This is a genomic window from Okeania sp. SIO2C9 (assembly GCF_010672455.1).
In the GTDB taxonomy this organism is placed as follows: Bacteria; Cyanobacteriota; Cyanobacteriia; order Cyanobacteriales; family Microcoleaceae; genus Okeania.
In genome coordinates this window covers 201733-255794 of sequence record NZ_JAAHGO010000007.1, presented here as the reverse complement: position 1 = coordinate 255794, position 54062 = coordinate 201733, and the positions used below count along the sequence as shown (strand labels likewise).

Here is a 54062-nt window from a genome sequence, read left to right as displayed (position 1 = left end):
TTTTTCTGAGAAATATGGGTATAGGGGATGGCAAGTCAAATTCTGATAGATGAGATGATGATTTGGATTTTTGTCTATTTATTGGGAAAGTATTTTTCGCAGAATATCTAATTTTTTCCATAGGTGGTCTTTGATATTAGTCAGATTTTGATTGTGTCAAGAATTTCTGGGAATTAGGAAAAGTCTACTCTGGGAAAAAAGGTAATAATTTCAGATTTTCTATTTTTGTTCGGGGTATTTTTCTGAGAAATATGGGTATAGGGGATGGCAAGTCAAATTCTGATAGATGAGATGATGATTTGGATTTTTGTCTATTTATTGGGAAAGTATTTTTCGCAGAATATCTAATTTTTTCCATAGGTGGTCTTTGATAGTAGTCAGATTTTGATTGTGTCAAGAATTTCTGGGAATTAGGAAAAGTCTACTCTGGGAAAAAAGGTAATAATTTCAGATTTTCTATTTTTGTTCGGGGTATTTTTTCTGAGAAATATGGGTATAGGGGATGGCAAGTCAAATTCTGATAGATGAGATGATGATTTGGATTTTTGTCTATTTAGGTGGTGGTGCATAGTAATGGTAGAGAGTGTGTGGGGAGATTGGGAGTGCGGGAGATGGGGAGATGGGGGGATGGGGAGTGCGGGAGAAATTAAAAAAGATATATCTTCACCATTACCATGCAGGACTACCCTAATTTTTTCCATAGGTGGTCTTTGATATTAGTCAGATTTTGATTGTGTCAAGAATTTCTGGGAATTAGGAAAAGTCTGCTCTGGGAAAAAAGGTAATAATTTCAGACTGGACTAGATAACTAAAGTATTCCTTCTTCTTCTATATTAGACATCTCAAAAGCTTAAAACTCAGACAAGGCAAAATTTTTATTTCTTCCTTCTGGACTAGATAACTAAAGTATTCCTCCTTCTTCTATATTTTTCCGAGAATATTGAATTTTCCTATGGGTTGTTTTTGATAGTAGTCAGATTTTGATTGTTTCAAGAATTTCTGGGAATTAGGAAAAGTTAGCTCTGGGGAAAAAAGGTAATAATTTCAGAGTTTATATTGTTAATGAGGGGATTTTTTCTGGGAAATGTGGATGTAGGGAATGGCAAGTAAAATTATTACAAATTAGATGATGATGAGAATAAAATGTAGCGTGAAACTTATCCGGAAAGTGAGTAAAATAAAAAAGCTAAATAATTTTATTTTTGGTGACATCTTTTCTAAGTAATATGACTATAAATAGGAGCAAATAAATTTAAGCATTTAGCAGATCGCAGACAGCATTCAGTAGCAAGAATAAATCACAGACTGTATGAGTTATGGGGTAGCTATGGTACTTTTATCCATACCTTTTTTACCTCAATCTCTTTACCTTTTCATACTAATTCCTCTTTTAAAGGTAATGAAGCTTATTGCTGATAGCTGACGGCTAAATGCTTACAAATAAATTATCTCAAAAACAGATTTACTTAATAAAAGTTGAGCATCCCCAAAAGATAAAAATTTAGGATTTTTTTTTACCATAAAGTTATGCCGTTAAGAGCTATTTTAGATAATCAAGAATTATTAGCACCATTACTATCTGATGAGGAATGGGAAGAATTAAAACGTAAAAAAGTTCAAGTTATTTTACCTTGTTGTGAAGCAAGAGGACATTTAAGAACTTCAAAATTGGGAACTAAGCATTTTGCTCATAATAAGAAAGATGGATGTAATTAGGGTTTGCTGAAAAAGTCTTATGGGTAAGGGTAGGAGACAGGAGACAGGAGACAGGAGACAGGAGAAATGGGAATTATAGAGGAGGTAGGAGGAAGAATAATCCCTTGATTATTCTGCGCAACTATACGCCTAAAATGCGCTCTTTTTTGAACCATTACGACCTAAAAGCTTGGACTTTTTTTAACTAAAAAATGCGCTCAACCTTGATATGTCAATGCTTTTATATTTAATCAGCAAACCCTAATTCTAAATCAGAAACATGGCAACATCTTTTGTGCAAAACAGAAATTGCTAAAGTCTGTAAAACTATTGGTTACGATGTTAAAACTGAAGGAAGTGGAGTAGATTGGAGAACCGATGTTTTAGCTACTAAGCAAGTAAAAAATCAGTTAGTTAAACTTGCTTTTGAAGTTCAATGGAGTCCTCAATGCTTAGAAGAAACTGAACAACGTCAACATAAATATATCAGAGATGGGATTCGTTGCTGCTGGTTATTTAAAAAATTACCAACATCCGAAGCAAGACAAGATATACCTATATTTCAATTACAGTTTGACGCTTCTAAAAATCCTACGGTAATTACCGATCAAAACATCTATCTTTTAAAGAATTTTATTACTGAAATTTTATCTGGTCATTTTAAATTTTATAAATTTTATCGATATAAAACACAGCAAGATATTAAAATCATATTTTTTCCTGTCAATTGTTGGAAATGTGGCGGAAAATATTATATTTATCACGTTCACAATGAGTCTTATGAAACTTTATGTGGCTGTAATTTTAATTTAATAGACTACATTGTATTAACAGACAAAGTTATAAATGAACCTCAATTTCTTCCTGAAGTTGTAAGTAAAGCTTATGAATGCTTGAAGACTGAAAAAGCTAAAGGTCAAAATATGAAAATGGGCAAAATTAAATCTCGCTATAGCAAAACAGTTAGAAACTCATATACTTCATTTAGTTGTCCTGATTGTAATGCAATATTTGGAAATCATTTTTATTTTCAATAAATTTGCAATGTTTAGTATGAGGATGTTCAACATATTGATTTTGAAACAACAGTTAATATCTCTTAATAAAAACAAGATTTTCCTCATTGGTGCTATTCAAAAAATCGGAATTTTTGTTGTAATTGCTAATCTTTAATCTTATTAATAGCAATTTTTAAAATATTGCTACAGTCATTGAATTATTAATAGAAAAAAACAAAGATAAATTTATAAAAATGGTTACCCCGTGTCGGTGTTAGTTCCTCTGTAAAAGCCTAGACATACCTGGTAGGGCACTAATACCATTTCTCCATGAAGTTGCACTTAATATAAAGATGAGAATAGTGAGTTTAATAAGGTCTGATCGACAATTATTAAGCGCATTGTTGCAGATAAATGGTATAAGATAAAAGAGGAAAAAATTAAAAAAATTACAATATTAGCAAGGGAGGAAATTTTATACTATAGGCACAAAACATAGATAATAATATATAACTCCTTTGGGGTTAATTTTGTATAAAACCTATGTGGTAAGAAGCTAAACGTCATCGACAGTGTTACCTTTGTTTCAGATTGAAATAATACTGAATTGAAATAATTTTTCTATCAAAATATTTGAAAGCAAAAAAAATGTATCAATACTTTCAATAATTAAGAATTTAGAATTAATAATTTAGAATTACCTCTCCTTGAAAAGAAGAGGATTAGGTTAAAAGGAATTTTTTTCTTCTCTTGGTCGATTGGATATGGCGCAGGTTTCCTCGCCATCCCTCGACCGCTTTTTTCTCCATGAATGGAGAGGCTTTATACCTTAATTTTTCGGTAAAAATATTGGTAGTCCTGTATAGTAATGGTCAATGGTGGCTGAAATGCTTGCTATACCGTTACCGAAAAAATTACAATGCACCACTACCAAAATATTTTTATATAGCAGTGGTCATTACTATATTTATTTTACTTATGAAAAAGCTTCAAACTTGAAAAGATCAATAATCAAGCTTCCTTCAATTTCAGCCCTTCCTTCTTGCTTTTGCTATATCAGCTAAAAATTTGGAAGGTAACTATTATATATGCCATATAATATGGTCGATTAAACTTTCTGATAGAACTAAAACCCAAGTATATTTATTGATAATCCGGCTAATTAGTTATCATGCAATCAAAGAGTAATAATTCAGGAATTAGGAATAATTTTTAGGTGGAAATTTGCAGGGATACTCCTTCAAAAGTCTATATTTAATGGAGAAGCACAAGTACAATAACTGTATAACCGGATTTTATATGACTAATATAAATATGACTAAATCACTAGGAAAAGTATATATAGTTGGAGCTGGACCCGGAAGTAAAGAATATTTGACCGTCAAAGCACATTCCCTAATTACTCAAGGGGAAGTCTTAATTTATGATGCCTTAGTTGATGACTCAATTCTACAATTAGCACCAGAAAGTTGTTTGAAAATAGAGATGGGTAAACGTGGTGGTAAACCCAGTATTTCTCAGTCAGAAATTAATAGCTTGTTAGTAGAAAAATGTAAATTAGGCAAACAAGTAATTAGACTAAAAGGAGGAGATCCTTTTATTTTTGGTCGTGGTACTACAGAAATTCAAGCATTAATTGAAGCTGGTTGTGAATTTGAAGTTGTACCAGGAATTTCTTCTGCATTAACAGCACCTTTACTAGCAAATATTCCTTTAACAGATGCAGTAATGAGTAGAGCTTTTGTCGTCTTGACTGCTCACGATATAGAAGCATTATACTGGGAAAGAATTTCTCAAATTGAAACTTTAGTAATTTTAATGGGGGCACGAAATTTAGATGAAATTGTACATCAGTTATTAAGACATAAAAGAACATCTCAAACTCCTGTGGCAATTATTCAAAATTGTGCCACTCCAAAACAACAAATTTGGATTGGTAGTTTAGGGGATATTGTTCAAAAAACCTATGCCGAATATTTGTCCCCTTGTGTGATAATAGTAGGAGAAGTAGTCAGATTACGAGATTATTTAAAATCTCCAAATAATATGGTTATAGAAAAGTCAGTAGCAAAAACTGAAATAGTCCCTTTAGCAAATAAAACTGTTTTAGTTACTCGTGCAGCAGGTCAGTCTAGTAAGTTTAGCGATCGCCTACAAAAAGTAGGGGCGAAAGTAATTGAAATGCCAGCTTTAGTTATTACTCCTCCTTCAAGTTGGCATGATTTAGATGTGGCTATTAATAATATAGATAGTTTTGATTGGTTAATTTTGACATCTACTAATGGGGTAGATTACTTTTTTGAAAGGTTGGCAAAGAAAGGTAAAGATAGTCGTGCTTTATCTGGTGTAAAAATAGCAGTTGTTGGTAAAAAAACTTCGGGAAGTTTGAATGCTCGTGGTTTGAAACCAGATTTTATTCCACCTAATTTTGTTGCTGATTCTTTGGTGGTAAATTTCCCTGAAAATTTAAGTGGAAAAAAGGTTTTATTTCCCAGAGTAGAGACTGGTGGTAGGGAAGTATTAGTGAATGAGTTAAATAGTCAAGGTGCCCAGATAATAGAAGTAGCTGCTTATGAGTCTAGTTGTCCAGAAAATATTTTACCAGAAGCTTTATTCGCATTACAAAATCGTCAGATAGATATTATGACTTTTGCTAGTTCTAAAACGGTGCGAAATTTTTGTTATTTGACGGCTGAAAATCAAGATAATTTACCGCAAAATTGGTTAGAAAATATTTGTATTGCTTCTATCGGACCTCAAACTTCTCAAAGTTGTCAAAGTTTGTTAGGTAGGGTAGATGTGGAAGCTGAAGAATATACTTTGGATGGATTGACTGAAGCTATTATTAAGTGGGTAGGAATTCAAAGTCAAAAGTCAAAAGTCAAAAGTTAAAAGTAAGAAAAAAGGAATTAAAAGTCAAAATTCAAAAGTTAAAAGTTAAAAGTAAGAAAATCTGACTCCTGAGGACTGACTCCTGATTCCTTCCCTCACTCATAAGACTTTTTCAGCAAACCCTAATTAGGTGATTAAATATGAAAGGATTGACTGATATTGGTTGTAGCATTTAAGGAGCGAAAAAAGTACCATATTTTCGGCTAAGAAGGCTCAAAAAGTTAGTATTTGCGTAAGAGTTGGGCAGAACAATCTTGGGATAATTTTTCTGAGTACCTCCTCTATAACTCCCTATTCCTCTTGACTCTTAACTACTCCCTGCCTTGGCAAAAAGACTTTTTTTCAGCAAACCCTAATTAGTATATAGAGGGATATTAATTATTGAATTGCTATTTTATCTTTTAAATTAGCTAAATTGTATGTGATATAAAATCCGGTTATACAGTTATCGCACTTTCTAATTCCATTCAATGCAGACATAAAACGCCGGAATATCCCCAGATAATTCCCACTCTCATCCTTTCTTCCTACTGACTCCTGAGAACTGACTCCTCTTATCATAAAACTTGAAGTAACGTAAAAATATCCAAGTCAATGTACAACCTAATATATAGTACAAAAAATCCCACCAGACAAAAGTATTTCCTAACAACAGTCTGCCAATTAAAGTTGCTCGAATAGCTTGTAAAAAAGGTGGTTTCCATAACTGCATAAATTCTAGAAAACAGGTGACAATAAATACCCAAAAAGCCACTAAACCTGGTTGAAGTCGAGGTCGAATAAAAATCACTAAAAAAATCCAGAATGCTTCATAAAAAATTGAACTAAAAGAATTATTCAGCCATTCCGAAAATAGTCCTTGATAAAATTTAGTTACAAAACCTAAAATTAAAGTCAATATCAAACAAATTAGAATTGTAATTCTATATCTTTTCATATTTTCATAAAAAGTAGCAGTTTTACAGCACTTTTTAGGAAGCGTGAGGTACAGTTTTAAAATTAATCTTTTTTTCTCTACTCCCTACTCCCTACTCCCTACTCCCTACTCCCTAAAGTCCTAAAATTTTGTACCTCATCAACTCCAAAACTGCTGTAAGCTTAACAACTTTCTTCCAAAATTCTACTCCTGGACTCTAAAAAAACTAAAATAATGAAGTTCAATACCCTGTTTAACAAGTAAAATTTATTCCTTAGTCATAGCAGTTGTCATTACTGTATTTGATTTATCAAATAACTAAAACAACCGAAATGAATATCAATAATAAAAACTCTACCTTTTTCCTTCTACTATATCTAATATGGTGAAGGTATACAAGAATAAGTCAACAGCCACCTAGTATAACCCTGTTGATAGGCATCAAGATAAATTAACTGTTCTCTTAATTCTTCGAGTCCTAATTTATTCATACCTATTTCTGGAAATTCATTCAGTCCTGTTTGTGCCATCAAACAACCATCTTTAAACGCAATAACTTGTAGCTCATGTTCATTCTGATTAATACTTATGTACTCCCCTAAATCTATTTCAAATTGAGTATAGCCTTGTAGATAAGCATCTGCATAAATATTATTTTCAATTTTTTCTGCGATGTTTAATTTTTCAAATTCTGTTTCTATAGATGGCTCTAAACCAGATTTAGACCTTTGATAACCATCAATAAATCCCTTGATCTCTAGTTTTTTTCTCAATTCTGGAGACATAATATTACTTCTAATTTCTCCAGCAAAAACTAGGGGATTTAGAACTATTACAGCACCTAAAAGTAGAAAAAATTTTATGACAATAATAAATAATTTATACAATTTATTTTGCATTTTTATTTCTTTGTTTAACTCATCAATAAATAGTGTCAGAATAAAGCAGAAGAAAAAGATAAATAGTATTCATAAATAGTAGTAGTTAATATATTAATTCTACGAGCAACTTTTATCTTAATAATAATTATACCAATTTAATAAACTAGTGCCCAGGGGAGAGTTACCCTCTACAGTGATTTATACAGAAATTGATGTATAGCAATAATCCATGATAAATGCTATTACTTAGTCTATTGATGTCTCCAGGGGTTAAAACACCCTGGATTCTAAGCGGATGTGATGGGTGCGGGCGCTATTGCCACGCGACGCACTGCTTACGATATTTTTTAGTTAGAGAATCTAACTTATATCGTTGTGGGAGCATCAAGACTCCCCTACAGACCTTGACTAGATTAATTTCTAGCTGTGTCGATACTTTTCTTAAAATATTGGCTGCTCCATTAGTATCAGCATTGATTAATTGACCTGTTGCTGAACGATACAAACCACGATTGACACGCTTTCCTGAAGCTTCCCACCTTTTCCTACGGAATGCTACGCAAACGGGTTTTTCACCAAATGTCGGTAAGAAATCTTCCGATACGAAAACTAGCCTTACTCGTGTAACTCTCCTCAGTCTCAACAAACTTAATTCCATACTGCTCAGACAATTCAGCTATCCTGGCTTTTAACTTGGCTGTTGGTATTTGAACAAACTGTTGGTTATTTTTCTTGCCAATGTTAATATTATCTTTTTGGCGTTGATTCCACCCAAAAACTATTGTACCTATTTGATGCTCAATGCACCAGTTCATAACAAATATAGCTGCTTTGTTCACATTATCCCGCATCTGACGGTTACGCTTTTCAGTGATAGCTGCTAACTTATCATCCCAATAGTCACTAGGCTTACCTGCTTTGATTTTGGCTACTTGCTTGTTGTACCATGGATTTTGGGATTTAACCTTTTTTCCATCAATTATAAAAGCTTTGCCCACATTACTCACACAGATCAACCAGTTGTTTAATCCAGGATCTATACCTAATACATTCCCTGCCATTGCTTGAGTCTTTTCCGGTTGTGGTTGTTCATAAGCAAACTCCAGATAAAAACATTTGTTCCTGGGGGTAGTCCTGCATAGTAATGGTAAAATTTAAATTTAAATTTGATTTTCTAGCTATGCACTGTCCTAAATGCCAATCTACTAAAATCATCAAATATGGACATACTCACTACGGTAAGCCTCGGTTTCGTTGCCTAGATTGTGGACGACAATTTGTCGAGAATCCTAGCAGACAGCCTATTGATGAGGCAACAAGAGTGATGATTGATAAAATGTTGTTAGAGCGATTAGCATTGGCTGCGATTCCCTACGGGACGCTACGCGAACGCAAGAATTACTGGTGTTTCAGAAAGATGGCTACGGATTTACGTTAATAATAAGTATGAGCAAATTAAACAAAAAGTTGATGTTACTCAAAAAAAAAACGGGTAAATTAACAATTCAACTCGATGAAATGTGGTCTTATGTTGGGTCTAAAAATAATAAGAAATGGATTTGGCTCGCTATAGATGTTGGCGATCGCTCAGTTGTAGGAGTATATATTGGCGACCGCTCCCGGCAGTCAGCTCAAGGTCTTTGGGAATCTTTACCTGGAGTATATCGTCAATGTGCAATTTGCTACACTGATTTTGGGGAAGCCTACGCAATGGTATTACCATCAATGGGACACAGGGCTGTCGGGAAAGAAACTGGTCAAACTAGCTATATAGAAAGGTTTAACAATACGATGCGACAACGTATCGGACGTAAGGTACGAAAAACGTTATCGTTTTCTAAAAAGTTAAGTAATCACATTGGAGCCATATGGAACTTCATACATTACTATAATGCCACAATTTTTACTTGACCATTACTATGCAGGACTACCTATAAATTTTCTGATCGCGATTAAATTCATCAAGACAACTACACTGTAGATAGCGAAAATGATGAATAATTAACTATTACTCACATCTTGCTAAAAAAAATTTAGGATGACTATAAAATAGTAATTTTGCCAAGAAGTTTGATTACGTCAAAACTGAATCCAAAATTGCTTGAGCTGCACGACCACAAACTCCTTCTTTTCCCAAAGCATGATGCATTTCCTGATAATTTACTATCATTTTTTCTCGGTGCTGATAATTTAATATAAGTTCTAAACTTTCAGAAACAATCTTTTCAGGAGTAGCATTTTCTTGAAACAATTCTGGCACAATAGCCTTCATTTGTACTAAATTTGGTGGCGACATAAATGGAATCGAAAATCTCAAAATATTCCTGGCAATCCAAACAGTTATTGGATTAACTTTATATACTACTACTTGCGGTACATTTAGCAAAGCTATTTCCAAATTTACAGTACCAGATTTAGCGATCGCTAAGTCGGCTGCAGCCAGAATTTCTAAATTTTTACTTTCTTGTATTTCTTGATTATTTTGTAGAAGAGATGGATAAATTTTTGCCTGTAGTTGATACTTCTTAATTGCCTCTTCAATAGGATGACGATAACTTTCTAAAGATAGAGGAATTAGGAAATGAACTTGAGGTAATTTTTCCTGGATTATTTGTGCTGCTCGAAATATTACTGGCATTAAATATTTAACTTCTTGTTGTCGAGATGCTGGTAATAAAGCGATCGCTATTGTATCTGGATTTATACCCAAATTATGACGTGCTTTTTCCCTACTAGGAGCTATTTTTATTCTGTCAATTATGGGATGACCTACCCAAGTAACTTTAGCTCCTTTTTGTCGAAAATAATTTGCTTCTTCCGGAAAAATTGCCAAAATTTTGTTTGCTAAATTTACTATCTTATTTGTTTTACCCTTTCCCAGAGACCAAACCCATTCTTGAGGAGCAATGTACCAAATAATCGGTAAATTCGGCCAGGTTTTACGGATATAACTACCAATACTAATATTAGGTCCCATATAGTCAATTAAAACAACTATATCAGGGGATTCATTATGTATATATTCTTTTGCTTTTTGTTGTAATTTCAGAGTAGGAAAAACAAAAGGCAAAGATTCAATAATTCCGACAGCACCGATTTTTGTCGTATTTCCTAATAAAGTAGCACCAGCAGCAGCCATTCTATCGCCCCCCAAGGCAACAATATCTAAATTTAAACCTTGAAATTGAGCTTGACGGTAGAGTGCTTCAACTAATAGAGACCCTTGTAAATCTCCAGAAACTTCACCTGTACTAATAAAAATTTTCATAAGACATGGGGGACTGGTTATTTCAGTTATCAGTTAGCCTCCTATCGGAGGAACTGCGTTAACAGTTATCAGCAAAATAGGTGCAAATATAAAAATTCAAACCTCAATTACTTCATTGCAACTGAAATAAACTATATAGCAAAAGATTCAGATATTTCTAAATGATTGAACTCAATCATAGATTATTTTTTACTTTTACCTTGTCCATAGCGCAACAAGACTTTTAAATAATAGAATATTAACTAAATTTATCATTAATTGATTAATATATTGATAATTTAAATTGATTTTGACAAAAAAAGTTCAAATGAGCTATTGAAAGGCAAATTTGAGGGAAAAATCGAGATTTCGCGCCTGTATGAGCAATCTTTTCATAAACGCTATAAGTCTTGATATGCAGTAGATACAGATTTTTTGCCACTCGGTCAATTTTGATGTATATTGATAACAAGTCTGTAGCTCTGCGTAGGTGCTCATTAAAATGAATTGAAATATTATCCATAATATAGCAGTTAAAGCAAAGGTTGCAGATGTTAACTTAATATCAAGTCCAGTAGCATCAGCATTGCAAGATAAGTGTAAGGAAGAAGGAAGAGGGAAGAAGGCTTATAGCAGAAGGAAGAAAAAAGAAGGAAAAGTATTACGTTGTCTGAGTTTTAAACTTTTGAGCTGTCCGCGCCCTTTGCTTCGATTGCTATGATTATGGATATAAATGGAAGAAGTCTAATAGATATTATAGAAATATCGTAATGTACCATTTTAGATTTTTCAGTCTAATAGTGCGGGCATCTTGCCCGCTAATAGTGAACTGATTGAGATGAAATTCGCAATACAACAGATTCCCAGTATGTGAGGTACAAATATTAAAGTTCAAACCTCAATTACTTTCTGTCAGCTCAAAAAGACTATAATTCTCGATATCAAATGACAAATCTTCCCTATTTTTAATAGCATCACGAAGTGCCTGCTTTAAATTAACATCTGTGTCTCTATCTGTAATACTAATTATAATAACTCTACGTTGAATGACTGTCTCTTTTTCAGTCTTTTCAGTCTTGGATGAACATTTTCTTTCGTATTTTTTGTATTGTCCTAAATTCAAAGTATATCTTTGCTCGTCTCTAAGATCCTCATGTTTTTCTCAGGTTTGCTTCAACTCTTTAGTAACTCTTTTGTAGGCTTTATTGTTTTCTGAATTTTTTGGTCTTTCGCATGAAGCAGTACCAACAGTGACATACTCTCACACTAAGCTAGTGTTATAGTGTGGGATTCTTGTTTCCCAGCCCCGGTATTCCGTCGGGCTCCACAAGCTTTAAGGACGGAATGCCCTACCGCCCTATTTTTGATATTTATCGCCGCATTTCCTACGGAATGCTTCCCTACGGGATGCTGCGCAAACGCAAACAAGTCGCGGTCTATTACTATGCCGCAGTGCGGGCAAGAATGAGTTCGTATGTTTAATTCTTTATCGACTTTTTTTCCACAGTTTGAGCAATCTTGGCTAGTATTTTTGGGGTTCACTCCTATAGTTTTCTGCCCAGCATTTCCGGCTTTGACAGTCAAAATAGTTAGAAATTTGCCCCATCCAGCATCATTAATTGATTTACTAAAACGGGTCTTTGCTAGCCCTTTGATATTTAAGTTTGCCTCCGGCACGCCGCTCCGCGTCTACATGGGCGATAATCTCAGCTTTTAATAACAATTCATTGGCTGTTTTGAAATGAAAGTCTTTACGTTTATCAGCGACCTTTTTATGTTGTTTGGCTACAGCTTTAACAGCTTTTAACCACCTTTTGCTGCCTTTTTTCTTTCGAGATAAACGTTTCTGTAGAGTCTTTAATCGCTGCTGAGATTTTCGATAGTATTGAGGTATGGGTATAGATTCTCCTTCACTGGTTACTAAGAATTCTTTCAACCCCATATCGATTCCCAGAGTGTTTTTTAATGTAGGTTCAATATTACAACTCAAAGCTGGAACTGATTTGTCTTCTAGGGATAAAGTCAGATAATAACCATCAGCTTTACGACTAATAGTTACAGTTTTTATTTGAAAACCTAATGGTAGCGGCCGATGTTGAATCAATTTTATATTGCCTATTTTGGGCAAGTTTATCTTGTTTCCTTCTATGCAGTCCTGCTTGATTTGAGGATAAGTAAAACTGCGATAACGTCCTTTTCCCTTAAACCTTGGCTTTCCTAATTTCTGTCCACTCTTGTTTGCCTTAAACCATCTATCAAAGGCAAGTTTTACCCGTTTAATGCAATCGCGGTAAAACCTGAGAATGAATTAGTTTGTACCCCCGAAACTTGTCTTTGGTATTGACCAAATCTCGTTTTTGAGAGTAATAATCTGGATTATCTGTTAGTTGAGGAATTGGCATGCACCTTGGGGCAAGCATTAACCGGACAGCGATTTTCTTCCCACCACGAGAACCGCTCACCTAACCTATAGTTGTACTGCCGACGCAACAATTCCAACCACAATTCTATTGTGGCTATTTGATATGAGTTGGGCCTTAATTTATATTGGTAAGCGGTTCGCATGGTGGAAAATTTCCGGGGTTATAGCAACATAGATAATGCAAGTTTTTCAACTAGAGCTAAAGCTTCTGCTGGGAAAGCAATTTTCTCCCTCTATTTGGTGGCAAAAACGTCTATCAATTATCAACTTCCTCTAACTTCACTCCCTTAGACATTTTTCCCGGCATCGGTCCACGACGTTTAGACCCAAGAGACATACTTAAGAACTGATGTAATTCTTGGATATACCTATTCTCTGAAAGTAATTCTAATTCCTCTAAAGCTTCACTAAAAAGTTTACCCGAACGATAGAGAATCCGAAAAGCATTTTTCAATATTGCTAAATCTGCACTGGTCAAACCAGCACGCTTTAATCCTACTAAATTAAGCGATCGCACCAAACAAGGATGCCCTTCGACCAACATAAATGGTGGTACATCTCTAACTACCTTGCTCATACCACCCACCATTGCCATTTTACCAATATGGACAAACTGATGAATACCCAATACTCCACCAATTACAGCCTTAGACTCAATTTTGATATGACCTGCTAAAGATACAGCATTAGCTATGACCACAGAATCTTCAATAATGCAGTTATGAGCCACATGAACATAAGCCATTAGTAAATTACCATTACCAATCACGGTACTCTCTCCTGCATAAGTAGCACGGTTAACCGTAACAAATTCCCTGATTTGGTTATTGTCGCCAATTTTTACCATGCTCGGAGCACCCGCATATTTTAAATCTTGTGGCTCTATACCAATAGCTGCCCCAGGAAAAATTCGATTACCAGAGCCAATTTTTGTTGGCCCTTCAATCACAACATGAGCGCCAATGGTAGTTCCCGCACCTACCTCAACCTGTTCCCCTATTACAGCATAAGGACCCACCTGTACAGTAGGATGCAGGTTTGCACTTTCAGCAATAACAGCTGTTGGGTGAATCAGAGTAGGCATATCTCAATCCATTATTGAAAACATCAAATTTCCTTCTGCGGCTTTTTGACCATCCACTTCTGCAAGACCTTGCACTTTGCCAAACCTGCCACCTTTAACAGATAATAATTCTGTCTTTAATATTAGCTGGTCTCCTGGAACTACTGGGCGACGAAACTTTACCTTATCCATACCTGCAAATACAAATAATCCTTTCTGAATATTTGGCATTTGAGCAAAGACTATACCTGCAACTTGAGCCAATGCTTCTATGATTAACACCCCTGGCATAATTGGTCTTCCAGGAAAATGTCCTTGAAAATGGGGTTCATTAAAAGTCACATTTTTAATACCAACTGCTTTTTCTCCCGGTATATATTCTATGATGCGGTCTACTAAAGCAAAAGGGTATCGGTGGGGTAATATTTTGTGAATCTCTTCAATAGTCAGAATATTTGCCCCAGTAGTCCCAGTATCTTGATTTACCTGAGTTGAAGCATTTTCTGTTGTTTGTGCTGAATCTGTTGTAGTTTTTTCAGAGGTTGACATTATGTACAGTTCTTGATTTGCAGTCTCGATTTTACCATTATTGACTTCTCGCTGCTCTAAATAGACAGAGATTCTAAGCAGATGCTACGCAACGGGATAAATAAACATTGCTCGCTTCTTCTTAGCTGTCACCCAGAAATTTATCCGGGTGGGACGAGTCAAAACGCCCCTAGAAACTCACTTGTATTGACATTAAGTTATACAGATTGTGCTTACTTTTTGTTAGCTTTCGGGAGCTGATTGCTAGTATCAATATCTATGGCAATTTCCGGCAATAACTGACAGATATGATGGGGATTTTTTTGACAAGGCCAAAAAAATAGTTGACAATGTGCTTGGAGGTGATTTGATTGTACGCCAAAAAATTTGAATTAAAACTCAGTAATCAGGAGCGATCACTTATGGCTCAATGTGCTGGTTATGCTCGTTTCGTTTACAACTATGGTCTCAGTATGGTTAATGGAACTTCTGCCATGACCAAAGTTAACAAACGTGGTCAGAAAGTTAGCTTGAGTTACGCATTACGCATTTTAGAAGCTAAAAAAGTCTTTACTAACTATGTGAAAAAGCAATCAGAATATGCGATGAAAACAAGGGAGTCGTTTAGACTAGACAACTTTAGTTGTCCTGTGCTATTATCTGAATATACAATTTAGACAAAAGTAAGCAGAAAGCTAGAGTTAAACTTAAGCCGACTGTATAGGGGGACTTTGACTTGTCCCCAAAGAGTATATCTTTGGTCAGCGCTCGAAAAAACGAAGCAACATGGATTTATCCTGTTGGGTAGTATAAACTTAGAATCCCCTCGGCAACAGCTGCGGGGAGTAGTCAAAAATAGAAGTTTCTGTGCATCATCTGCACTTCTAACTGGTCTAAATCCATAGCTTCTTGCAATGAGAAACTTTTTTAGGACTTATTTTACCGAAAAATTAATAATTCAATAATTCAATAATTCGCGCCTTGAAGCCTCCCCTTTCAAGGGGAAAAAAATAAATTTTTTCGGAGTTGGTCAATCCTCTTCCTTTTAGGGAGAGGTAATGATCAATTATCCATTATTGAATCATATTATCCCCCTATGAGCGCCAGTGTAACTATCTGCTTTCGTTATGATTGCGCCCTGTTGCCAGCTTCGACCTGTAAGATTCCGAGCTTACTCATCGTGGCCAAGTAAGGAGTCACTTCATCCCTAAAGGGTAGGACTTTCACCTACATCGATATAAGAGTTAGATAGATTTCTCTATCCCCAGGCTTAGATAGCTTTTAAGCTATTTCAGGCCAAGAACGAATCGCACGAGCTAATTGAATATGTAATTTATGGCTAGCTTTGTAAGCCAGATAATGAGCTTGAGGAAAACTACCTAATAAACTCAAATCTCCTACTAAGTCCAAAAGTTTATGACGTACAGGTTCATTTTCAAATCTTAAGGGTGGATTTAACCATCCAGACTCATTACAAACTAGAGCATTGTCTAAACTACCACCTTTAATTAAACCAGCTTCTCGTAATTGGTCAATTTGATGTCCTAAGGCAAATGTACGAGCTGGGGCAATACAGTCAGCAAAACTTTCTGTTTCTGGAGACCAACTATGCCACTGATTACCAATAGCTGGTAGATTAAAATCTATTCCGTAAGTAAATCGAGTTTCTGGACTAGGTAAAGCAGCGACAAAAGCATCACCTTGATTTATCCAAATTGGTCGGTCGAGGGAATTTTTTGTCTTTAATTTTGGGTTGAGGGTGTGGTTTATTGGCTGTGGATGATAAGTATTGTTAATATTTTTTTGCCCCATCACCCTATCACCCCATCCCCCTATCTCCCCATCTCCCCATCTCCCCATCTCCCCATCTCCCCATCTCCCCATCTCCTCATTTTCCTCCTCTGGTTGAGCAACTAATCCTACAGAAGCGATCGCCTCTACCCAGAATTTAGCCGACCCATCCAATAAGGGGACTTCAGGGCCATCAATTTCAATTCGAGCATTATCTACTCCCATTCCTGCCAAGGCAGCCAATAAATGTTCTACAGTACGAATACGAATATTTTCAATACCAAATTCAGTAGAGAGAGTGGTAGAGACTACAAAATTTATGAGAGCTGGAATACTAGGAGTCTTAGGTAAGTCAACTCTAACAAAATATCTACCTGCATTTTTGGGGGCAGGTATAACTCTAATATGAGATTTAATACCGCTATGCAGACCTATTCCCCACTGTGAAAATTCTGCTGCCAAAGTATATTGGTTATCCATATTTTTGTTATAATTATTGTTAGCTATTAACCTATATTTAAACTGTGCTTAAATTTTACTTATTCTCAAAGAATTATACTGAGACTCTAAATAACAATTATTATTTTTACATTATATAAATGTTTAATTGCCTATATTTTTGATAAAAACTCTAGGAAAACAAGAGTATGCTAACTACCAAAGTAAAGAATTTGAAGCTGAATAAGTGGAAATTAGCTAGTGTCTTTGCTCTAGTAGCTACAACATTAGCTATAAGTATTCCTGTAGTTAGGTCTCAAAGCCAGTCTATAATTAAAATTGATGGTTCTAGCACAGTTTACCCTATTACCGAAGCAGTAGCAGAAGAATTTCAAAAAGAGAAAAGAGGTGTTATACGGGTAACGGTTGGAATTTCTGGAACAGGGGGAGGCTTTAAAAAATTTTGTTCTCTAGAAGATTCCGTTAGAACAGATATTTCTGATGCTTCCAGAACTATTCAACCATCTGAAATAGAAAAATGTAAAGCTGCAGGAATTGAATTTATTGAATTACCTATTGCTTATGATGCTATTACTGTAGTTGTTAATACTGAAAACTTTGTTGATACTATGAGTGTGGAGGAGCTCAAAAAGATGTGGGCACCGGATGCCCAAGGTAAAGTTATGAAGTGGAATCAGGTGAACTCTAATTGGCCTGATGTAGAACTTAGAATGTATGGACCAGGTGCAGATTCAGGTACATTTGACTATTTTACTAATGAAATAGTTGGTAAGTCTAAGGCTAGTCGTTCTGACTATACACCTAGTGAAGATGATAATGTTTTGGTTCAAGCTGTTGCTAATGACCCTAATGCTATTGCTTATTTTGGCTATTCTTATTATGAAGCGAACCGAGACCGAATAAAAGCAATAGCTATAGACAATGGTAATGGACCTGTTAAACCTTCACTGGAAACAGTGCGAAGTGGAGAATACCAACCTCTGGCCAGACCAATTTTTATTTATGTTAATGCTAAAGTGGCAGAGCGTCCTGAAGTTAAAGAATTTGTTGAATTCTATCTCAAGAATGCTCCTCAATTAGTTAAAGAAGTAAATTCTGTACCTCTTTCCGAACTAGAATATCAGGAAGCAATGGAACGTTTTAAAAATCGTGTTATTGGGAGTGATAGTTAAATTTTAAATCTTAATAATGAAGACTTAAACTATTTTTAAGTAGAGTAATTCTTTGATTTTTCATACTAAACTAGATTCAAGTGGCAAATATATTTCATTATGTAAATTAGTGCTGAAAATTAGGGATTGCTGAAATGTAATGGTAAGTAGCTGAAGGTAAAATTGAAAAACTTATGTTTCGCGTTGATACTTAATCTAAAAATCATTACCACTCAGCAACACCGAAAATTAGATAAATTATCGGCTAATGTCTAAGTATCAATTTTATGTGAGGCTGTACAGAATTATGAAATTTATTAACAAGTCTTTCTCAATCTACAGTGAACTCTGATTTAAATATTATTCTATGCAGATTCATATTAATTTTGTATAAGCATCAATTATTATTGATTATTGTTAGTAAGCATTCAAAATTCAACCGTATAGCAGAAGGAAAAAGGAAGAAACGAAGTTGGAAAAATATGGCGTTGTCTGAGTTTTAAGTTTTTGATATGTTCTAACTTTTCCTTCGACTGCTATATAAGTAAGCGTTGAGAGAATGAGGCAGAATTAAAAGTATTAAGAAAAGCAGATAGGCTAACTTTAGCTATATAACAAATCATCACCCTAATTCATTTTTACTACTGAATGTTGACCGCTAATAAGTAGGTAAGCATAAATAAATGCAACAAGTGTACGGCGGGTTTTTAGGACTATATAGCTAATTTATCAAGGCTTTCGGCTAAACCCACCCGTACAATTTTTTTAACGTTTAATTAGAAATACCTACTTACTTAACTGAATGCTGACCATTATTATTTACTTAATCACTGAGTATTGAATGAGAAAGAAACTTTTAAAATCAATAAAATTACCAAAATTTTCATCAAGATTAGTTCAAGATACACGAGAAAAAATAATTGAATATATTTTGTTTTTAGCAGCTTTTTCCTCTATAGCAACTACAATAGCAATTTTGTTTATATTAGTCAGAGAATCAGTTTTATTTTTTCAAGAAATATCCATATTAGACTTCCTGACAAGTACACAATGGACTCCCTTATTTCAAAATCCACAATATGGAATTTTACCTTTAGTTTCAGGAACCTTAGTAACTTCAATTATTGCTTTAATGATAGCTATTCCACTGGGCACTATAGCAGGAATTTATCTGAGTGAATTTTCCCCAATAAAATGTAGAGAAACTATCAAACCATTCTTAGAATTATTGGCTGCTATTCCCACAGTAGTTTATGGTTATTTCGCACTATTGTATGTCACTCCACTATTACAAAAAATATTTCCAAATTTGCCAACTTTTAATATGTTGAGTGCAGGATTAGTAATAGGAATAATGATTATTCCATTTATTAGTTCTATAAGTGAAGATGCTATGCGTTCTGTGCCAGTAGGTTTACGAGAAGGATCTTTTGCTATGGGAGCAACTAGGTTTCAAACATCATTATTAGTTGTATTTCCGGCTGCTATTTCTGGTATTTGTTCGGCTTATATTCTGGGAGCTTCCCGTGCAGTAGGAGAAACAATGATTGTTGCTATTGCGGCTGGCTTGCAGCCCAATTTTACTTTGAATCCTACAGATCAAGCTGCTACTATTACAGGGTATATTGTCCAGGTTAGTCTTGGTGATTTACCTCATGGTACTTTAGCTTATCAAACAATTTTTGCTGCTGGTCTAACTTTAGTATTGATAACTTTAATATTAAATATAATCGGTCATTTTCTAGCTAAACATTATCGCGAAATATATTAAAAGAACAAAGAAGGAAGAAGGAAAAAGGAAGAAGCTATTATGTTTTTAAATTGGTTATTGATACTAGCCAACATATTTTCATAAAATTCGTGCATTCAAAAGAAGGAAGAAGGAAGAAGGAAGAAGGAAGAAGGAAGAAGTAAGAAGGAAAAAGTAAGAAGCTGTTATGTTTTTAAATTGGTTATTGATACTAGCCAACATATTTTCATAAAATTCGTGCATTGAGAGGGTAACTATCAAGTTATATTTGCGTTCTAAATACTATGATAATAGAATGTCAAACAAATCCAAGACATTCAAAAATATATTAAAAGAAGGAAGAAGGAAGAAGGAAGAAGTAAGAAGGAAAAAGTAAGAAGCTGTTATGTTTTTAAATTGGTTATTGATACTAGCCAACATATTTTCATAAAATTTGTGCATTGAGAGGATAACTATGAAGTTATATTTGCGTTCTAAATACTATGATAATAGAATGTCAAACAAATCCAAGACATTCAAAAATATATTAAAAGAAGGAAGAAGGAAGAAGGAAGAAGTAAGAAGGAAAAAGTAAGAAGGAAAAAGTAAGAAGCTGTTATGCGGTCGATCTTCGGAGCTTGGATGGCAAGGTCTCGGAGCCATATCCAATCGACCAAGAGAAAAGAAAAAATTTTCACGCTACGCTTCAATCCTCTCCTTGAAAAGAAGAGGTAATTATTAATTATTAATTATTAATTATTAATTGTTAAATATATGTCGATGAATTATAGGAACTTAATATAGATGTCAAATCAAGATTTTACAAATATTTTTTTACCTTTAAACTATCTTAAAAATAATCTTAATAAACGAAATTTGGTTAATAGTATTTTTGCCGTAATTGGTTTGTTAGTAATTACGGGTTCAATATTAATATTAGCTGCTTTAATAATTAAAATGATGATTGATGGCTTACCACGCCTAAATTGGAACTTCTTATTTTCTTTCCCTAGTAGAAAACCGGAAGAAGCCGGAATTTTATCAGCTTGGGTAGGTACTTGTTTAGTGATGTTAGTAACTACATTAGTGGCAGTTCCTCTAGGAGTTGCTTCTGGTATTTATCTAGAAGAATATGCTCGAAAAAATTGGATTTCCAATCTAATAGAAATTAATGTGACAAATCTTGCAGGTGTACCTTCAATTATTTATGGTTTGTTAGCATTAGGATTTTTTGTTTATCAGTTAAATTTAGGGGAAAGTATTCTCACCGCAGGCTTAACTTTAGCCTTATTAATTTTACCTATAGTTATTGTGACTACTCGTGAAGCTCTCCGCTCCATTCCAACTAATTTACGAGAAGCTGCTTATGCTCTTGGAGCAAGTAAATGGCAAATGATTTGGGACCATCTTTTGCCTTACTCTTTTGGTACTATTCTTACTGGTATAATTATTGGTTTATCACGAGCAATAGGAGAAACAGCTCCAGTTATTACTATTGGTGCATTGACATTTATTGCTTTTTTACCAGAATCTCCGGTGAAAAGTGAATTTCCGTTTATTTCTTTTTCCTGGCTCCAAGCTCCATTTACATTAATGCCAATTCAGATGTTTAATTGGGTTTCTCGCCCACAAAAAGCATTTGAAATAAATGCAGCAGCAGCGGGTACTATATTAACTATTATGACTTTGACAATCAATACTCTAGCTATTTATTTACGTTATCTAGTTCGTAAAGGTATCAAATGGTAAATTTTTATAGAAAAAAACAAGAATTAATTACTATAACACCCAAAGCAGAAGTCAAAGAACTGAATTTTTATTATGGTTCATCCAATATTTTAAAAAATATTAATTTGGTTGTACCAGAAAAACAAATTACTGCATTAATCGGACCTTCAGGGTGTGGAAAAACTACTTTATTACGCTGCTTTAATCGGATGCACGATTTGTATCCAGGAAATTACTATGAAGGAGAAATTTGGCTAGATTCAGAGAATATTTTGGCTAAAAATATTGACCCGATAGAAGTAAGAATGCGAATTAGTATGGTATTTCAAAAACCCAATCCGTTTCCCAAATCAATTTATGAAAATGTGGCTTATGGTTTGCGGGTGCGTGGTGAAAAAAAACGGAGTTTAATTGATGAAAAAGTAGAGCAAGCTCTTCGAGGTGCAGCTTTGTGGAATGAGGTTAAAGATAGATTAAAAGAAGTAGCTTTTAATTTGTCTGGAGGTCAACAACAACGTCTATGTATAGCTCGTGCTTTAGTAGGAGAACCTGAGATGATTTTATTGGATGAACCTACTTCTGCTCTTGACCCAATTGCTACTGCTAAAATTGAAGAGTTGATGAGTCAATTAAAAGAAAAGATAACTATTTTAATTGTGACTCATAGTATGCAGCAAGCTGCAAGATTATCTGATTATACGGCGTTTATGTATTTAGGGGAGTTGATAGAATTTAGTGAAACTAAAGATTTATTTGCTGACCCTAAAAATCAGAAAACAGAAGATTATTTACATGGCAGAATTGGTTAATTGAAGAAGGAAGAAGGTGTAGGGGAGTAGGGGAGTGGGGGAGTAGGGGAGTGGGGGAGTAGTTAAGAATTGTTTGACCGATACAATATCTCAGTTTTATGTTACTTTTGCAAGAGACTAATACTTGAAGTTTCAAACAAAATTTTAGTGAAGGAAGAAAATAAAATGTCACCAGAATATCTTATGGTAATTACGACAACTTCCAGTAGACAAGATGCGGATAACATAGCTAAATACTTGCTTGAAAAAAGACTAGCTGCTTGTATTTAAATTTTCAGCTCTATAACTAGCAGTTATTGGTAGAGTGACGAAATCTGTACAGACGAAGAATGGCTCTGCTTGTTTTAATCAAGCCAGAAAAATTATGAATCTTTAGAAAAAGCCATTAGAGAAATTCGCCCTTACCGAAAAATTAAGGTATAAAGCCTCTCCATACCAATCTTGATCGCACTCGAAGAAAAGGTCAGGATATCAAAAACTTAAAACTCAGACAACGCAATATTTTCCTTTGTTCTTTGTTCCTTCTTCCTTCTTACTTCTTTCTTCTTCAACCAATAAATGTAAAGCTATTTGTTCTAAATATCTGTGATAAATTGGCTGAATAAATTTATCTAAGGGATTCAGATAAACAATATAGTTGCCTACTTTTATTCCCACTGGTTCTAAATGTTTTCCCTGAATTTCTTGATGTAATAAGCCTCGATTTTTCAAGGTATTTACTAACCAAAGTACATCACTTTTATCTTGAATTTCTTTACTTTTTTCTCGGTCTGTGATACTCCCTGCAATAGTATCTTGAGTAAAAGAAATCATGGAAATTAACTGAAATAAATCACTATGTTTAATCAAAGATTGGGTTTGTTTTCGATTGGGTTTTGCTCCTAAACCAATTCGGTCTATTAATTTTGCTAAAGCAGGGATAGGTATAGCGCTATTTGTGTCACTAATATCTGGAGCTATTAACAAAGAATGCTGATTTAAAATAGTAGTTATACTAGGATGAATTTGATGGAAAATTCTTTCTATTTTTTCTACTTCTCCAGCATTAACATATTTTCTGAGTTTGTTTTGCCATCCATTTTCACTCAAGAATTCTAGCAGCATAATATACTTGCATCCTAAACTATGACCAACCCAAAAATATTTTGATTTGTCAGTATAGATATTATTTTGATAACCCAATTTTTCAGCAAGTTCTGGCATGGCTTTTGCTAAAACACTTTGTTCTTTTAATAAACTAATAGCAATAGGCCAATGTTGGAAACTAAAGCGGAAAGGTAAAGCAATAATGCTGTATCCTTCAGCATACATTTGACTTAAGAAATAGCGATAAAAAATCGTTGGGAAACTGCCAAAAAAAGCTCCGCCGATAAATTGGATAATTCCACAAGGTTGAGGATGAAGTGCTACCCAACTGAAAGAAAGTGGTGTGAATTTTAAACTCATAATTTTATAACAGGGAAGAAGAACGAAGTCAGAAGTCAGAAGTCAGAAGTCAGAAGTTATTTTTGTAACGGGGAAAAATATCAGGAACGGGCAAGATGCCCATTCCACTTCCACAAAACTATTAAAATCATCTCGCATTTATGCAACACCGACTTTTGACTTATAACTTCCGTAAATTACTGTACAATTAAACTTTTGCACCTCTATAAAATCTGACTTTTAACTTTTATTTGTAGTTCTGTAAAATCTGACTTTTGACTTTTGATTTTTATTTGTAGTTCTGTAAAATCTGACTTTTGACTTTTAACTTTTAACTTTTAACTTTTGACTTATAAAGTCCCGATGCCAATAATCTAGCTATGGCATTACTAATAGGTTGATTTGTTTCTTGCTGATAATATGTAAATCCTGGAGAAGGATTAACCTCAAAACAGTACCATTCCCCCTCTGGAGTTTCTCGCAAATCTATGCCAGCTAAAGATAATTCCATTTCTGCTGCCATTAATCTACATTTATTTTCTATATCTTCCGGTAAACGACAACTAAAAATTTCAGGAGCATTGGCAACTCCCGCGTAACGATAATCATCCGCAGCAGAACTAATAGCACAGGCAAATACATCTCCACCCACTACATGAACCCGATAATCTCTACCAGGTATATATTGCTGAAATTGAGTTGGACAAGAAGCAACATTATCTAAACGTTCGGTGTGTTCTGGACGTAACTGAGAAACCTTACTGCGGGTACTACTAACAGATTTGTAAATCACACTGCCATGGTCTTGCCAAAACTCATTTACCGCATTAGGACTGGTAGTAACTAAAGTCTCAGGTACTTGAAACCCAAACTTACAAATTTGCTGTAACTGATACGGTTTAGAATTATTCGCTGCCATTGCTGAAGGGCGATTCAAAATTAAGGCAGAAGTCATTTCTACCCATGACAACAAAGCATTGTCTACTGCAGTCGCGTGTTGCCAAGCATAACTCTCAGGTCCTGCTTCCATGATTTCTGGAAGTTTGTAGGAGTTGTGGGGACGCAAATAAACTCCTGTGACTGCACTCAAGTCTATTTTGTGAGTAGAAGTCCAGATTTCCCCTGTAATTTTTTCCCCTACAGAAAGCTTAACTTCAGTTTCAAGAATTTCTCGTTGGTTCAGCAGTACATGAGGTATACCTAAATTTTGTAATTCTTTCTGTACTGCTGCTAAAGGTGAATCTCCGGGTAAACCCCATAACAGAATTAACATTTTTTTTCCTCGTTAAAAAAGTGGTCATTTCAGTTATCAGTTATCAGTTATCAGTACCTCTAGCTGTTTGCGCAGCATGACCTAGGAAAGCAAAGTGAATTGAAATATTGAATATTCTCTTTCTCTTGGTCAATAAGATATTGTTAGGTATCCCATCCATCTCTCGACCGCTTTTTATCGCCTTAAAAGAGGGAGGTTTGAGACCAAAAGGTAAGCACTCAGCACTTAGCAATCAGTACTAATAACTGAAATGGCCCCGACTCAGCAATCCTGCGTCATAGCTCAAAGTATGGGCGAATGCCATTCGCCCCTACAAGTTAAAATACTCTAGAATAGCAGTAGCGATCGCTGGTTGAGAAATATCTGCCCACAAATTAGCATCAATAAATTCTGCATCAGCATCAGCTTTACTAAATTGAACAGTTAATAAATCAACTCCAGCAGCATCAGCAAGATATCTAGCTTGAGTTGCTAAGGTGGCATCAACTTCACCAATACAACTTTTACCAACAACAGTTACTGTTGCGGAATATTTTGGAATTACTTCTGGCAAATTTTCCTTCCCTAGAGCAATATGTTGATGCAGAGGACGCACAGACATCCCCACTTGAGCAGCAGCATAAATCCATTGGGGCGATCGCCAATTTGGTCCAAGTAGACAAGTTGGTGTCGGTCTGTTGAGCATTGGGCATTTTAATGTATTTAACCAGGAAACCAAAAATGCTGTCATTTCAGCAGCTACATAAGTGCGGTCATTGGGAACAATATGAAAAAGTTCCTCTGGAAAAACTGCTGGGAGGCGAGTTAACACACCTGTTATTTGTGCAACTTCTATAATTTTTCCTCCCACTACCGCTGTGGAATTTTTGGTATTTCCCAGATGGTGTCGCCACCCAACCACTGATAAATCTTCAGGGGTGAGTAGCGTTACACCATCAGTTGCCGAATGTTCAACAAAAGACCGAGCAGACTTGTCATATTTACTAGCAATAACAACAAGCACTACTCTACTCCTTTTTATCCGTTGTTAACAGCAGTTTCACCAACAGCAGGACGCTCTTCAGAAGATATGAAAGCTTCTTGTGTTGCTAGACGTTGTTCGATGTTATCAATACTTTGAGCCATTAAAGCTAGTGTTTGTTGCACTTCGCTTGTTAGGTTAGCCGTAACTGTTTCGATATTTTCTTTGGGTAGTTTGTCGGGAACGTCTTTGATTTCTTTGATTTCTTTGATTTCTTTGGTTTCTTTGGTTTCTTTGACTTCTGGTTTTACTTCTTTAACATCCTTATCTACTAGCTCTTGTTTAAGTGTAAATAGACTACCTCCATTAGAAGTTGGTAGGGCATAAACCAGTTGGTCAAAATCAGAAACAATAGGTGGGTTTTCACTGACAAATGTGCCTCGATGTTCGGGAGTTAGTAGCACATTAAATTTACCACCAGGAGCGCGCAAAAATATTTCGACAAATCCACGAAATTCGACTTCATCTACCTGTGGATTGAGAGTAGTAATATCTGGCTGTAAAATCACTAATCCTGTATCGTGGGCGGCTATTCCTACATCAAGAGTGAATTTACGAGGGTCTGGGGTGGGAGTTAAATCGCCAAATACGTTAATACCAGCTACGTCACTAATAGTAATAGTATCAGCTAAGTTTAAGTTAGGTGTTGTAGCTGTAAATTGGAGTCGAAGCCTCAAGTCAGTGTTATTAGGATTAGCAATAGTTAAAAAGTAACCTTGGAGAACTTGACGGTCAGAATTAGGAATATTTCCTACAGTAGGAGTGATAGGTTTTAAAAGTAGTTCAAAAGTTGAAACTAGCATTATTTGTCCTCAACAAAAAGTAGTTGTTTTGTCATCAAATATGATTGATAACTTTGATTTTTTTTGGTGTTTTTTGTTCACCTGTATCTACCTTAGCCTGATAATTATCAAGTGTGTAGGACAAAAACCTAAAAATGATTTACATTTTTCGCTCCGTAATGCGATCGCGTTCCCAACGTGCCAAAATTTCTGCAGCAAGACGACGAATAGGCCGAGATGGTTGCCTTCTTTGTGCTGCCCATTTGTCTACTGTATCTCTGGTTACTCCTAACATTAAGGCTAAAGAATCTCTGGTTAATCCTTCTCGAATATTAAGCAATGTTAGAGGGTCTATTTCCTGAGTTTCTGCTTCTATTCGTGAAATCGCTATGGTTTTGGACATAAATTTTTTTCCCCAACTAGAACCTATCATTTATACTACTCAGGACTTACCCAAAATTCCGGTTTTATTAGCCGCTGTATAGACTGTCCTGTAGGACACCATACAAGTTGAGTTACAGTGTAAGTCCTGTTAGTTTTCATATTTCTGAGACTGTCATAGGTTATGCAGTATGATTTCAATGGTTAAATAACGAAGTTTGGCGTTGATGATTTGAGGTATGATCGGGACTTACGCACGGATACTAAATCCAGTGAGGGCAAATGCCATTTGCGTTCCGCAAAGCTCCGCTTTATATGTTGCGGAGCAAAACGCCCCTACATATGGTGTTTTCAAGGTTAAGCGTGCGTAAGTCCTGATGATATCATGTCCGGATAATTACGGATAGAACTCCGTTCCGCTTACGCGACCAAAAAACTTTCTCCTTCTACTCGGGGTTTCTTCTTCTTTCTTCCCTCCTGACTACTGACTCCTGACTTCCCCTCCTGGGAGCGGTTAGGGATGGGTTTGCTCACCTCCTGGGAGGGGCGAGGGTGGGTTGGCTCCTAAGTAATAATGCAGCTTGCATATCTTCGAGACCTTGTATAGCAGTCTAGACAAAGGTTAGGATATTTATAAAGGCTCAAACTCAGTCAGAGATTACTTTTAACTTCAGGACTTACGCACAGACACTAAATCAAGTGAGGGCGAATGCCATTCGCCCCTACATCTGGGGTTTTCAAGGTTAAGCGTGCGTAAGTCCTGACTTTTAACTTTTAACTTTTAACTTTTAACTTTTGACTTTTGACTTTTGACTTTTAATTTGTGCTATACTCTCCTACTCCTGATTCACGATCGCCACTTGATATTTATTACCAACTTTTTTCAAATTAAAGGCGTTAGAAGACTTTAAAAAGTCGAGAAATTTACCACTTAATTTTAACTGTTTCAGGATTGTAGTAATAGAATGACGATATTGTTTTTTAAATTCTGTGCCAATAATAGAAATGCAAATGTAGCCATGAGGAGCATGAGCAGCTAAAACTTCAATAATATTCACCAACGCTTTTTCCAATTCTTTTGGAGTTCTAATTATCTGTGAATTTACAGTCGGTACATTTTCAGCAGGTTCTGGAGAGCTAATTATCTGTGAATTTACAGTCTGTATATTTTGGGCAGCGATCGCCACTTGATATTCTTTAGACCTTGGTTTTTTTTTCACTCTAAATTTAGGAGAGAATTTGAAAAAGTTATCCAGGTCGTTGTTAATTTTTAAATCCTTTAATACCTGCCCCATATCCTCCCCAAATATTGCCATAAATTTTTCATCAACTAAGTTCAAATTCACAAAAATTTGATTCTTCTTGAGTGGAATATTAGAGATGATTTTCATCACTTCTTTCTCAAATTCTACTCGAGAATTAATCTCCGGTAAATCAACCATCTTTGGCTGAATATTTTCCTCATTTTCAACTAATTCTGTAGCAATATTTTTAGCTGCCAAAATCTCCGAATCTTCGGAAACTACCTGTGATAAATTTTGTTTAGACTCTCGAACTAGAGAAATTTCACATCGTTTCTCCAATAAACTAGCAATAATAGATAACTCGGAGCTGCGCGGACTAATTGACTCATTTTCCACTTGCAACAACTCTTGAATTTGTTCCACAAACTCTTCTAATGGTGGAATTTCTGTTGCCATCTTCAGAGAATAATGCCTTACCTCCAAAGTATTTCGATTTTCTATGCTCAAAATATTATCTGGTTGTCTTCTCACCCGATAAACAATCAAACCTTGATTTTGTAAACTATTACAAAGGTGAGTCAATAACCAATCCGAAGAACAAACAAAAACAGCTTTAGCATCAGAATATTGCCTACCAATAGCTGCCCCCATAGACATCATTTGAGCATCAGCACTATTTTTACCTTCCGGAACATGAATAAGTTGATATCCACGCTCAAAAAGTTCTGCATCATATTTGCTCAAACTAGAATTTTTCCAGTTAGCAAAAGCAATCTTAACTTGTAAAGAATATTCAGAAATACTAGCTAAAAATTGCTCTGTATTAATATCAATTTTCAGATTTTCAACATCTAATAATAAAATTGCAATTCCAACTTCGGGTGCTTCAGTTAAAGTTGTCGGTTCAGATTTACTAACAGAAATTTCCTGCCCTATCCTTGATGTAGGCAACTCTGCCATAAACTGCCGACCACAATCTTTGCAGCGATAGCGTTGACGATTGTTGGGACGACCATTTTTGCGTAAAGATTGAGAACCACAACTGGGACATTTCATTTATAAGTCAAAAGTTAAAAGTTAAAAGTCAAAAGTTAAAAGTATCAGGACTTACGCAGGTGAACCCAGAAACCTGGTTTTTTCCTAATGTCTATTGTTAAAAACAACGATTTACCCTAAAAACTGAGTTTCTTTGCATAAGTCCTAAGTATTTGATTTCATCTTCAATAATCTTATGGTGAATTACCCATTAAATCAAAAGTCAAAAGTCAAAAGTATTTAATTAGCAGTGGGAGCATCTTGCTCCCTTGCTCGTATCTTGCTCCCTTGCTCGTATCTTGCTCCCTTGCTCGTATCTTGCTCCCTTGCTCGTATCTTGCTCCCTTGCTCGTATCTTGCTCCCTTGCTCGTATCTTGCTCCCTTGCTCGTATCTTGCTCCCTTGCTCGTATCTTGCTCCCTTGCTCGTATCTTGCTCCCTTGCTCGTATCTTGCTCCCTTGCTCGTATCTTACTCCCTTGCTCGTATCTTGCTCCCTTGCTCGTATCTTGCTCCCTTGCTCGTATCTTACTCCCATGAAGCGCCGTTGTTAATTCTCATCTACCATTACTATCAGGACTTACGCATGAACGCTATTAGTAGGGTGTGTTAGCGGTAGCATAACTGAGCGAAACTCTATATCTATTGTCAGTGCATAACTCCTAACTATGCATAACTACCTTTCTATTTATAAATACATGATATATACCAGTAGAAGGAAAGGGTGCGGACATATCAAAATCTGGAACAGGGAATGGGGAACAGGGAATAGGGAACAGGTAGGGACGTTGCATGCAACGTCCCTACAGATTATTTCGTTTACGGGTTGTTCGGAAGCAAGTAATGAAAGGGGTATTCATAATTCTTATGTTGATTCACCAACGCCCAAAATCTTAAAACTCATACAACGCAATATTCTTCCTTCTGCTATAAAAAAACTCCTTTCTAGCTACTGACAACTAATAACTGATATGACTCCTGTGATATCATACCGTTGTTTAACAAAAGTTAATAAAATTATGGCCCGCGACTTAAGAGGATTCCTGAAAATTTTAGAAGACCGAGGACAACTATGCCGAATCAAAGCTTTAGTTGACCCTGACCTAGAAATAGCAGAAATTTGTAATCGGATGCTGCAAAAGGGTGGCCCTGGTCTCCTGTTTGAAAATGTCAAAGGGTCTGACTACCCCATAGCAATAAACTTGTTGGGTACAGAACAACGAGTATGCTGGGCAATGAATATGGAAAAACCCCAAGAATTGGAAACCTTGGGCAAAAAACTGGGGATGCTCCAACAACCAAAACCACCAAAAAAGATTTCCCAAGCAGTAGAATTTGGCAAAGTTTTGTTTGATGTTGTCAAAGCAAAACCAGGGCGTGACTTTTTCCCTCCTTGTCAACAAGTCGTTGTTGAGGGAGACGCTCTCGACTTAAACAAAATTCCGATGATTCGTCCCTATCCTGGAGATGCGGGTAAAATTATTACTCTCGGTTTGGTTATTACAAAAGATTGTGAAACAGGTACACCAAATGTAGGGGTTTATCGGTTACAGTTACAGTCGCGTAACACTATGACTGTACATTGGTTATCCGTCCGTGGTGGAGCGCGACATTTGCGAAAAGCAGCAGAAAATGGGAAAAAGTTGGAAATTGCAATTGCTCTTGGTGTAGACCCATTAATTATTATGGCTGCTGCTACTCCAATTCCTGTAGACTTGTCAGAATGGCTATTCGCAGGACTTTATGGTGGTTCAGGTGTCAAGTTAAATAAGTGCAAAACCTTAGATTTGGAAATACCCGCAGATTCAGAATTTGTCCTTGAAGGTACTATTACTCCTGGGGAAATGTTGCCTGACGGCCCATTTGGCGACCACATGGGTTATTATGGTGGGTTGGAAGATTCTCCGGTGGTTAGATTTCACTGTATGACTCACCGCAAAGACCCAATTTATTTGACCACTTTTAGTGGGAGACCGCCCAAAGAAGAAGCAATGATGGCGATCGCTCTGAACCGGATATATACTCCTATTCTCCGACAGCAAGTTTCAGAAATTGTTGATTTTTTCCTCCCCATGGAAGCTCTGAGTTACAAAGCTGCGGTAATTTCTATTAAGAAAGCATATCCAGGTCAAGCGCGACGAGCAGCGTTAGCTTTTTGGAGTGCTTTACCACAGTTTACTTATACAAAATTTGTAATTGTGGTGGACGATAAGATTAATATTCGCGACCCTCGTCAGGTAGTATGGGCAATTAGCTCTAAAGTCGATCCTTCTAGAGATGTGTTTATTTTGCCGAATACACCTTTTGATAGTTTAGATTTTGCTAGCGAAAAAATTGGTTTGGGTGGTCGTATGGGAATAGATGCGACTACAAAAATTCCTCCTGAAACTGACCATGAGTGGGGTGCAGCTTTGGAGTCCGATGCCGATGTTGCTGCAATGGTGGATAGACGTTGGACTGAGTATGGGTTGGATGATTTGAATTTGGCAGAAGTTGACCCGAATTTATTTGGATATGATATTCAGTAATCCTACTGAGCAGCATGATCATAATCATATTCGGTAATTCTACTGAGCAGCATTTTGCAACTTTCCGGAGGTACAAAATTCTGGGAAAGTAGGCAACACAGAAGAGCAGTTGGAAGAGGTAAAAAGCAAGAGGCTTGATTATCGATCTTCTTTGCCGGAATTTATATCCCCCCCACCCCCTTTTAGGGGGCATCAATGACGGATTGAAGCACAACTTTTTGATTGCCAGTAATTAGCCGAAATGATCTTAAAAGGGGTCAAACTAGCTTAAAATCGGGGGGACTAGCGAACGCCAATAATACGAATAAATCAAGTATTTATGCCTTTATTTGTTCCTGATGATTTGATTTTGAGAAAAGGCCAATTAAAGATGATGAACGAAAGTGTAAGTAGCTGGCAACTGATATAAATTGACGTGCCGAATTTATAGTGGTTCTAAAATAAATAGACTACAGTTGCCAAAGCATTTTTCTACTCCCTTCCCACTACTTCTGACTCCTACAGGTAAAAAGAATTATTGTGTAGTCTACTTAAAAAAAATGTTGTAGGTTATGAAAATATCTATTGACAACTTAATATAAAGATTGTTAGATTATTATTGTTCTGACTCATCAAACGAATATATCCGTTAAAGTACTGACTTCAGAATTAAGTGTGAATCACTTAGTTAAAATTACTATTGTTCTGATGAATCAAAGGAATATATCCGTTAAAATACTGACTTCACATGGGAATAAAAAACATACTCAAAATTAAGTTTGAATCAGTTAGTTACGATTACTATTGTCCTGATGAATCAAAGGAATATATCCGTTAAAATACTGACTTCACATGGGAATAAAAAACATACTCAAAATTAAGTTTGAATCAGTTAATTTTCAGCGGTCTTTGTGATACTATTATTTTAGCTAAAATTATAAATTAGCTGAGATTAAGTTAGGCTTAATGAGTTATACTATGATTTAGTTACTTACTCATAACTTAGACCCAGAAAATTATCATCCCCACCTAAAGTCCACTTTCATCAGTAAAACTTCATTTAAGTTAGGTAGTGTGTAAATACCTTTTCAACAATGAACTCTACTAATCAATAACTCCTAGATGCGCCTGTTTGTGTTTTAATTCTTTGTACAATCCAATAAATAAAAGTCTGCTGAGAGCGACCAATAGAGAACACTGACAATATCTTCTATTGGTTACTCAATCACAGACTGATTGATGCCTTTAGCTTTTCAAATATCGAATTGCTGTTTCTGGTAGCAATTCTAGAGTTAGTTTGTGGTTCAGTTTTACTCAACTTAGCCACTCAATCCAACATGGATACGTATAGACATCTATTTTCATTATAATAGATTCTTTCTGTCCTGTTGGTGATATGAGTCATGTAAACTTGTGATTTCGATCGCTCAAGAGGAGAAAATACAATTGAGAAATAAATTACTGAACAATCAACCCCTTCAAGAATCGGTAGGGGATAAAAGTTCTTCATCTCTCCATAATCAGAGTCTCAAACTTAAAACTTCATCTAGTATTGAGAACCATTTATCCATCAGAAAATCTGAATCTGATCAAATATCAAACCCAATAGTTGTTGGCGAAGACAATCTCACTCTCAGACAGGTAGCGAAGGTAGCAAAATTAGGAGCGCCAGTTACACTAACAAAACGTCAAGATGTCTGCCAAGGTATCCAAGACTCTTGCAACTATATTGCCAATGCTGTAGAAACTGGAAAATCAATTTACGGAGTCACTACAGGATTTGGTGGTATGGCTAACACAGCTATTTCCTGTGAAGATGCTGCTGCCTTGCAAGAAAACCTAATTTGGTATCACAAAGTAGGAACAGGAAATCGACTCCCTATTGCTGATGTTCGTGCTGCTATGCTGTTGCGGATGAACTCTCATACCAAAGGTGCCTCTGGTATTCGCTATGAATTAATCGAACGTATGGCGATATTCCTCAACGAAGGAGTTACCCCTCATGTTTATGATTTAGGTTCCATTGGTGCTAGTGGGGATCTAGTCCCTCTGACACATATTACTGGAGCATTACTAGGTTTAGATCCAGCGTTTACTGTAGATTTCAAAGGCAAAGAAATGTCAGCCGTTGAAGCTCTTAAGCGACTTGAATTACCAACCTTGTCTTTGCGTGCTAAGGAAGGGTTGGCAATGGTTAATGGTACTTCTGTGATGACTGGAATAGCTGCCAATTGTGTAAATGATGCTCATTCATTATTTGCTGTAGCTATTGCAACTCACGCATTAATGATACAAGCACTGGGCGGTACAAATCAGTCATTTCATCCATTTATCCATGGTTTGAAACCTCACCCCGGTCAAGTCTGGGTCGCAGAACAAATGGTAAATTTGCTGTGTGACTCCCGTTTGAGTTACGATGAATTGAATGGTGATAATCACTTTGATGGTGGCGATTTGATTCAAGACCGTTATTCTATGCGCTGTTTACCGCAGTATTTGGGTCCGGTGCTGGATGGTTTGTCGGATATTGCTAGTCAGATAGAGACAGAAATTAATTCTGTGACTGATAATCCCTTAATTGATGTAAAACGTCAAAGTAGCTATCACGGCGGTAATTTTCTGGGTCAATATGTGGGAGTCGCAATGGACCGACTGCGCTATTTTATGGGGTTAATTGCTAAACATTTAGATGTTCAAATTGCTCTGTTAGTTACTCCTGAATTTAATGGTGGATTACCTGCTTCTTTGGTGGGGAATGCTCAACGAAAAGTGAATATGGGATTGAAGGGTTTGCAAATTGCTGGCAATTCAATTATGCCGTTGTTGACTTTTTATGGGAATTCTCTAGCTGACCGTTTTCCTACTCATGCCGAACAGTTTAATCAGAATATTAATAGTCAAGGATTTGGTTCTGCTAATTTGGCACGGACTTCGATTGATTTATTCCGACAATATTTAGCGATCGCTTTGATTTTTGCTGTCCAGGCAGTGGAGCAAAAAAATTATCTGGTTTTTGGTAATTATGATGTTGAAAAAAACTTGTCACCTGCAACTAAAATGTTGTATAATAAAGTCAGAGAACTGTTAGGAAAACCTGTGTCAAAAGAACAGTCTTTGATCTGGGATGATGATGAACAAAGTTTAGACATTTATATTTCACGAATTGTAGATGATTTGAGTGACCCTGGTCAGATTAGTCAAGCTGTTTCTGATATTTTTTCTGAATTACTGAATGAAAAATAATTAGAAAACTCTTCGTTTTTATCTTTTCAAAAAATTATGAGTAAAGTTTAGGGTGTACAATACTAGATTATCTCCTATATCTTTACTTATAAGAAGGTTACTTTGAGTATTTAGGATTACCTTTCAACAATGAATAATGAATAATGAATAATGAATAATGAATAATGAATAATTACCTCTCCTTGAAAGAAGAGGATTGACAAATTCATGAAAATTTTTCTTCACAGGAGTCGATTGGATATGGCTCCGAGACCTCGCCATCCCATCCTAGGTCATGCTGCGCAAACGACCGCTTATATCATGTCCGGTTGAACAGTGATAAATAAATAACGACGGAGGAGTCAGGAGTCAGTCCTCAGGAGTCAGGAGGAAAGAGGGAAGGAAGAAGAAGAACAGGAGAAGAAGGAGAAAGTTTTTTATCACTAATTATCCGGACATGATATTATTATCCCCTTAAAAGGGGAGGCTTTAAACCACAATTTTTCGGTAAAAAACACAGAGAAAAAAATAGGTAAAGTTGCAAGGTAAAGCGAAATAATCGTTACTCAGATTGATATGAAATACCGATTATACAGTTACCCTTAAAACTACTTTCATTAATCGGGAATTAAGGAAATATCTGATTTATATGCTACCCGTACCGTAGTTTAAAGTGCTTTGCAACGTAAGCTACTAATTATTTTGGCACTCCTGCAACTGTATCGGTTTCTTTCCTACTCCCCCACTCCCTCACTCTCCCACTTCTTCAAACATTTGTCTGTGCCTAATCGTTAAAAATTAATAGTAACTAATCAACAATAATTAGTTTGTTCTTGTTTTGATTAGTTAAGCCAGAAAAACAAGGATATTTCGATGAAGATTCAAACTTTTTTCCCAGAAGTTTGTTGTAGATGGTTGTGTTTTTTTCAGAAAACTAAATTCTCCAAAAAACTACAATTTTGGGTAGAAACAATCGAGCATTGCCGAAAAATTTTTCAACTAGATGCTAGTGATTGGCAACAAATTTGTCAAATCATAGCTCCGGCTGATTATATTGCTGAATACACTACTAATTTGGCAGTTAAAACTTACGGTTTTTGTCAAATAATTTGATTTTCTTTGATACATTACTCCAATGTATAAAACGTAAGTATTCCTTGTAGAAAATGCTTACTATAAAACTACTTTATACACCATGGAAAAACAAATATTTGGGGTAAAAAATTACAATGAATATTACACAACATATTGAAAGAGGCGCTCAATTTTTTCCTCACAAAACAGCTTTAATTTTTGAAGAAAAAGCTTTTACTTATGGGGAACTAAATGAGTTAGCAAATCGTGTAACTAATGGTTTGCGGTATTTGGGAATAAAATGTGGCGATCGCATAGCTTTGTTTTTGCCAAATATTCCTGAATTTGTCATTACTTATTTGGCAATTCTCAAACGTGGTGCCGTGGTTGTTTCTGTTAATTCAATGCTGAAAAGTGATGAAGTTCGCTTCATCCTAAATGATAGTGAGGCAGTAGCAGTTGTGACAACAGAATCTTTGAGGGAGCAAATACCCCATCGGGATTTAGCTTTTCTCAAAAATGTTTTAATTGCTGAGGGTGAAACATATACAGATATCAGCTTATCTACTCTGCTCGAAAAAGGGAGTGCTGATTTCAAGGCAGTTTCCATGGAACCGAAAGCTCCTGCTGCTATTGTTTACACTTCTGGCACCACTGGTTTTCCTAAAGGAGCAACCCTATCTCACGGGAATGTGTGTTCTAATATGCACTCAGTTAAGCATTCTTGTAAGATCCACTCTGATGATAAATTGTTGCTTTTTTTACCCCTTTTCCACTGTTTCGGTCAGAATTTTATTCTCAATGGTGGGTTAAATGCTGGCGCAACAATTATTTTGCAGCGACGGTTTAAACCAGAAGATGTATTGAGAGCTGTTCAAAATCATGGCGTGACCATGTTGTTTGGAGTTCCGACTGTGTTTTTACGCTTGCTGGAGATGGGTGTCTCGCAGTCAGATTTTAACTCGGTGCGCTATTATTTTAGTGCTGCTGCTAAAATATCTGTAGACCTTGTGTGTCAGTGGCAAGAATTTTGTGGTAAACTGATATATGAGGGTTATGGATTAACAGAAACTTCACCTTTTGCTTGTTACAACCACGATTTGAGATATAAATTGGGTTCCATTGGAATGCCAATTGAAAACGTAGAAATGAAGGTTGTGAATGAAGCTGGCAACGAGCTTGAATGTGGGGAAGTTGGAGAGCTGTTAATACGCGGTCCGAATGTAATGCTAGGATATTGGAATCGTACAACAGAAACACAGAAAGTCTTGGATAATGGCTGGTTTCGTACAGGCGATCTAGGCAAGATGGATGAAGATAACTATTTCTATATTGTCGATCGTTTGAAGGATATGATTAATGTTTCTGGGTTCAAAGTGTATCCTTCTGAAGTGGAAAAAGTGATTCTGGAACATCCATCTGTAGTTGAGGCAGCGGTTTATGGTATGAGCGATCGCCTGAAAGGAGAGGTGGTTAATGCTAATATCGTTCTCAAACCTAGTAAATTTGCTTCTGCTGAGGATCTGAAAAGTTTCTGTGCTCAGAGAATAGCAAATTATAAAGTGCCTCATACATTTCGCTTTGTTGATTCTATTCCCAAAAATGCTACGGGGAAAGTTCTCAAGCGTGTTTTGTGCCAACAATAATTGACTAAATATAGCACCGCACGTTAGTAATAGTGTTTCATATCAAATCCGGTAGCATTGGTTTCAAGAATGCGCGAATTTAGAATGCGCGAATTTAGAATTACCTCTTCTTATAAATTAAGAGGATTGGATCAAAGGATTTTTTTTCTTCTCTTGGTCTCATGGATATGGCGAGGAGACCTCGCCATCCCTCGACCGCTTTTTTCTCCATGAATGGAGAGGCTTTATACCTGAATTTTTCGGTAATTAGATAAAGAGTGTGGGGAGGGTGGGGAGGGTGGGGAGATGGGGAGATCAAGAAAGATTTGGCAATGGCGCTCAGATGGAACATTACCATATCTAGATCAGAATCAAAAGGCATCAATTGAGAGTTTGACGATCGTCGAACTGACAAATCAAGTTTTTCACAAGTACATAATTAAGGAATAAATCTATCATGTATCAACCTGTAGGTATTCGTTCTCTTGCCGTTAGTTTTCCTAGTGTTGTGCGTACTAATGATTATTGGCGAAAAAAGTATCCTGAGTTAGTTGCTCAAGCAGAGCAAAACAACTTAGCAAAGCTTTTTTCAGCTAGTAATTCAACCAGCAGCAATGAATTCAGTCAAGCGATGAAGCCATATCTTCAAGACCCTTTTCGTGGTACCGTAGAACGTAGGGTATTAGGCCCTGGTGACTCCTCACTAAGCTTAGAATATCGTGCTGCCACCGATGCTCTCAAAGCAGCAAATATGTCTATTGACCAAGTAGATTTAATGCTTGTCGCTTCAATTTTTCCTGAAGAAATTGCCCCTGGTAACGCTGCCTATCTTTCCCAAAAATTAGGATATACTGGAGCTGCTTGGAACGTTGAAGCAACTTGCTCTAGTGCTATGGTAGCGCTCCAAACTGCCAACGCCATGGTGAAAGCTGGACTGTATCACAATGTATTGGTTGTTGTTTCAAACACTTATACTCGTTTTGCTGATGAGCGAGATAGTTTCTCGTGGTTCCTCGGTGACGCTGGAGGTGCTGTGTTGGTTAGTAAACTAGAAGCAAATCAAGGTGTCCTGGGCACGAAAATTTTAAATACAGGTAATACCTGTGGTGCTTTCTTTAACGAATTCATTATAGAAGAGCAAAACAAGGTGAAAATGTTGATCCGCGCTGGCAATAATGCAGGTAAAGTATTAAGTGAGAGTTCAAATGTGATTCGTACTTGCTGCGAAGGTGCTGTTGCTGAAGCTGGTTTGACACTAGATCAAATTGATTTTTTTGCTTTCAATAGTCCTACTGCTTGGTATGTAGATGTCTGTGCGCGAAAATTAAATATAGATCCAAAACGCACTATTAATCTACATTCTCAGTACGCTAATATTGGCGCTGTTTTACCTCTTGCTAATCTCTATCATGCAACTCATTCTGGTAAACTTCGAGAAAATGACCTAGTTCTCATCTACACCTTAGGTACTTCATCAAATGTTGGTGCAATGGTGATGCGTTGGGGTGATGTAGCTTTAGGAGTTGCTCCTACACCATCAGAAAGCCTGATGAAAGTAGGAGTTTAAGTTCATCAGAGCTTACGCAAATTTTTTATTATACTCTAACTGTGATTTAGGGTACGTTGCGACGTGCCCTACAAATAGAGTTACTGTGGAAGTCATATCAAATCCGGTTGTAAATAGTATCTTTACTAATTATCCGAACATGATATTAGAGATAATTTGAAAAAAGTACCTTTTCATCAGCGGATTTATATCATGTTCGGTTGAATAGTTATAAATAAAAATGGAGGAGTAATGAGTTATGAGTAATGAGTAATGAGTTATGAGTTATGAGGAGGGAATTTTAAGCTATAAATGAAGAGAAAGTTTTTTGCGAAGCGCTCTGATCCGGACATGATATAACTTGTTTCCATTGGTGGCCTCAAACTAGGGCTGTTCAGTTATAAGCGATCGTCAGAACATAGAGGTAGTTGGCGAACGCCATCTTTTGGGCCATAAAATTTGAAGACTTCTACTGTAATGATTCTGGCTTTATTATAAGTGATCATCCGAACATGATATTAGTATCATTTCCATTTGAGAGTGAAGTATTTGTTAGTCAAGACAAACTTATTATTTTGTATAAAGACTTCACCTTCTCAACAAAATTTATTATTGATAGCAACAAGCAACAAGCAAAAAGGAAAAATCTTGCGTTGTCTGATTTTTAAGCTTTTGATATGTCATATCAAATCCTTTTAATTTAGGTATAAAAAAATCTCGATATTCACTATTACCAAATCTTGTTTTATCTTTTCCATGCTGACTTCTGTACGTCGCCAATCCGACGGGGACTCTACCTAAGGAAGTCTTCCTATTACCTAATATCAAATCCGTTGGCTTCGGAGCAATATAATTCTGTCGTCGTCATACAATGGTTAGGGGCGAATGCCATTCGCCCCTACAATATGGACTCTTATCTTTAAAATACTGAATAACACCGATGCTACCGGATTTGATATAACTCATTGATACCGAACAATAGTGGATTTGATATCAAATACAGTAATGGCAACTGCTATATTTTCCACATTTCCAGATTATATAGCGCTACGCATTAAGGTGTTTGACATAAATAGAAGCAGCAAACCCTTTTGTATTCGCCTGCTGCCTGTTGCCTGTTGCCTGTTGCCTGTTGCCTTGCGCGTAGCGCTATATTTATTGAAATCAAAGGAGTGTAAAGATGTTATTCTCAAAAGAATTTAACGGAAAAGTTGTGTTAGTTACAGGTGGCTCATCAGGCATAGGTAAAGCAACAGCTCTGATGTTTGCCCAGGAAGGAGCCAAGGTAGTCATCGCAGGTAGACGAGTTGCTGAAGGAGAACAAACAGTACATGAAATTTGTGAAATAGGTGGTGATGCTATTTTTGTGAAGACTGATCTGTCTCAGGCTAGTGAAATAGAAGCATTGGTTAACAAGACCGTAGATATTTATGGTCGTTTAGACTGTGCATTCAATAATGCTGGTGTTAGCAAAATCTGTTCATTAATCGATTCTTCAGAAGAAGATTGGGACTATATTATTAACACTAATCTCAAGGGAACATGGCTTTCTCTGAAGTATGAGATTCCACAAATGTTGAAACAGGGTAGTGGTACAATTGTAAATATGGCTTCTGTTGCTGGTGTAGCTGGTACAGCAGAACTGTCTATTTATTCAGCTAGCAAAGGCGGAATTATAGCCTTGACTAAAGCAACAGCTATTGAGTATGCAAAATCAGGCATCCGCATTAATGTTGTGAGTCCTGCTGTTATTAAAACTCCAATTCTAGAAAAAATATTACCTGGTAGTCAACTCGATCGGTTCATGGCAGACCATCCTTATCCTATAGAGCGTTTAGGTACTCCTGATGAAGTAGGTGAAGCAGTAAAATGGCTATGTTCTGATAAGACTTCCTTCATTACAGGACAGAATATGATGATTGATGGAGGATATACTGCCCAATAAAAGCATTATTTAAAATCGACCACTTACTGCCTAAAACCTACTTACTTGTAGTAATCTTTTTTTCAAATGGTTACCCTTCAATAGGAATTTCTATAATAAATTCTGTCCCTTGTCCCAGTTGAGAAATACACTTCAACTTTCCTCCATGTTGCTGAGTCACGATTTGGTAACTAACAAATAATCCCAATCCTGTTCCTAGACCGATCTGCTTGGTGCTGAAGAAGGGTTCAAATACTCGTTGGCAAACTCTGTCGCTCATTCCTACCCCGTTGTCGGCAATACGAATTATGACAGTTTTTGCGTCTCGCACCTCAGTGGTGATCGTAATTTCGGGGCAACTCTCAATCCTCGAAGTTGTTAGAGCGTCGATCGCATTACTAAGAATGTGCATAAATACTTGATTGAGTTGACTTGCCCAGCAGTAGACTGGGGGGAGTTTTCCGTATTTTTTAATTATAGCAATTTCTCGGCGGGAGCGCTCTGCTTTAAGGCGATGTTGCAGAATCATTAAGGTATTCTCTAATCCTTCGTGGATATCTACCTCCTTCATGTCTGATTCGTCGAGGCGGGAGAAATTACGCAAACCGAGAATAATTTGACTAATGCGACCGCTCCCTTTTTCCATAGAATTGAACAGTTTTTCTACATCCTCAGACAAAAATTCTAGTTCAAGCTCTTCTAATTTTTCTGTGATAGCTGGACTGGGTTCAGGAGAGTTTTGTTGGTACAGCTCAAGCAACTCTAGTAAGTCCTGGAAATATTTGCGAGCATGAATGATATTACTGGATATAAAGGTGATGGGGTTGTTAATTTCGTGGGCAATTCCTCCTACCATTTCTCCTAAAGCAGACATTTTTTCGGTTTGGATCAATTGAGTTTGAGTTTGCTGCAATTGAAATAGGGTTTGCTCTAAGTCTTGGTTTTTCTCTTGAAGTGCATGAGTTCTCTGTTTAACTTGGGTTTCGAGATTGTAGCTGTGGTTTTCTAGACCCTGATAAAGTCTAGCGTTTTCGATGGATATTGCAGCTTGAGTCATAAGTAGATGAAGAACTTTTATGCGATCGGGAGTAAATGCTCCTGTAGCAAGGCTGTTTTCTAGGAGGAGGAGAGCAATAAATTTTCCTTGCTTGATGATAGGAGTACACAAGAGACTTTTTGGCTGGTGTTCAATCAGGTATGGATCTCCAGCGAAGGTAGTTTCTGTTTCAAGCTCATTGATGAGTACAGTTTTTTGAGTCTGTTTGACGGTATTGATCACAGTATGGGGTAAATTAATCTGACTCACAGATGTGATGCATGAATCATAGCCGCCGCTCAGGCATTGAATAGGAATTTCCCAATTACCAGAGTTGTTCAAAACTAAAGTTCCTTTATTTGCTCCAGCGTTTTCCATGAGAATTTGCATCAATTTATCAAGCAAGCTATTTAGTTCGATTTCCTCTGAGATAGTTTGGGAAGCTTTAATAATAGTATAGAAGTCGAGATTTTTACTAGTTGTGTTGGTGATTGAGGATATAGTTGTTGTGACATCAATTTTTGGCATTTCTGGTGTTTGGGTGCGAATAATTAAGTTAGAGTGGCGTTCTTCTAAGTTCTTGATTTTGCCAGTAGCACCCCAACTAATATAGCAGTAATAGGCTTCCGTCATGTAGGTTTTGGCTACTTTTTCTCTGGCAATAGACAGATAAAATTCTGCCGCTCGTTCGTTGGCGATCGCTTCTTCGTGGATGTAGTTGTTTTCTGAAGCTCCTGAAATTGCTTTTTCGTAGTAGGTTGCTGCTGTTTCATTTTCACCTAAAACTCTGGCTATTTCTGCTGCTATCAGGTCGTATTTGTGTTGGAAGTTCATCGGGGCGTGCTGTGCCCAAGTTTTCATTTGTTTTTGGTTGGATTTGACTTGCTTGAGGTATTGTTTTTGTTCTTTTGCGGAGACGCTTGGATAGTTGCCTAGCAGAGAAAGAGAGTAGTAGAAGTTGTATTGCACAATTTCAATTGACCCCTTCATTCCTTCTAGATATTCTGCCATTGCTCCCACCTTTTCTAGAGCTGCCACATAATTTTTCCACAAATAAAAGTAAATTAGTTGCGATAGGTAAATATTAATTATCCCTCTACTATCATTTGCCTGTTTTAAAACAGATAATTTTTCTCCTAGCTTCAATAAATCATCTGTTGCCTGCACTTCAGCTTTCAACATTGACACAAGTTGGTTCCAAGTTGTCAAATGATCGCCAACAAGTTTTTGTTTATATTTAAATATCACATCAATAGATTGTTTTTGGGTTTGATCGACAGTATCTAGATGCTCACCCACCCAAAATTTATTATTCGTATAAAAACAAAGACAATAAGAAGCAAACTCTAAATCTCCCACTGATAGACCACTTTGAAATCCCTCTAGTAATGAGTTAATCGTTTCCTGAAGATGTTCTTTCCAGTGTCGAATAAAATTATTAAAAGCAAAATATACTTTCGCTTTAATTTCTCTGGCATTGAGTTGGTCTAATAAATCCAAAGCTAATTGACCAAATTGATAGCCTGAATTAAAGTCTCCCAAAACACCGCACAAAATTAAACCATAATTGACATATCCAAAAGCAGATAGATGAGATTTACCATATTTCAAAGAGATTCTCACCATTTTAAATACAGCTAAAGGAAACAGAGCCGGATTAGCATTAAAAGCAGCCGGAATCATTGCCATTAACAGTCGCATAGTTGCTATCCGTTCAGAATCATTCATAATGGCAATATTTGCTAAATCCTCGATTTTTTTATGACTTAGAGCTAATTTAGTTTTTGCTAACTCCACTAAAATATTGACCTTATTTGGTTTTGCAGGTAGGTGCGCTCCTAAATACTTTAACGCTAACAATGCAATATCTATAGCTGGCTGTGATTGATTCTGAGAATAATAATATGGAATTTGTAACTCATAAACTTTCACTTGTTCGAGATTGCTTTGAATCTTAGACAAAAGTAGTTCCGACAATTGTTGCGCCGACTCAAAGTTCACATTCAAGTATTCAACTTCTAGTATCTCAAAATAAACATCCCGCGTCAATTCATAATTACTCTCCCAACTATTTGTGGGTAACAACTCTAGCCCCACATTCAAATATCTACCTGCAGCCTCATAAGCTGTAGCTCCTTTGGCTTTTTTCCCTGCCCATAAATTTAATTTTAGTAACCCTTCTTGTAACTCTGTTTCTGTGATAAAATCTCGCCCTATATTCAACTGATTTACAAGGTCAAATATGTTCTCTTCTATTTGCTCAGAGGGCAGACTTTTCCACAACAACTTACCAATTTTTAGATGGATTTTTTTTCTATTTTCTTCGGGAATAATTGAATATGCTGCTTGCTGGACTCTGTCATGTAAAAAACGATAACTTACCCTAGATTCATCAAATAATAATTCTCGGGAATTGTCATTTTCAGAAAATAATAAGGGGATTTTATAATCCTGAGTGAGTGGTAATATCAAACCTGTTTGTAAAGCACTCCATAAATCTTTTGCTGTCTGAGTCGAAGATTTTTCGTTAACAACTGCCAATACATCTAAACTAAATTTATTGCCAATACAAGCTGCTAGTTTTAAAACTTTTTGAGTAGTTGTTGATAGTTTTTCAATATTCCTAGCAATTAATTCTACTACTCCTAAATCTGCTATTCCTACACTTTGAATCTGTTCAATATCCCACATCCAAAATCCCACTGTAAAATCAAATGTTAATAATTTGTCTGTATACAATGTTTTGAGTAGTTGAGTTAAGAAAAAGGGATTACCTTGAGTTTTACTGTATAGTAGATCTGATAATTGAGTGAGTCGCTCATTAGTTGTAGTAATTTCTTCTGCTAATGTTTCTGCTACTAATTGTCTGATGTAATTTATTTTTAGGGGTTTTAATATAATTTGATTAACTGTTGTGCTGGTTTTTTTGATTTTTTCTATGGTTTGGATGGTCGGATGTACTGGGTTAACTTCGTTATCTCGATAAGCTCCAATAAATAATAAGTGTTGGGTTTCGCTGTCCGTCATTAATTGTTCGATCAGGTTTAATGATGCGAGGTCTGCCCACTGTAAGTCATCGAGAAATAAAACTAATGGATGTTCTAGTTGAGCAAAGACACGGACAAATTTTCCAAATAGTTGATTGAAACGGTTTTGTGATTCAGTTGCTCCTAACTGGGCTACTTTTCCTTGTTTACCGATGATTAATTCTAATTCTGGGATGACATCAATGATGATTTGACTATTTTCTCCTAATGCGGTTAATAGTTTCTGCTTCCATTCGCTAACTTTTAGTGTAGTTTCTGTAAGTAACTGGCGGATTAACTGTTGAAAAGCTTGACTGATAGCAGCATAAGGAATGTCCCGTTTGAATTGATCGAATTTGCCACCAATGAAATAGCCTCTGGCTTTAACTATGGGTTTATGTACTTCATTAACTACTTTGGTTTTACCGATCCCAGAGTAACCTGTAACTAGAATGATTTCTTTATTGCATTGACTGATGCTATCGTCATCCGTATTGCTTACACGACCAAAAGCTTCCAAGAGGAGGCTAACCTCTGTTTTTCTACCATAGAGCTTTTGAGGGATACTAAATTGACCTTTTTTATCCTTTTTCCCTGGAGTAAAGACTTGAATTCTGTTAATGGTTTGTAGTTTAGTCAAGCAATATTCAAGGTCTGCTTTTAATCCCAGGGCACTTTGATAGCGGTCTTCGGCATTTTTTGATAGCAGTTTCATCACTATTAAGGATATAGCAATAGGGATTTTGGAGTTGATTTGGTTGGGGGGGATAGGGGTTTTAGCTATGTGGGAGTGGATGACTTCCATTGGGTCATTGCTATAGAAGGGAAGCTGTTTAGTGAGGATTTGATAGAAGGTGACACCCAAGGAGTAGAAGTCACTGCGATAGTCTATGCAGCGGTTCATGCGTCCAGTTTGTTCTGGAGATATATAAGCTAGAGTGCCTTCTATATAATTTGGGTTGATGATGGTCTGAGTTTCTGTTTTTAGACGGGTGGCGATGCTGAAGTCGATGATTTTTGTTTCTTGTGTGCTGGGATCGATCAGGATGTTGTGGGGTTTAATATCTTTGTGGATTATTTGTTGTTGGTGTATTTTATCTAGGGTGTCACTAAGTTGGATTGCTATGTTGAGAAATTGAGGAATTGCGATCAATGAGTCTGTTATATGTTGTTTGAGAGATAGGGGATTGAAGTATTCGAGGATGAGGATGAGACGATATTCCTGGTGGATCAGGTCTATAGATTTGACAATTCCTTCAAAGTTGAGGTTGTTAAGGATGTTGTATTCATGTCTGATGCGCGCAATTTCTTCTGGGGCTGGGTATTCAGAAACTTGCGTTTTGAGGACAACTAGGGTGCGATCATACTGCCGTAATGCCCTATATATTATACTGTTGTTGCCTTGATATAAGGTTTGTAAATTTGAATAGTCAGGGAGATATAGCATAATTTTTATTTTCTTCAGAATTTTCCAGCAGGAGTATTTCAAAGTAGCTTGAAAAAGAAAAAAGTGACTCAGACCTAATAGTCTTACAGCTAATAAATAAATAGGATATATAGCCTCACTTTTGTTCTTCGTATAATATAAACAATTATAATATCAACAATTGTCAAAAAAAACTCTGGTGGAGAAAATTCGGAAAGAGTCAATAATGGAATATGCATAGAATTTTGGCTCTAGTACACTATAAACACTAAACACCATTTTAGCTATCAGTAATTATATGGTTGTATATTAAATATTAATACTTTGAAAAAACATATATACGGTTGGGCATACAAACAGATTGAAGAAAGTTGTAGGTTTAATGCGATTGCTTAAATCCCCATCGACCCCATTCTCAGTTCTACTGATACCATGTCCGGATGATTAAATATCATAAAAATGTTCTATTGAAGCGATGTTGAAGGAATATCCCAAATTTGTGCTCCATTTCCAGTGTTCTCACTTGAACAGGATTTACGCATGAGGTACGAAAAACTAGGGCCTGAGATTGCTTTCCTGTGGGTCGCTTCGGACGAAAATACTTTGTAATGCGTAAGTCCTATTGAATTTACACCTACCACCTAAGAACTTTATTATAATACCGTTTCACGGAAGTCAAAAGTCAAAAGTTAAAAGTTAAAAGTAAGATTTTACAGGCTCAAAACTTTGACACTACAGTAATTTCAAGAAATAGTTTCACATCTAAGATGTGAAACTATTTGTGACATCTCTAAAGTGAATTGGTATAACTAATTAAACGGACATGATATGACTACTTCTTCAAGGCTCATTGACTGGACATAATATAACCCAAGAGTTATCATTTTTGAAGTCTCCCTTTATCTGATAGAAAAACGAGAGTAAGATTAATTTGGGTATCTATGAATGTACAGATTATTTCGATCTGTCTAAATTTTGCTAAATTAATATGTTTACAAACAGGGTGATAGATGGTCGCTATAGGGAAAAGCGAGAATGGTTGACGGTTATTCTGCAAATGCGATATTCGGTCATTCCGGCTATTATTTTTCGGGTGACATTCTGCGGATTTTTTGGTTGCTTGATTTCTTTACTTAACTATTTTAATTTTCCTGTGACTTTGCCGGCGAAAAGTAGTATTGTTCCTAGTTTGGTTTTGGGTTTACTATTAGTTTTTAGAACAAATACTGCTTATGAAAGATTCTGGCAAGGTCGGCAACTATGGGGCAAAATTGTTAATACAGTTCGTAATTTTGCCCGACAAATTTGGGTTTCTGTTGAAGAAAATGAACCAGCAGATAGAAAAGTAAAAGAGGAAATAATCAGGTTATTAGTAGCCTTTGCTATTGCTGGTAAATTATATTTGCGCCGTCAGAGTGTAAATAGAGAATTAGAGGGATATATGCCTAAAAAGTGGTATGAAAAGCTCAAAACAATGAATCATCCTCCTATTCATATTGCTTTTTGGATTAGTGATTATCTCCAGCATCAATATGAACGTGGTTGTATTAATCCTTATCAACTTACTGCGATGTTTAAGTTGTTGGATAGAATGGTTGAAGCATTAACTTGTTGTGAGGGAATTTTAAATACACCAATTCCTTTAGCCTATTCAATTCATCTGAGGCAATTATTGTTAATTTATTGTTTATCATTACCATTTCAAATAGTTAATGAGTTTCATTTTTGGACTGGTGTAGTAGTTGCCTTAATCAGTTTTACAGTATTTGGAATTGAAGAAATTGCTCTAGAAATAGAAAATCCTTTCGGTTACGATCCTAATGATTTACCTTTAGATGCTATTTGTATTGCAATGCACCGCAATATTGAAGATTTAATTACTTTAGCTCCTAGTGTTAGACATTGGAAACGTACACAAGTTAATTTAGAAACCCATAATTTTTAACTAGTTCTGGACTAAAAGCTTTCAGTTATCAGCTTGCGTTGAAATCCTCTTTGAAATTGCATTTCTCTCGGTCTCAGTATAAATCTAAGCTGTTTGCAGAGCATGACTTTAGAAAATTCTGATTGCAGCAATTGCTGTTTGCGGAGCATTCCGTCAGGAAACGCTTTTTTTTTTAATCTATTATAATATTAGTATAATATTATACATAAATAATTCGCATTTTGTGGTATAAGCGATCGCTATTAATTATGTTTGATAATTTTGCCTAAATTGCAACAAAAAAAAATTTTATGTTAAGATTTATATAGTACGGTCACAGATTAAAGTTAATAGCGCTCTAAATCCAGAGTGGCGATTTTATCTATCTTTTAGGGGTGAAATTCCTGTGGTCAGGAAACTAGTAGGACGTATTGTCGCTACCAAGACCAAGGCAACAGACAAGCAGGCAGCAAAGATAGGGATTTATAGCTCGCTCTTTGAGTAAAACCACTCTGAAAGGATAATCGTAAAAGTAAGCGCAAAGCATATGGTTTAATCATCAGTATGTGAGAGCGTCCAGGTGGTATATGAGCTGCCACCACTGACTAATCGTCGGTGACAGTTAAGTGTGAAACGTGGAGAATCGTGGTTTTAACCCGATTTGAAACATCCGCTTAGAATCTCTCGTATTTTAACCGAGAGAGAAGTCAAACACATGACTTTAATGCTGTATCTGTTTAATTTTCAGGACTTACGCATCAGGTACAAAAAACTAGGATTTGAGATTGATTTCCGTTCCGGATTGCTGCGCAAACCCTATCGGTAACAATGGCGAAAATATGTTGCAGGTACATAAGTCCTAATTTTAATATCCGCAATAATTTATCGACTTTCACTCATTAAATGATTAACAATATTAATTCGACCTTGAGTTTACGGAGATTAGCTACCATTGTAGCTATCTCAATTTTGACATTAACTATAATATCTGCCTTGTCTGGAACATTGCTAGCGTTTAATTATCAACCCACCGCTGGTGGTGCTTACAAATCTCTAGAAATGATTACCAGTCAAATTCCTTTCGGATGGATAATTCGAGATTTACACAATTATGCTGGTAACAGTATCATTATTCTCGGCTTAATTCAAATAATAATTATGTTTTTAAGTCGGCAGTTTCGCTCTAGTTGGTTGATTGCTTGGATTAGTGGAATTTTCCTTGTTTTAGTAGCAATTGGTTTGGGTTGGACAGCAATGATTCTTGACTGGTCTCAAGAAGGTTTTTGGAGATTTTCTATAGAATTATCTACTGTAGAAACTATTCCTTTTATTGGTTCTTTACTACGATATATTTTAACAGGTGGTAATGGTATTAGTACAATGACTGTATTGCGTCAGTACACTTTACATAGTTATCTTTTACCCGTGCCAGCGATCGCTTTAGCATTTACTCATTTAGGTGGATTGATTTGGCAGTCAGTTCAGGATCAAAAAAATCAATCAGATAATAATGAACAGCAGGAAGCAGGACAAGGTTTCAATGCTTCAGCATCATAGATAGAATCAGCACAAAACTGTTCCCTGAAAAAATAGTAATTCAATCATTTATTTCGTCTCTTCAGATTGACCTCTGGGGAGATTTTTCTTTTGAAATAGAAATTGCTGGTTGTTATTTCAAAGCAGGCAACAAGCAATAGTTATTGGGAAAAACCTTTCTTCATTTAAGATTCATCATCAATCTCTGTCCTAAACAACCCATTCTTTGCTATAAAATTAGTCCTACTTTGAGAACTTGTAGATGAACACCTTTGAGAGAAAAGAGGGTTTAATATAATTGTTTTCCTTCTGTTGATTTTGAATTATTTATATCAAGTCCGGATAATTAGTGATGAAAAAACCTATCCTCGTTACACAGGGCAAATCTCTCTATTCTCCCCTCTCCTAGCTCCCCCCTCTTTAATCCCTTATTTATAAGTATTTCACCGGACATGATATTACCATCTTTTTATTTGTTCAAAGTAAAATATTATTATACTATTAATCATAGTATAAGTATTATAAAAAATGGGAAAAAGTTTGGCCAATATATAAATTTTTTTGACATTGATAAAAAATATTGAACATAGATGATTTACTATATGGTAAAGCATAAAAAATTGATTGAAAAAATTTAGTAAACAAGATGGAAAATAATCAAATTGATATCGCAGTTATTTATGAGCAGGCACTAGCTCGTTACCAATGGGGAGATTATTATGGGGCGATCGCTGATTATACGACAGTGATAGAGATGGAATCAAGTAATGCAGAGATTTACTACAATAGAGGTATTGCCAAGCATCAAATAGAAGATTATCAAGGTGCAATTTTTGATTATAGCGAAGCGATTAAAATTAATCCCAGTAATAGCGATTTTTATAATAATCGTGGTTTAGCTCTTTCTCAAATGGGGTATTATACCGAAGCGATAGCTGACTTAGATGAAGCACTCCGACTTAATCCTAATGATGCTGATAGTTATTACAATAGAGGTTTTGTATATGAAGCAATGGCAGATTGTGAAAAAGCTATTGCCTCATACACAGAAGCACTAACAATAAATCCTGATTATGATGAAGCTAATCAAAAGCGAGAGTATCTGCTTTCTCTGATAGAGAACCAGTCTGCAGCAGTAGTAGAAGAAACGACAGCAGAAGAAACGACAGCAGAAGAAACAACAGCAGAAGAAACAACAGCAGAAGAAACAACAGCAGAAGAAACAACAGCAGAAGAAACGACAACAGAAGAAACAACAGCAGAAGAAACAACAGCAGAAGAAACAACAGCAGAAGAAACAACAGCAGAAGAAACAACAGCAGAAGAAACGACAACAGAAGAACCACAGACTGAAGAAACGACAGCAGAAGAAACGACAACAGAAGAAACGACAGCAGAAGAAACGACAGCAGAAGAAACGACAACAGAAGAAACGACAGCAGAAGAAACGACAACAGAAGAAACGACAGCAGAAGAAACGACAACAGAAGAAACGACAGCAGAAGAAACGACAGCAGAAGAAACGACAACAGAAGAAACGACAGCAGAAGAAACGACAACAGAAGAACCACAGACTGAAATTGAGATGGAGAAATCTCCAGATGTATCTGCTGAGGATAGTTTACCACAGAAATCCAAAAATGATGTGGAGATGAAAAAATCTCCTAATTCAGCTAACTATCCGATAAGAAGTGTGTTACATCACTATTTGCAGAGAGGTCGTTCGGTTGATAAGAATGTACCGCAGAAACAAAAAAATGATGTGGAGAGAAAGAAATCTCCAGATGTATCTTTGGAGGAAACAACAGCACAAAGACCACAGACAGAGACAGAGAAATCTCCAGATGTATCTTTGGAGGAAACAACAGCACAAAGACCACAGACAGAGATAGAGAAATCTCCAGATGTATCTTTGGAGGAAACAACAGCACAAAGACCACAGACAGAGACAGAGAAATCTCCAGATGTATCTTTGGAGGAAACAACAGCACAAAGACCACAGACAGAGACAGAGAAATCTCCAGATGTATCTTTGGAGGAAACAACAGCACAAAGACCACAGACAGAGACAGAGAAATCTCTAGATGTATCTTTGGAGGAAACAACAGCACAAAGACCACAGACAGAGACAGAGAAATCTCCAGATGTATCTTTGGAGGAAACAACAGCACAAAGACCACAGACAGAGATAGAAAAGGAAAAATCTCCAGAAACATCAGACATCTCCAATAATTCAGCTAACTCCCTTGTGAATAATTTGTTAAATCGTTATTTACGGAGAGATCTATCAGTAAAGGAGACTTTACCACAGACATCAGAAACAGAAATAGAACAGTCTCCACCAGCATCTGTAGAGGAACCACAGACACCAGAAACAGCAGTCTCGCAGTCTACACCAGCAATTTTGAAGGATGCTTTGCTGCCGGTGTCAAAAAATGATATTTCTAATTTTAAAGATAGTGATGGTCGCTACAAGCAAAAACAAATTCAACCTCAAGAACAAGTTATTCAAGAAACCATCACTAATTTAACAGAAGCACTTCGAGTTAATCCCAATGAAGCTGAACTTTACTACCAGCGAGGTAAACTCAGGTCTCAACTAGGAAATTATCAGGAGGCGATCGCTGATTTTACTGAAGCTCTCACATTTAATCTCGATCCCTATCAAATTTATACCTGTTATAATGAAAGAGGTGTTGCTTATTCACATTTAGAAGATTATCAAAAGGCACTTACTGATTTTACTACTGCGATTAAAATCGATCCTAGCGATCCTAACGCTTGCCACAACCGAGGAAGTCTTCACTCTGTCATGGGAAATTATCAGGAGGCGATCGCTGATTTTACGGCAGTTATCAAATCTCATCCCAAAGATGCTGATGCTTATAGTAATCGAGGTATTTGTCTTTATGAAATAGGGGATTATCAGCAGGCAATAGATGATTATACAGAAGCAATCAAGCTTGAACCAAAAGATGCTAAAATTCATTATAATCGTGGTATACTTCGTTACTTTACTAAAAAATATCAAGAGGCAATAGATGACCTTGAAAAAGCAGCCGATCTTTATCAACAACAAGGAAAAAACGAAGATTATCAGAAAGTGATGAAAATGATTAGAACATTGGAGCAGTCTACACCAGCATCTGTAGAGGAGACTTCACCACAGACATCAGAAACTCAGATGGAAAAATCTCCACCAGCATCTGTAGAGGAGACTTCACCACAGACATCAGAAACTCAGATGGAAAAATCTCCAGAAGCAGTTTTTAGGGATGTTTTGCCCCTGACATCAAAAAATGATGTTTCTAATTTTAAAGATAGTGATGGTCGCTACAAGCAAAAACAAATTCAACCTCAAGAAAAAGATCCTCAAAAAACCATCGCTAATTTAACAGAAGCACTTCGAGTTAATCCTAATGAAGCCGATCTTTACTACCAGCGAGGTAAACTCAGGTCTCAACTAGGAAATTATCAGGAGGCGATCGCTGATTTTACTGAAGCTCTCACATTTAATCTCGATCCCTATCAAATTTATACCTGCTATAATGAAAGAGGTGTTGCTTATTCACATTTAGAAGATTATCAAAAGGCACTTACTGATTTTACTACTGCGATTAAAATCGATCCTAGCGATCCTAACGCTTGCCACAACCGAGGAAGTCTTCACTCTGTCATGGGAAATTATCAGGAGGCGATCGCTGATTTTACGGCAGTTATCAAATCTCATCCCAAAGATGCTGATGC

The 54062-nt window shown here is 36.2% G+C and carries 39 protein-coding genes and 1 pseudogene; 21 read left to right on the top strand and 19 right to left on the bottom strand.

Annotated elements, in window-relative coordinates; all coding sequences use genetic code 11:
• The first annotated feature begins 573 nt into the window (after positions 1-573).
• The 4 genes from F6K23_RS07455 to cobA all read left to right on the top strand — a co-directional run bounded on the left by F6K23_RS07455 (position 574) and on the right by cobA (position 5585).
• Positions 574-714, top strand: a complete 141-nt coding sequence (locus tag F6K23_RS07455) for a hypothetical protein (RefSeq protein WP_293152779.1) — start codon at positions 574-576, stop codon at positions 712-714.
• An 813-nt stretch (positions 715-1527) separates the two neighbouring features.
• Positions 1528-1716 (top strand): hypothetical protein, encoded by a 189-nt coding sequence (locus tag F6K23_RS07450; RefSeq protein WP_293152776.1) that lies wholly within the window; start codon positions 1528-1530, stop codon positions 1714-1716.
• Between the two features lie 272 nt (positions 1717-1988).
• Positions 1989-2732 (top strand): hypothetical protein, encoded by a 744-nt coding sequence (locus tag F6K23_RS07445; protein WP_293152773.1) that lies wholly within the window; start codon positions 1989-1991, stop codon positions 2730-2732.
• 1275 nt (positions 2733-4007) lie between these two features.
• Positions 4008-5585, top strand: a complete 1578-nt coding sequence (cobA, locus tag F6K23_RS07440; RefSeq protein WP_293152770.1) for a uroporphyrinogen-III C-methyltransferase — start codon at positions 4008-4010, stop codon at positions 5583-5585.
• Positions 5586-6099: 514 nt separating this feature from the next.
• On the opposite strand, the gene F6K23_RS07435 is transcribed toward cobA, so the two are convergent.
• The 4 genes from F6K23_RS07435 to F6K23_RS07425 form a co-directional block, all read right to left on the bottom strand.
• A complete protein-coding gene (locus F6K23_RS07435; RefSeq protein ID WP_293152767.1) occupies positions 6100-6522 on the bottom strand; it encodes a DUF2809 domain-containing protein in 423 nt (140 codons plus the stop codon).
• A gap of 356 nt (positions 6523-6878) precedes the next feature.
• Positions 6879-7400, bottom strand: a complete 522-nt coding sequence (locus F6K23_RS07430; protein ID WP_293152764.1) for a hypothetical protein — start codon at positions 7398-7400, stop codon at positions 6879-6881.
• Between the two features lie 295 nt (positions 7401-7695).
• Entirely contained in the window at positions 7696-7887 is a 192-nt protein-coding gene (locus F6K23_RS41585; RefSeq protein ID WP_367267647.1) for a hypothetical protein, read from the bottom strand.
• A gap of 67 nt (positions 7888-7954) precedes the next feature.
• Positions 7955-8488, bottom strand: a complete 534-nt coding sequence (locus F6K23_RS07425; protein ID WP_367267656.1) for a transposase — start codon at positions 8486-8488, stop codon at positions 7955-7957.
• 74 nt (positions 8489-8562) lie between these two features.
• Between F6K23_RS07425 and F6K23_RS07420 the strand changes: the two are divergent.
• Positions 8563-9293: pseudogene (locus F6K23_RS07420) on the top strand (IS1 family transposase).
• 163 nt (positions 9294-9456) lie between these two features.
• On the opposite strand, the gene lpxB reads toward F6K23_RS07420, so the two are convergent.
• The 7 genes from lpxB to fabZ all read right to left on the bottom strand — a co-directional run bounded on the left by lpxB (position 9457) and on the right by fabZ (position 14663).
• On the bottom strand, positions 9457-10650 hold the full coding sequence (lpxB, locus tag F6K23_RS07415) for a lipid-A-disaccharide synthase (RefSeq protein ID WP_293152761.1): 1194 nt from the start codon (positions 10648-10650) through the stop codon (positions 9457-9459).
• 877 nt (positions 10651-11527) lie between these two features.
• Complete coding sequence (locus F6K23_RS07410) at positions 11528-11752, bottom strand: hypothetical protein (protein WP_293152758.1); 225 nt, start codon at positions 11750-11752, stop codon at positions 11528-11530.
• Positions 11753-11895: 143 nt separating this feature from the next.
• Positions 11896-12306 (bottom strand): RNA-guided endonuclease InsQ/TnpB family protein, encoded by a 411-nt coding sequence (locus tag F6K23_RS41580; protein WP_367267646.1) that lies wholly within the window; start codon positions 12304-12306, stop codon positions 11896-11898.
• The gene (locus F6K23_RS41575) at positions 12257-12910 is read right to left on the bottom strand and encodes an RNA-guided endonuclease InsQ/TnpB family protein (RefSeq protein ID WP_367267655.1); all 654 of its coding nucleotides are present in this window, start codon (positions 12908-12910) and stop codon (positions 12257-12259) included. The genes F6K23_RS41580 and F6K23_RS41575 overlap by 50 nt, the downstream gene beginning before the upstream one ends.
• Positions 12911-13005: 95 nt before the next feature.
• Positions 13006-13194 carry a helix-turn-helix domain-containing protein gene (locus F6K23_RS41570; protein ID WP_367267645.1) on the bottom strand — a complete coding sequence of 63 codons (189 nt, stop codon included), beginning with the start codon at positions 13192-13194 and terminating at the stop codon, positions 13006-13008.
• Positions 13195-13307: 113 nt separating this feature from the next.
• On the bottom strand, positions 13308-14135 hold the full coding sequence (lpxA, locus tag F6K23_RS07400) for an acyl-ACP--UDP-N-acetylglucosamine O-acyltransferase (RefSeq protein WP_293152755.1): 828 nt from the start codon (positions 14133-14135) through the stop codon (positions 13308-13310).
• 3 nt (positions 14136-14138) lie between these two features.
• Positions 14139-14663: a 3-hydroxyacyl-ACP dehydratase FabZ gene (gene fabZ, locus F6K23_RS07395; protein WP_293152752.1), complete on the bottom strand. Its 525-nt coding sequence runs from the start codon at positions 14661-14663 to the stop codon at positions 14139-14141.
• A gap of 350 nt (positions 14664-15013) precedes the next feature.
• On the opposite strand from fabZ, the gene F6K23_RS07390 reads away from it, so the two are divergent.
• Positions 15014-15319, top strand: coding sequence for a helix-turn-helix domain-containing protein (locus F6K23_RS07390; protein WP_293152749.1), 306 nt, complete (start codon positions 15014-15016; stop codon positions 15317-15319).
• A 604-nt stretch (positions 15320-15923) separates the two neighbouring features.
• Here the strand turns inward: F6K23_RS07390 and F6K23_RS07385 are convergent.
• Positions 15924-16913, bottom strand: coding sequence for a UDP-3-O-acyl-N-acetylglucosamine deacetylase (locus F6K23_RS07385; protein WP_293152747.1), 990 nt, complete (start codon positions 16911-16913; stop codon positions 15924-15926).
• A 167-nt stretch (positions 16914-17080) separates the two neighbouring features.
• Here F6K23_RS07385 and F6K23_RS07380 point away from each other — a divergent pair, with 167 nt between their 5' ends.
• The 5 genes from F6K23_RS07380 to cutA all read left to right on the top strand — a co-directional run bounded on the left by F6K23_RS07380 (position 17081) and on the right by cutA (position 22579).
• Positions 17081-18064 carry a PstS family phosphate ABC transporter substrate-binding protein gene (locus F6K23_RS07380; protein WP_293152745.1) on the top strand — a complete coding sequence of 328 codons (984 nt, stop codon included), beginning with the start codon at positions 17081-17083 and terminating at the stop codon, positions 18062-18064.
• Between the two features lie 820 nt (positions 18065-18884).
• On the top strand, positions 18885-19814 hold the full coding sequence (pstC, locus tag F6K23_RS07375; protein WP_293152742.1) for a phosphate ABC transporter permease subunit PstC: 930 nt from the start codon (positions 18885-18887) through the stop codon (positions 19812-19814).
• Between the two features lie 762 nt (positions 19815-20576).
• Positions 20577-21521, top strand: coding sequence for a phosphate ABC transporter permease PstA (pstA, locus tag F6K23_RS07370; RefSeq protein WP_293152739.1), 945 nt, complete (start codon positions 20577-20579; stop codon positions 21519-21521).
• Positions 21515-22309 carry a phosphate ABC transporter ATP-binding protein PstB gene (gene pstB / locus F6K23_RS07365; RefSeq protein ID WP_293152736.1) on the top strand — a complete coding sequence of 265 codons (795 nt, stop codon included), beginning with the start codon at positions 21515-21517 and terminating at the stop codon, positions 22307-22309. Before pstA ends, pstB begins: the two co-directional genes overlap by 7 nt.
• A gap of 165 nt (positions 22310-22474) precedes the next feature.
• The gene (gene cutA, locus F6K23_RS41565) at positions 22475-22579 is read left to right on the top strand and encodes a divalent cation tolerance protein CutA (protein WP_367267644.1); all 105 of its coding nucleotides are present in this window, start codon (positions 22475-22477) and stop codon (positions 22577-22579) included.
• 216 nt (positions 22580-22795) lie between these two features.
• Here cutA and F6K23_RS07360 read toward each other — a convergent pair whose 3' ends face one another.
• The 6 genes from F6K23_RS07360 to F6K23_RS07335 all read right to left on the bottom strand — a co-directional run bounded on the left by F6K23_RS07360 (position 22796) and on the right by F6K23_RS07335 (position 29491).
• Complete coding sequence (locus tag F6K23_RS07360; RefSeq protein WP_293152733.1) at positions 22796-23755, bottom strand: DUF1350 family protein; 960 nt, start codon at positions 23753-23755, stop codon at positions 22796-22798.
• A 310-nt stretch (positions 23756-24065) separates the two neighbouring features.
• Positions 24066-25007, bottom strand: coding sequence for a RimK family alpha-L-glutamate ligase (locus F6K23_RS07355; protein WP_293152730.1), 942 nt, complete (start codon positions 25005-25007; stop codon positions 24066-24068).
• A gap of 310 nt (positions 25008-25317) precedes the next feature.
• Positions 25318-26010 carry a hypothetical protein gene (locus tag F6K23_RS07350; protein WP_293152727.1) on the bottom strand — a complete coding sequence of 231 codons (693 nt, stop codon included), beginning with the start codon at positions 26008-26010 and terminating at the stop codon, positions 25318-25320.
• A gap of 14 nt (positions 26011-26024) precedes the next feature.
• The gene (locus F6K23_RS07345; protein WP_293152724.1) at positions 26025-26831 is read right to left on the bottom strand and encodes a hypothetical protein; all 807 of its coding nucleotides are present in this window, start codon (positions 26829-26831) and stop codon (positions 26025-26027) included.
• A gap of 139 nt (positions 26832-26970) precedes the next feature.
• Positions 26971-27213 (bottom strand): hypothetical protein, encoded by a 243-nt coding sequence (locus F6K23_RS07340; protein ID WP_293152721.1) that lies wholly within the window; start codon positions 27211-27213, stop codon positions 26971-26973.
• A gap of 814 nt (positions 27214-28027) precedes the next feature.
• Positions 28028-29491, bottom strand: a complete 1464-nt coding sequence (locus tag F6K23_RS07335) for an NYN domain-containing protein (RefSeq protein ID WP_293152718.1) — start codon at positions 29489-29491, stop codon at positions 28028-28030.
• Between the two features lie 997 nt (positions 29492-30488).
• Here F6K23_RS07335 and F6K23_RS07330 point away from each other — a divergent pair.
• The 7 genes from F6K23_RS07330 (at position 30489) to F6K23_RS07300 (ending at position 41388) form a co-directional block, all read left to right on the top strand.
• Positions 30489-31997, top strand: a complete 1509-nt coding sequence (locus F6K23_RS07330; protein WP_293152715.1) for a UbiD family decarboxylase — start codon at positions 30489-30491, stop codon at positions 31995-31997.
• Positions 31998-33422: 1425 nt separating this feature from the next.
• Entirely contained in the window at positions 33423-35219 is a 1797-nt protein-coding gene (gene hutH / locus F6K23_RS07325; RefSeq protein WP_293152712.1) for a histidine ammonia-lyase, read from the top strand.
• Positions 35220-36071: 852 nt separating this feature from the next.
• Positions 36072-36311, top strand: coding sequence for a hypothetical protein (locus F6K23_RS07320; protein ID WP_293152709.1), 240 nt, complete (start codon positions 36072-36074; stop codon positions 36309-36311).
• Positions 36312-36427: 116 nt separating this feature from the next.
• Complete coding sequence (locus F6K23_RS07315; RefSeq protein ID WP_293152706.1) at positions 36428-37918, top strand: class I adenylate-forming enzyme family protein; 1491 nt, start codon at positions 36428-36430, stop codon at positions 37916-37918.
• Between the two features lie 285 nt (positions 37919-38203).
• A complete protein-coding gene (locus F6K23_RS07310; RefSeq protein ID WP_293152704.1) occupies positions 38204-38347 on the top strand; it encodes a hypothetical protein in 144 nt (47 codons plus the stop codon).
• A 7-nt stretch (positions 38348-38354) separates the two neighbouring features.
• Positions 38355-39464 (top strand): 3-oxoacyl-ACP synthase III family protein, encoded by a 1110-nt coding sequence (locus tag F6K23_RS07305; RefSeq protein ID WP_293152700.1) that lies wholly within the window; start codon positions 38355-38357, stop codon positions 39462-39464.
• 1159 nt (positions 39465-40623) lie between these two features.
• On the top strand, positions 40624-41388 hold the full coding sequence (locus F6K23_RS07300) for an SDR family oxidoreductase (RefSeq protein WP_293152697.1): 765 nt from the start codon (positions 40624-40626) through the stop codon (positions 41386-41388).
• Between the two features lie 70 nt (positions 41389-41458).
• Here the strand turns inward: F6K23_RS07300 and F6K23_RS07295 are convergent, their stop codons facing one another.
• Complete coding sequence (locus F6K23_RS07295; protein ID WP_293152694.1) at positions 41459-46876, bottom strand: ATP-binding sensor histidine kinase; 5418 nt, start codon at positions 46874-46876, stop codon at positions 41459-41461.
• A gap of 967 nt (positions 46877-47843) precedes the next feature.
• On the opposite strand from F6K23_RS07295, the gene F6K23_RS07290 reads away from it, so the two are divergent.
• The 3 genes from F6K23_RS07290 to F6K23_RS07280 form a co-directional block, all read left to right on the top strand.
• Complete coding sequence (locus F6K23_RS07290) at positions 47844-48800, top strand: bestrophin family protein (RefSeq protein ID WP_293152691.1); 957 nt, start codon at positions 47844-47846, stop codon at positions 48798-48800.
• Between the two features lie 948 nt (positions 48801-49748).
• Positions 49749-50336, top strand: coding sequence for a cytochrome b N-terminal domain-containing protein (locus F6K23_RS07285; RefSeq protein WP_293152688.1), 588 nt, complete (start codon positions 49749-49751; stop codon positions 50334-50336).
• Between the two features lie 625 nt (positions 50337-50961).
• On the top strand, positions 50962-54062 hold a 3101-nt coding region (locus tag F6K23_RS07280; protein WP_293152685.1), incomplete at its 3' end, for a tetratricopeptide repeat protein.

What these genes read in the sequence shown, in the direction of transcription:
- F6K23_RS07320 (WP_293152709.1), top strand. Translation starts at nt 36,072, where the DNA reads ATGAAGATTCAAACTTTTTTCCCAGAAGTTTGTTGTAGATGGTTGTGT.
- cutA (WP_367267644.1), top strand. Translation starts at nt 22,475, where the DNA reads ATGTCACCAGAATATCTTATGGTAATTACGACAACTTCCAGTAGACAA.
- F6K23_RS07355 (WP_293152730.1), bottom strand. Translation starts at nt 25,007, where the DNA reads ATGTTAATTCTGTTATGGGGTTTACCCGGAGATTCACCTTTAGCAGCA.
- F6K23_RS07330 (WP_293152715.1), top strand. Translation starts at nt 30,489, where the DNA reads ATGGCCCGCGACTTAAGAGGATTCCTGAAAATTTTAGAAGACCGAGGA.
- F6K23_RS07295 (WP_293152694.1), bottom strand. Translation starts at nt 46,876, where the DNA reads ATGCTATATCTCCCTGACTATTCAAATTTACAAACCTTATATCAAGGC.
- F6K23_RS07290 (WP_293152691.1), top strand. Translation starts at nt 47,844, where the DNA reads ATGTTTACAAACAGGGTGATAGATGGTCGCTATAGGGAAAAGCGAGAA.
- pstC (WP_293152742.1), top strand. Translation starts at nt 18,885, where the DNA reads ATGAGAAAGAAACTTTTAAAATCAATAAAATTACCAAAATTTTCATCA.
- cobA (WP_293152770.1), top strand. Translation starts at nt 4,008, where the DNA reads ATGACTAAATCACTAGGAAAAGTATATATAGTTGGAGCTGGACCCGGA.
- lpxB (WP_293152761.1), bottom strand. Translation starts at nt 10,650, where the DNA reads ATGAAAATTTTTATTAGTACAGGTGAAGTTTCTGGAGATTTACAAGGG.
- F6K23_RS07305 (WP_293152700.1), top strand. Translation starts at nt 38,355, where the DNA reads ATGTATCAACCTGTAGGTATTCGTTCTCTTGCCGTTAGTTTTCCTAGT.
- F6K23_RS07450 (WP_293152776.1), top strand. Translation starts at nt 1,528, where the DNA reads ATGCCGTTAAGAGCTATTTTAGATAATCAAGAATTATTAGCACCATTA.
- F6K23_RS07385 (WP_293152747.1), bottom strand. Translation starts at nt 16,913, where the DNA reads ATGGATAACCAATATACTTTGGCAGCAGAATTTTCACAGTGGGGAATA.
- F6K23_RS07310 (WP_293152704.1), top strand. Translation starts at nt 38,204, where the DNA reads ATGGGGAGATCAAGAAAGATTTGGCAATGGCGCTCAGATGGAACATTA.
- lpxA (WP_293152755.1), bottom strand. Translation starts at nt 14,135, where the DNA reads ATGCCTACTCTGATTCACCCAACAGCTGTTATTGCTGAAAGTGCAAAC.
- F6K23_RS07340 (WP_293152721.1), bottom strand. Translation starts at nt 27,213, where the DNA reads ATGTCCAAAACCATAGCGATTTCACGAATAGAAGCAGAAACTCAGGAA.
- F6K23_RS07335 (WP_293152718.1), bottom strand. Translation starts at nt 29,491, where the DNA reads ATGAAATGTCCCAGTTGTGGTTCTCAATCTTTACGCAAAAATGGTCGT.
- pstA (WP_293152739.1), top strand. Translation starts at nt 20,577, where the DNA reads ATGTCAAATCAAGATTTTACAAATATTTTTTTACCTTTAAACTATCTT.
- fabZ (WP_293152752.1), bottom strand. Translation starts at nt 14,663, where the DNA reads ATGTCAACCTCTGAAAAAACTACAACAGATTCAGCACAAACAACAGAA.
- F6K23_RS07380 (WP_293152745.1), top strand. Translation starts at nt 17,081, where the DNA reads ATGCTAACTACCAAAGTAAAGAATTTGAAGCTGAATAAGTGGAAATTA.
- F6K23_RS07360 (WP_293152733.1), bottom strand. Translation starts at nt 23,755, where the DNA reads ATGAGTTTAAAATTCACACCACTTTCTTTCAGTTGGGTAGCACTTCAT.
- F6K23_RS07300 (WP_293152697.1), top strand. Translation starts at nt 40,624, where the DNA reads ATGTTATTCTCAAAAGAATTTAACGGAAAAGTTGTGTTAGTTACAGGT.
- F6K23_RS41570 (WP_367267645.1), bottom strand. Translation starts at nt 13,194, where the DNA reads ATGCGAACCGCTTACCAATATAAATTAAGGCCCAACTCATATCAAATA.
- F6K23_RS07455 (WP_293152779.1), top strand. Translation starts at nt 574, where the DNA reads ATGGTAGAGAGTGTGTGGGGAGATTGGGAGTGCGGGAGATGGGGAGAT.
- F6K23_RS07315 (WP_293152706.1), top strand. Translation starts at nt 36,428, where the DNA reads ATGAATATTACACAACATATTGAAAGAGGCGCTCAATTTTTTCCTCAC.
- pstB (WP_293152736.1), top strand. Translation starts at nt 21,515, where the DNA reads ATGGTAAATTTTTATAGAAAAAAACAAGAATTAATTACTATAACACCC.
- F6K23_RS07430 (WP_293152764.1), bottom strand. Translation starts at nt 7,400, where the DNA reads ATGCAAAATAAATTGTATAAATTATTTATTATTGTCATAAAATTTTTT.
- F6K23_RS07345 (WP_293152724.1), bottom strand. Translation starts at nt 26,831, where the DNA reads ATGCTAGTTTCAACTTTTGAACTACTTTTAAAACCTATCACTCCTACT.
- F6K23_RS07435 (WP_293152767.1), bottom strand. Translation starts at nt 6,522, where the DNA reads ATGAAAAGATATAGAATTACAATTCTAATTTGTTTGATATTGACTTTA.